Source organism: Actinacidiphila sp. bgisy160, assembly GCF_965342435.1.
Lineage (GTDB): Bacteria > Actinomycetota > Actinomycetes > Streptomycetales > Streptomycetaceae > Actinacidiphila.
The window spans coordinates 1-56,727 of the sequence record NZ_CBDRCM010000049.1; the positions used below are offsets into that span (position 1 = coordinate 1).

Annotated in this window: 51 protein-coding genes and 1 pseudogene (1 of these 52 only partly in view); 27 read left to right on the forward strand and 25 right to left on the reverse strand. The window is 73.5% G+C overall.

The features are described from left to right. Window positions 1–108: 108 nt before the first annotated feature. The 3 genes from galK to galT form a co-directional block, all read right to left on the reverse strand. Entirely contained in the window at window positions 109–1,254 is a 1,146-nt protein-coding gene (gene galK / locus ACRWNP_RS28965; protein ID WP_431966473.1) for a galactokinase, read from the reverse strand. Continuing rightward, window positions 1,251–2,240 carry a UDP-glucose 4-epimerase GalE gene (gene galE, locus ACRWNP_RS28970; RefSeq protein ID WP_431966475.1) on the reverse strand — a complete coding sequence of 330 codons (990 nt, stop codon included), beginning with the start codon at window positions 2,238–2,240 and terminating at the stop codon, window positions 1,251–1,253. Before galE ends, galK begins: the two co-directional genes overlap by 4 nt. A gap of 100 nt (window positions 2,241–2,340) precedes the next feature. Continuing rightward, window positions 2,341–3,432, reverse strand: a complete 1,092-nt coding sequence (gene galT, locus ACRWNP_RS28975; protein ID WP_431966477.1) for a galactose-1-phosphate uridylyltransferase — start codon at window positions 3,430–3,432, stop codon at window positions 2,341–2,343. A gap of 112 nt (window positions 3,433–3,544) precedes the next feature. Between galT and ACRWNP_RS28980 the strand changes: the two are divergent. After that, window positions 3,545–3,814, forward strand: a pseudogene (locus ACRWNP_RS28980) (Na+/galactose cotransporter); the annotation flags it as partial. A 153-nt stretch (window positions 3,815–3,967) separates the two neighbouring features. Here ACRWNP_RS28980 and ACRWNP_RS28985 read toward each other — a convergent pair. The 3 genes from ACRWNP_RS28985 to ACRWNP_RS28995 form a co-directional block, all read right to left on the reverse strand. Continuing rightward, the gene (locus ACRWNP_RS28985) at window positions 3,968–4,699 is read right to left on the reverse strand and encodes a helix-turn-helix transcriptional regulator (RefSeq protein WP_431966572.1); all 732 of its coding nucleotides are present in this window, start codon (window positions 4,697–4,699) and stop codon (window positions 3,968–3,970) included. 245 nt (window positions 4,700–4,944) lie between these two features. Continuing rightward, window positions 4,945–6,501 (reverse strand): PQQ-binding-like beta-propeller repeat protein, encoded by a 1,557-nt coding sequence (locus ACRWNP_RS28990; protein ID WP_431966479.1) that lies wholly within the window; start codon window positions 6,499–6,501, stop codon window positions 4,945–4,947. 405 nt (window positions 6,502–6,906) lie between these two features. Continuing rightward, complete coding sequence (locus ACRWNP_RS28995; protein ID WP_431966481.1) at window positions 6,907–8,697, reverse strand: ABC-F family ATP-binding cassette domain-containing protein; 1,791 nt, start codon at window positions 8,695–8,697, stop codon at window positions 6,907–6,909. A 199-nt stretch (window positions 8,698–8,896) separates the two neighbouring features. Here ACRWNP_RS28995 and ACRWNP_RS29000 point away from each other — a divergent pair, with 199 nt between their 5' ends. Beyond that, window positions 8,897–9,472 carry a Uma2 family endonuclease gene (locus ACRWNP_RS29000; protein WP_431966483.1) on the forward strand — a complete coding sequence of 192 codons (576 nt, stop codon included), beginning with the start codon at window positions 8,897–8,899 and terminating at the stop codon, window positions 9,470–9,472. 28 nt (window positions 9,473–9,500) lie between these two features. On the opposite strand, the gene ACRWNP_RS29005 is transcribed toward ACRWNP_RS29000, so the two are convergent. After that, a complete protein-coding gene (locus ACRWNP_RS29005) occupies window positions 9,501–9,857 on the reverse strand; it encodes a hypothetical protein (protein ID WP_431966485.1) in 357 nt (118 codons plus the stop codon). A gap of 267 nt (window positions 9,858–10,124) precedes the next feature. Here ACRWNP_RS29005 and ACRWNP_RS29010 point away from each other — a divergent pair, with 267 nt between their 5' ends. Next, on the forward strand, window positions 10,125–10,400 hold the full coding sequence (locus ACRWNP_RS29010; RefSeq protein WP_431966487.1) for a type II toxin-antitoxin system Phd/YefM family antitoxin: 276 nt from the start codon (window positions 10,125–10,127) through the stop codon (window positions 10,398–10,400). Next, window positions 10,397–10,648 (forward strand): type II toxin-antitoxin system RelE family toxin, encoded by a 252-nt coding sequence (locus ACRWNP_RS29015; RefSeq protein ID WP_431966574.1) that lies wholly within the window; start codon window positions 10,397–10,399, stop codon window positions 10,646–10,648. The genes ACRWNP_RS29010 and ACRWNP_RS29015 overlap by 4 nt, the downstream gene beginning before the upstream one ends. Before the next feature lie 47 nt (window positions 10,649–10,695). On the opposite strand, the gene ACRWNP_RS29020 is transcribed toward ACRWNP_RS29015, so the two are convergent. The 6 genes from ACRWNP_RS29020 to rsmI form a co-directional block, all read right to left on the reverse strand. Next, window positions 10,696–11,604, reverse strand: a complete 909-nt coding sequence (locus ACRWNP_RS29020; protein WP_431966489.1) for a 4-(cytidine 5'-diphospho)-2-C-methyl-D-erythritol kinase — start codon at window positions 11,602–11,604, stop codon at window positions 10,696–10,698. 102 nt (window positions 11,605–11,706) lie between these two features. Then, a complete protein-coding gene (gene rsmA, locus ACRWNP_RS29025; RefSeq protein WP_431966491.1) occupies window positions 11,707–12,600 on the reverse strand; it encodes a 16S rRNA (adenine(1518)-N(6)/adenine(1519)-N(6))-dimethyltransferase RsmA in 894 nt (297 codons plus the stop codon). 39 nt (window positions 12,601–12,639) lie between these two features. Further along, complete coding sequence (locus tag ACRWNP_RS29030) at window positions 12,640–13,887, reverse strand: ubiquitin-like domain-containing protein (protein ID WP_431966493.1); 1,248 nt, start codon at window positions 13,885–13,887, stop codon at window positions 12,640–12,642. 243 nt (window positions 13,888–14,130) lie between these two features. Then, the gene (locus tag ACRWNP_RS29035) at window positions 14,131–15,042 is read right to left on the reverse strand and encodes a TatD family hydrolase (RefSeq protein ID WP_431966495.1); all 912 of its coding nucleotides are present in this window, start codon (window positions 15,040–15,042) and stop codon (window positions 14,131–14,133) included. A gap of 28 nt (window positions 15,043–15,070) precedes the next feature. Further along, window positions 15,071–15,469 (reverse strand): hypothetical protein, encoded by a 399-nt coding sequence (locus tag ACRWNP_RS29040; RefSeq protein ID WP_431966497.1) that lies wholly within the window; start codon window positions 15,467–15,469, stop codon window positions 15,071–15,073. Window positions 15,470–15,660: 191 nt separating this feature from the next. After that, on the reverse strand, window positions 15,661–16,545 hold the full coding sequence (rsmI, locus tag ACRWNP_RS29045) for a 16S rRNA (cytidine(1402)-2'-O)-methyltransferase (protein ID WP_431966499.1): 885 nt from the start codon (window positions 16,543–16,545) through the stop codon (window positions 15,661–15,663). A gap of 60 nt (window positions 16,546–16,605) precedes the next feature. Between rsmI and ACRWNP_RS29050 the strand changes: the two genes are divergently transcribed. From ACRWNP_RS29050 to ACRWNP_RS29070, 5 genes are all read left to right on the forward strand, one after another. Beyond that, complete coding sequence (locus ACRWNP_RS29050; RefSeq protein WP_431966501.1) at window positions 16,606–18,336, forward strand: dolichyl-phosphate-mannose--protein mannosyltransferase; 1,731 nt, start codon at window positions 16,606–16,608, stop codon at window positions 18,334–18,336. Between the two features lie 426 nt (window positions 18,337–18,762). Then, entirely contained in the window at window positions 18,763–21,183 is a 2,421-nt protein-coding gene (locus ACRWNP_RS29055) for a SpoIIE family protein phosphatase (protein WP_431966503.1), read from the forward strand. A 165-nt stretch (window positions 21,184–21,348) separates the two neighbouring features. Further along, window positions 21,349–22,968: a penicillin-binding transpeptidase domain-containing protein gene (locus tag ACRWNP_RS29060; protein WP_431966505.1), complete on the forward strand. Its 1,620-nt coding sequence runs from the start codon at window positions 21,349–21,351 to the stop codon at window positions 22,966–22,968. A gap of 54 nt (window positions 22,969–23,022) precedes the next feature. Then, complete coding sequence (locus ACRWNP_RS29065; protein ID WP_431966507.1) at window positions 23,023–23,508, forward strand: YbaK/EbsC family protein; 486 nt, start codon at window positions 23,023–23,025, stop codon at window positions 23,506–23,508. Further along, window positions 23,505–24,347, forward strand: coding sequence for an EamA family transporter (locus tag ACRWNP_RS29070; protein ID WP_431966509.1), 843 nt, complete (start codon window positions 23,505–23,507; stop codon window positions 24,345–24,347). The genes ACRWNP_RS29065 and ACRWNP_RS29070 overlap by 4 nt, the downstream gene beginning before the upstream one ends. Window positions 24,348–24,456: 109 nt before the next feature. Here ACRWNP_RS29070 and ACRWNP_RS29075 read toward each other — a convergent pair whose 3' ends face one another. After that, entirely contained in the window at window positions 24,457–25,236 is a 780-nt protein-coding gene (locus ACRWNP_RS29075) for an SDR family NAD(P)-dependent oxidoreductase (RefSeq protein WP_431966511.1), read from the reverse strand. A gap of 108 nt (window positions 25,237–25,344) precedes the next feature. On the opposite strand from ACRWNP_RS29075, the gene ACRWNP_RS29080 reads away from it, so the two are divergent. The 3 genes from ACRWNP_RS29080 (at window position 25,345) to ACRWNP_RS29090 (ending at window position 31,736) form a co-directional block, all read left to right on the forward strand. Next, on the forward strand, window positions 25,345–27,000 hold the full coding sequence (locus ACRWNP_RS29080; RefSeq protein WP_431966513.1) for an FAD-binding dehydrogenase: 1,656 nt from the start codon (window positions 25,345–25,347) through the stop codon (window positions 26,998–27,000). A gap of 105 nt (window positions 27,001–27,105) precedes the next feature. Beyond that, window positions 27,106–28,305, forward strand: coding sequence for a serine hydrolase domain-containing protein (locus tag ACRWNP_RS29085; protein ID WP_431966515.1), 1,200 nt, complete (start codon window positions 27,106–27,108; stop codon window positions 28,303–28,305). Window positions 28,306–28,355: 50 nt separating this feature from the next. Further along, a complete protein-coding gene (locus ACRWNP_RS29090; RefSeq protein WP_431966517.1) occupies window positions 28,356–31,736 on the forward strand; it encodes a S41 family peptidase in 3,381 nt (1,126 codons plus the stop codon). Window positions 31,737–31,842: 106 nt separating this feature from the next. Here the strand turns inward: ACRWNP_RS29090 and ACRWNP_RS29095 are convergent, their stop codons facing one another. From ACRWNP_RS29095 to ACRWNP_RS29110, 4 genes are all read right to left on the reverse strand, one after another. Next, window positions 31,843–32,109 carry a hypothetical protein gene (locus ACRWNP_RS29095; RefSeq protein ID WP_431966519.1) on the reverse strand — a complete coding sequence of 89 codons (267 nt, stop codon included), beginning with the start codon at window positions 32,107–32,109 and terminating at the stop codon, window positions 31,843–31,845. Between the two features lie 98 nt (window positions 32,110–32,207). Beyond that, window positions 32,208–33,101 carry an SDR family oxidoreductase gene (locus ACRWNP_RS29100; RefSeq protein WP_431966521.1) on the reverse strand — a complete coding sequence of 298 codons (894 nt, stop codon included), beginning with the start codon at window positions 33,099–33,101 and terminating at the stop codon, window positions 32,208–32,210. Continuing rightward, on the reverse strand, window positions 33,098–34,030 hold the full coding sequence (locus ACRWNP_RS29105) for an alpha/beta fold hydrolase (protein ID WP_431966523.1): 933 nt from the start codon (window positions 34,028–34,030) through the stop codon (window positions 33,098–33,100). Before ACRWNP_RS29105 ends, ACRWNP_RS29100 begins: the two co-directional genes overlap by 4 nt. Then, window positions 34,027–35,538, reverse strand: coding sequence for a flavin-containing monooxygenase (locus ACRWNP_RS29110; protein WP_431966525.1), 1,512 nt, complete (start codon window positions 35,536–35,538; stop codon window positions 34,027–34,029). Before ACRWNP_RS29110 ends, ACRWNP_RS29105 begins: the two co-directional genes overlap by 4 nt. Before the next feature lie 140 nt (window positions 35,539–35,678). Between ACRWNP_RS29110 and ACRWNP_RS29115 the strand changes: the two genes are divergently transcribed. The 7 genes from ACRWNP_RS29115 (at window position 35,679) to ACRWNP_RS29145 (ending at window position 40,819) form a co-directional block, all read left to right on the forward strand. After that, window positions 35,679–36,395, forward strand: coding sequence for a MerR family transcriptional regulator (locus ACRWNP_RS29115; RefSeq protein WP_431966527.1), 717 nt, complete (start codon window positions 35,679–35,681; stop codon window positions 36,393–36,395). A gap of 100 nt (window positions 36,396–36,495) precedes the next feature. Further along, window positions 36,496–36,660, forward strand: a complete 165-nt coding sequence (locus ACRWNP_RS29120) for a hypothetical protein (RefSeq protein ID WP_431966529.1) — start codon at window positions 36,496–36,498, stop codon at window positions 36,658–36,660. Between the two features lie 160 nt (window positions 36,661–36,820). Further along, complete coding sequence (locus ACRWNP_RS29125; RefSeq protein ID WP_431966531.1) at window positions 36,821–37,765, forward strand: MIP/aquaporin family protein; 945 nt, start codon at window positions 36,821–36,823, stop codon at window positions 37,763–37,765. 123 nt (window positions 37,766–37,888) lie between these two features. Beyond that, the gene (locus ACRWNP_RS29130) at window positions 37,889–38,701 is read left to right on the forward strand and encodes a helix-turn-helix domain-containing protein (protein ID WP_431966533.1); all 813 of its coding nucleotides are present in this window, start codon (window positions 37,889–37,891) and stop codon (window positions 38,699–38,701) included. Then, a complete protein-coding gene (locus ACRWNP_RS29135) occupies window positions 38,698–38,892 on the forward strand; it encodes a DUF397 domain-containing protein (protein WP_431966535.1) in 195 nt (64 codons plus the stop codon). The genes ACRWNP_RS29130 and ACRWNP_RS29135 overlap by 4 nt, the downstream gene beginning before the upstream one ends. A 60-nt stretch (window positions 38,893–38,952) precedes the next feature. Continuing rightward, window positions 38,953–39,603 (forward strand): HAD family acid phosphatase, encoded by a 651-nt coding sequence (locus tag ACRWNP_RS29140; protein WP_431966537.1) that lies wholly within the window; start codon window positions 38,953–38,955, stop codon window positions 39,601–39,603. A 142-nt stretch (window positions 39,604–39,745) separates the two neighbouring features. After that, a complete protein-coding gene (locus tag ACRWNP_RS29145; RefSeq protein WP_431966539.1) occupies window positions 39,746–40,819 on the forward strand; it encodes a glycerophosphodiester phosphodiesterase family protein in 1,074 nt (357 codons plus the stop codon). Window positions 40,820–40,885: 66 nt separating this feature from the next. Here the strand turns inward: ACRWNP_RS29145 and ACRWNP_RS29150 are convergent, their stop codons facing one another. The 3 genes from ACRWNP_RS29150 to ACRWNP_RS29160 all read right to left on the reverse strand — a co-directional run bounded on the left by ACRWNP_RS29150 (window position 40,886) and on the right by ACRWNP_RS29160 (window position 43,610). Further along, on the reverse strand, window positions 40,886–41,791 hold the full coding sequence (locus ACRWNP_RS29150; RefSeq protein WP_431966541.1) for a DMT family transporter: 906 nt from the start codon (window positions 41,789–41,791) through the stop codon (window positions 40,886–40,888). A gap of 195 nt (window positions 41,792–41,986) precedes the next feature. After that, entirely contained in the window at window positions 41,987–43,183 is a 1,197-nt protein-coding gene (locus ACRWNP_RS29155) for a MarP family serine protease (protein WP_431966543.1), read from the reverse strand. Window positions 43,184–43,457: 274 nt separating this feature from the next. Further along, window positions 43,458–43,610 carry a hypothetical protein gene (locus tag ACRWNP_RS29160; protein WP_431966545.1) on the reverse strand — a complete coding sequence of 51 codons (153 nt, stop codon included), beginning with the start codon at window positions 43,608–43,610 and terminating at the stop codon, window positions 43,458–43,460. Window positions 43,611–43,796: 186 nt separating this feature from the next. On the opposite strand from ACRWNP_RS29160, the gene ACRWNP_RS29165 reads away from it, so the two are divergent. Further along, window positions 43,797–44,066 (forward strand): DUF2630 family protein, encoded by a 270-nt coding sequence (locus ACRWNP_RS29165; protein WP_431966547.1) that lies wholly within the window; start codon window positions 43,797–43,799, stop codon window positions 44,064–44,066. Continuing rightward, complete coding sequence (locus ACRWNP_RS29170) at window positions 44,063–44,371, forward strand: GNAT family N-acetyltransferase (protein ID WP_431966549.1); 309 nt, start codon at window positions 44,063–44,065, stop codon at window positions 44,369–44,371. The genes ACRWNP_RS29165 and ACRWNP_RS29170 overlap by 4 nt, the downstream gene beginning before the upstream one ends. On the opposite strand, the gene ACRWNP_RS29175 is transcribed toward ACRWNP_RS29170, so the two are convergent. Continuing rightward, the gene (locus ACRWNP_RS29175) at window positions 44,368–44,979 is read right to left on the reverse strand and encodes a TetR/AcrR family transcriptional regulator (RefSeq protein ID WP_431966551.1); all 612 of its coding nucleotides are present in this window, start codon (window positions 44,977–44,979) and stop codon (window positions 44,368–44,370) included. The two genes, ACRWNP_RS29170 and ACRWNP_RS29175, sit on opposite strands and share 4 nt — an antisense overlap. A gap of 142 nt (window positions 44,980–45,121) precedes the next feature. Further along, entirely contained in the window at window positions 45,122–45,562 is a 441-nt protein-coding gene (locus ACRWNP_RS29180; RefSeq protein WP_018559864.1) for an OsmC family protein, read from the reverse strand. Between the two features lie 237 nt (window positions 45,563–45,799). On the opposite strand from ACRWNP_RS29180, the gene ACRWNP_RS29185 reads away from it, so the two are divergent. The 4 genes from ACRWNP_RS29185 to ACRWNP_RS29200 all read left to right on the forward strand — a co-directional run bounded on the left by ACRWNP_RS29185 (window position 45,800) and on the right by ACRWNP_RS29200 (window position 52,287). Then, window positions 45,800–48,328 (forward strand): SpoIIE family protein phosphatase, encoded by a 2,529-nt coding sequence (locus tag ACRWNP_RS29185; protein ID WP_431966554.1) that lies wholly within the window; start codon window positions 45,800–45,802, stop codon window positions 48,326–48,328. Window positions 48,329–48,987: 659 nt separating this feature from the next. After that, window positions 48,988–50,466 (forward strand): dihydrolipoyl dehydrogenase family protein, encoded by a 1,479-nt coding sequence (locus ACRWNP_RS29190; RefSeq protein WP_431966556.1) that lies wholly within the window; start codon window positions 48,988–48,990, stop codon window positions 50,464–50,466. Between the two features lie 76 nt (window positions 50,467–50,542). After that, window positions 50,543–51,496 carry a hypothetical protein gene (locus tag ACRWNP_RS29195; protein ID WP_431966558.1) on the forward strand — a complete coding sequence of 318 codons (954 nt, stop codon included), beginning with the start codon at window positions 50,543–50,545 and terminating at the stop codon, window positions 51,494–51,496. After that, entirely contained in the window at window positions 51,493–52,287 is a 795-nt protein-coding gene (locus ACRWNP_RS29200) for a peptidoglycan-binding domain-containing protein (RefSeq protein WP_431966560.1), read from the forward strand. The genes ACRWNP_RS29195 and ACRWNP_RS29200 overlap by 4 nt, the downstream gene beginning before the upstream one ends. Here the strand turns inward: ACRWNP_RS29200 and ACRWNP_RS29205 are convergent. Continuing rightward, window positions 52,236–53,837 (reverse strand): IucA/IucC family protein, encoded by a 1,602-nt coding sequence (locus ACRWNP_RS29205; RefSeq protein ID WP_431966562.1) that lies wholly within the window; start codon window positions 53,835–53,837, stop codon window positions 52,236–52,238. The genes ACRWNP_RS29200 and ACRWNP_RS29205 overlap by 52 nt on opposite strands. A 75-nt stretch (window positions 53,838–53,912) precedes the next feature. Here ACRWNP_RS29205 and ACRWNP_RS29210 point away from each other — a divergent pair, with 75 nt between their 5' ends. Beyond that, window positions 53,913–55,571: an IucA/IucC family protein gene (locus tag ACRWNP_RS29210; protein WP_431966564.1), complete on the forward strand. Its 1,659-nt coding sequence runs from the start codon at window positions 53,913–53,915 to the stop codon at window positions 55,569–55,571. 193 nt (window positions 55,572–55,764) lie between these two features. Here the strand turns inward: ACRWNP_RS29210 and ACRWNP_RS29215 are convergent, their stop codons facing one another. Further along, window positions 55,765–56,508: an aminoglycoside 3'-phosphotransferase gene (locus tag ACRWNP_RS29215; protein WP_431966566.1), complete on the reverse strand. Its 744-nt coding sequence runs from the start codon at window positions 56,506–56,508 to the stop codon at window positions 55,765–55,767. 119 nt (window positions 56,509–56,627) lie between these two features. Between ACRWNP_RS29215 and ACRWNP_RS29220 the strand changes: the two genes are divergently transcribed. After that, on the forward strand, window positions 56,628–56,727 hold the start of the coding sequence (locus tag ACRWNP_RS29220; RefSeq protein WP_431966568.1) for a hypothetical protein. The gene runs 446 nt beyond the window's last position; the window shows 100 of its 546 coding nt (coding positions 1–100); its start codon is at window positions 56,628–56,630; its stop codon lies off the right edge, out of view.

Genomic DNA, 56,727 nt, shown 5'->3' on the forward strand with positions numbered 1-56,727 from the left:
GGTCCCGACAAAGCATGGTGGGTGGTTGCGGGCTCGTCTCGCGCCCTTCGGGCGCGAGACAGCCGGACACGGACACCCGGACCGCACCCTGACGACCCGGCCGAGCGGCTACACCATCCGGCGGGCCCCCGCGGACGGCACCGCCGTGAAGACCCGCGGCTCGCGGTGGCCGGCCGTGGCGAAGGCGGCGGCGATCGCCTCGGCGGTCTTCTTCGCGGCGGACTCCTCCACCAGCACGATCGCCGAACCGCCGAAGCCGCCCCCGGTCATGCGCGCGCCGAGGGCGCCCGCCTCCACACCGGCCGACACCACCAGGTCGAGTTCCGGGCAGGAGACCCTGAAGTCGTCGCGCAGCGAGGCGTGGCCCTCGGTCAGCACCGGCCCGATGGCGCGGGCGTCGCCGGTCTCCAGCAGTTCGACGACTCGCTGCACCCGGCGGTCCTCGGTCACCACGTGCCGTACCAGCGGCCGCAGTCCGGGTTCCTCGACGCGGGCGAGGGCCTCGTCGAGGCTCTCGTAGGGGATGTCCCGCAGCGCCTCGACGCCGAGCTGCGCCGCCGCCTCCTCGCAGCCCGCCCGCCGCTTGCCGTACTCGCCCTCGCTGTGGGCGTGGGTGACCCGGGTGTCGACGACGAGCAGCCGCAGGCCCTGGGAGGCCATGTCGAAGGGGATCTGGCGCTGCGACAGGTCGCGGGTGTCGAGCCACAGGGCGTGCCCCTCGGTGCAGCACGCCGAGGCGGTCTGGTCCATGATCCCGGTGGGCGCGCCCACGTAGACGTTCTCCGCGCGCTGGCAGAGCCGGGCGATCCGCCACCGCTCCAGGCCGAGGCCGTAGAGGTCGTTCAGGGCGACGGCGGTGACGACCTCCAGCGCGGCCGAGGAGGACAGCCCCGCCCCGGTGGGGACGGTGCTCTCGAAGTGGATGTCGGCGCCGGTGATCTCGTACCCGGCGTCGCGCAGCGCCCAGATGACGCCTGCGGGGTAGTCGGCCCAGCCGGCACCGCCGCCGGGTTCGAGTTCGTCGACGTGCAGTTCGACGACGCCGGCGGGGACGTCGGGCGAGCCGCTGTGCAGCCGCAGCCGGCCGTCGGCGCGGCGGGCGACCGCGGCGACCGTGGTGTGGGGCAGCGCGAAAGGCATCACGAAGCCGTCGTTGTAGTCGGTGTGCTCACCGATCAGGTTCACCCGGCCGGGGGCGGCCCAGACGCCCTCGGGGCCGGTGCCGTACGTGGCGCGGAAGCCGTCCTCGCTCACTTGCCGCCCTCCTGGTTCTGCAGGTCCTGCGCGAAGGTCCAGGCATCGCGGACGATCCCGTCGAGGTCGGTGCGCGAGGGACGCCAGCCGAGGCGCTCCTTGGCCCGCTCGGCGGAGGCGACCAGGACGGCCGGGTCGCCGCCGCGGCGCGGGGCGACGACCTCGGGGACGGGGTGACCGGTGACCCGGCGGACGGTCTCGATGACCTCGCGCACGGAGAAGCCGTTGCCGTTGCCGAGGTTGCAGATCAGGTGCTCGCCGGGAGCCGGCGCGTCGACGGCAAGCAGATGCGCCTCGGCCAGGTCGGCCACGTGGATGTAGTCGCGGACGCAGGTGCCGTCGGGGGTGGGGTAGTCGTCGCCGAAGACGGAGATCGCCTCCCGGCGGCCCTGGGCGACCTGCAGCACGAGCGGGATGAGGTGCGACTCGGGCGCATGACGCTCGCCGAACGCCCCGTAGGCGCCCGCGACGTTGAAGTAGCGCAGGGAGACCGCGGCCAGGCCGTGGGCGACCGCCTCGCTGGTGATCATGTGATCGACGGCGAGCTTGGAGGCGCCGTACGGGTTGGTCGGCAGCGTCGGGTCGTCCTCGGTGACCGGAACGGACTCCGGCTCGCCGTAGGTGGCGGCGGTGGAGGAGAAGACCAGGCGCCGCACCCCGGTGTCACGCATCGCCGTGAGCAGGTCCAGCGTGCCCGCCACGTTGTTGCGCCAGTACTTCTCGGGGTGGACGACGGACTCGCCGACCTGGGAGCTGGCGGCGAAGTGCAGCACCGCGTCGTAGGTGGCGTCGAGCACCTTCGCCGCGTCCTGGACCCGCCCCTCGACGAAGCCGGCGCCCTCGGGGACACCGTCCCGGAAGCCGGTGGACAGGTCGTCCAGGACGGTGACCCGGTGCCCCGCCTCCAGCAGATGGGCCGCCACGACGCTGCCGACGTAACCGGCGCCTCCGGTGACCAGAACCTTCTTCGTGCGAGGGTCGCTCACGGGGTCACAGCCTTTCTCGGGTTCGACTCGGGGCCACCGTAGCGGCGCCGGATGAACACGCGCCGGTGGTGGGGCATGGTGACGATCACAGGGGCGCCGCTCACGGGGAGGCGACCTCCCTCAGGCGGCTCGCGGCGGTCTCCGGCGGCACGTCGTTGATGAACACGCTCATGCCGGACTCGGAGCCCGCCAGGTACTTGAGCTTGCCCTTGGTGCGGCGGATCGTGAACAGCTCCAGGTGGAGCGCGAACTCCTCGCGCAGCGGGCTGGAGAGCGGCGCCTGGTGCCAGCCGGAGATGTACGGGGTCGGCGGCTCCGCTGCGGCGCCGGGCCGGTACGGGCCCTCGGGGCCGAAGAGCCGGTCGAAGCGGCGCAGCAGTTCCAGGTAGATCCCGGGGAACTCGGCGCGGGCCGCCTCGTCCAGGCCGGTCAGATCCGGCACCCTGTGCCGCGGGTAGAGGTGCACCTCGTACGGCCAGTGCGCGGAGTACGGCACGAACGCCGTCCAGTGCTCGCCCTCCAGGACGATCCGGCTGCCGTCCTCGCGCTCACGGGCCACGAGGTCGTCGAAGAGGTTGCGGCCGCCGGTGGCCTCGCGGTGCCGTTCCAGCGAACGCAGCATCAGCTCGGTGCGCGGTGTGGCGTGTGGGTAGCCGTAGATCTGGCCGTGCGGGTGGCCGAGGGTGACGCCGATCTCCTCGCCGCGGTTCTCGAAGCAGTAGACCTGCTCGACACCGGGCAGCCGGGAGAGTTCGGCCGTGCGGTCGGTCCAGGCGTCGAGCACCAGCCGTGCCTGCTCCGGGGTGAGGTCGGCGAACGACCCGTCGTGCCGGTCGGTGAAGCAGACGACCTCGCAACGGCCATGTTTTCCGGTGAGCGAGGGAAAGCGGTTCTCGAACACGGCCACGTCGTAGTGGTCGTCCGGGATCTCTCCCCCGAAGGGGGTGCCCCCAGAGCGCCCGTCCCTGGACGGGCAGAGCGGGCACTCGTCGGCGGGGGGGTGGTAGGTGCGGGTCTGACGGTGGGAGGCGATGGCGACGAAGTCACCGAGCAGCGGGTCCTGGCGGATCTCCGAGGCGCTGGTCACCGGGTCCAGCGGGCGGCGGTCGACGGCGTCGCGGGTCTCGTCGTCGCGCAGGTCGTAGTAGATCAGCTCGCGCCCGTCGGCGAGCCGGGTCGATGTCTTCTTCACCCTGCGGGCTCCTCACACCACGCCAGCAAACAGAATCAAACACAATGAATCACAAGGCAACAGCAACGTCAACGGAGGCCCCGTTGCGGGGAGTGATCAAACCACGCAAAACCTGACAGAAGGGCTACGGCAACCCAGCAGTGCGCTCGACTACTCGATCCTCGCGATCTGCTTCGTCGCCGTCCTCGGCATCGGATTCGCCGCCCGCCGCGCCGTCCGGACCGGCCTCGGCTTCTTCCTGTCCAGTCGGTCGCTGCCCGCCTGGGGCACCGGTCCGGCGTTCATCGCCGCCGACCCGTGTGCGACCGAGATCCTGGGGATGGCCGCCAACGGCGCGCGCTACGGGGCGTACACGGTGCACTGGTACTGGATCGGCGCCATTCTGGTGAATGCTGCGGAACCGACGCGCCGTCCCGCAGTCAGGGCGTGCGGGTCCCCGACGCGGACATCGCCAAGGCCCAGGGGATCAACATCGACCTCTGGACCGGGATCGGCATGCTGGTGCCGGGACTGCTCTTCCTCCTGTGGATGAAGCTCAGTCCCCCTCCTTCCCCGCACGATCCACGGGAGACGCCTGAGCCGGGATCGCACCGCCCGGGAGGTGGTGACCGACCCGGTCCAGCAGACCGGTGCGGGCGGCCAGCGCGGCGGCTTCCAGCCGGGAGCCCACCCCCAGCTTCATCAGCACCCGCTGCACGTGCGTACGGGCGGTGCTCGGCGCGATCCGCATGCCCGCCGCGATCAGCCGGGTGTCCTCGCCGTCCGCGACCCGCAACAGCACCTCGACCTCGCGCGGGGTGAGCATCTGCAGCAGCCTGGTGCCCTCGTCGTCCGGCTCGGCCACCGGATTGAGCAGCTCGGCGAACGCGCCCTGCAGCAGCCCGGGCGCCACGGCCACCTCGCCGGCGCGCGCCTTGGCCATCGCCCGCTCGACGCCCTCGATCCGCTCGTCGTGCCGTACGTAGCCGGACGCTCCGGCCGCGAACGCGGCGGCGATCCCCCGCGGGTTGGGCACCGGACCCAGGACCAGCACCGCGACCCCGGGCCGCTCCCGCTTGATGCGGACGACCGCGTCGAAGGCGCCCGGCTCGGCCGGCGCCGCCGTCCCGATCAGGCACACCTCGGGCGACCTGCTCAGCACGAGATCCGCCGCGCCCGAGGCGGGCGCGGCCGCCGCGAGCACCCGGTGCCCGCGCAGCTTCAGAGCCGAGGCGAGCGCCTCGGCCAGCAGACGATGATCGTCGACGACGACCAGCCGTACGCCCATGGGCGTCCCCCTCATCCCCCCATGGACTGGTGCGGGCCTGCCCACCGAGTCCAAGCCGGTCCCCCTCACATGCCGTGGCGAAGCCCGTCCGGCATACCGCCTGTGCCCCCGGCGGGCCCGGGCCATGCCCGGGAAGGTACACGCTTGTTCGACGCTTTGCGCCCCCTACTCGGCAGAAGCATCCCTAAATCCGCGTTATCTCCGAACATGGCCGACTTACGACCGGGTGTGCTTGTTCGAGGAGGTCAGCCGAAGGCGGCGATGGACCGGTCCGTCAGGTTGGCCGAGGCGGAGATGTGATCGGAGGTCAGGAAGAAGTGGTCCTTGTACAGCCACCGGCCCGAGTCGCTGTCGAGGAAGTCGTTCTCCAGGTCCTTGCCGCTCTCCGGCAGTTCCATGAACAGGGTGAAGCTGCGCGTCGCGGGATCGAGCCGCACCAGGCGGCCCGGCTTGGCGTAGGTGTTCTTCTGGTAGGCGACGACCTTGCCGCCGCTGACGCCCACGATCTTGAGCTCGCGCTCCTGGTCGGGCTTGGCGAGCCACTTCGGCTTGCCGGTGGTGAGGTCCAGCGCGGCGATCTCGTTCGTCTGGGAGTAGGAGGTGCCGCTGCCCGAGTGGGTCCTGGTGGGCAGGTAGATGGTCGTGCCGTCGACGGCGACGTTGGTGCACCGGTTGTCCTCGCAGTGGATGCGGTACGTGGCGTCCGCGCCGCCCGCGCCGAGCGAGATGCGGCTCTTCATCCTGCCGCCCTCCAGGTACACGATGTCGGTCATCGACGGGCTGCCCGCCGACAGCCCCACGACCACCGGGTCCGTGGAGATGACGCTGTACACCTCACTGCCGTTCGGCACCTGCCAGGACCACTTCTTGGCGCCGCCCTCGCCCAGGCCCTGGACGTACTCGTCACCGCCGAAGCCGCCGCACTCGACGACCGCGACCAGCGCGGCGCCGCCGTGGTAGCCCTTGTCGGTGCACTCCGAACCGGCCTTGGGCGTCCACAGCACCGCCCCGGTGCTGATCCTGTACGCGACCGAGCCGCCGATCCAGGAGACGGCCGCCGTGTCTCCCGTGAGCGCGATCTGCGGGTAGCTGTGCGAGGTCCGGCCGTTCGGGCTGGGCAGCTTCTTCGCCCACAGCTTCCTGCCCTGGGCGATGTCGACGGCGATCACGCTGTCGCAGTCCGTGCCGTACTGCAGCACCAGGCGGTCGCCGGCCGCCGACTCCGGTCCCGGGCAGGAATCCCCGTCCAGCGGGATCGACCAGTTCTCCTTGCCGCTGTCGATGTCGAAGGAACGCAGCGCGTCCGGCATCGTCTTCACGACGGCGTTGCCGGTGAACCAGGCCTCCGCCACCGGGGCGGTGATCTCGGCCTTGGGCGGCCGCACCGCCTTCTTGTCCCACAACGCGCGGGCCTTGAGCGGGCCGTCGCCGGCGGGCCGGCTGCTACCGCCCTTCGCCGGGGTGTCCGAGGGGTCGCCGTCGCCCGTGGTGGCCAGGAAGACGCCCGCGCCGACGACCAGGACCGCCGCGATCGCCGCCGCCGCGATCCCGGCCGCCTTGCCGCCGCCGCGCTTCGGCGGCTGCGGGTACGGCTGGTGGCCGTACCCGGGGAGCGGCTGGGTCGGTGCCTGGGCGTACGGGTTGGGGCCGTACGGGCCCGGCGGCGGGGGTGGCGGCTGCCGGCCCTGCGGCTGCACCGGCGGCTGGGCGTAGGGGTTGGGCTGCTGCGGCGGGTAACCGTACCGAGGCGGCTGCGGCCCGAATCCGGGCTGGTTGCCGGGAGGAGGCGGCGGCTGCGACATCAGCGGGCACCTTTCGGGGCACAGGTGTGCGGGGGCGGTCGGTGACCCTCTTTGTACCACCGGTCACGCACGGTTCCGCCCCCGCGCCCGAGGACCGTTACGGCACTGCTACCCGGCGACCTTCGGCGAGAGGTTCACCAGCAGGTGGACGTGGTTGGCCTCGCCGTTGAACTCGGACCAGTGACGACGCCCCGCGGGCGCGGGAGACCGCCCGTGGTGAGGGGCTGCCGTTCCCGACGACCGGCGATCCGCCGAAGCGGCTTCGCAGGCGGTGTCAGCCCGTGGAGCGCAGGTGGGACCGGGACTCGTCCCGGCACCGCGCGACGAAGCGGGAACCCACCCGAAGGGACCCACACAGCCCGTGTGGGTGCAGGCGAATGCCCGGCCTCCAGGCCGGGGAGAATGTCAGACCTCGTCGGCCAGCTCCAGCCAGCGCATCTCCAGTTCCTCGCGCTCGCCCGCCAGCGACCGCAGCTCCATGTCGAGTTCGGCCACCTTCTCGAAGTCGGTGGCGTTCTCGGCGATGGCGGCGTGCAGCTTGGACTCCTTCTCGCCGATCTTGTCCAACTGCCGCTCGATGCGCTGCAGTTCCTTCTTGGCCGTCCGGCTGTCGCCGCCGCCCTTGGGCTTGGCCGGGGCGGGCGCGGGGGCGGCGGCCTCGACGGCCGCCCGGCGCCGCTCCAGGTACTCGTCGATACCGCGCGGCAGCATGCGCAGGGTGGCGTCGCCGAGCAGGGCGAAGGTGCGGTCGGTGGTCCGCTCCAGGAAGTAGCGGTCGTGGGAGATGACCACCATCGAGCCCGGCCAGCCGTCGAGCAGGTCCTCCAGCTGGGTCAGGGTCTCGATGTCGAGGTCGTTGGTGGGCTCGTCGAGGAAGAGTACGTTGGGCTCGTCCATCAGCAGCCGCAGCAGCTGCAGCCGTCGCCGCTCACCACCGGACAGGTCGCCGACCGGGGTCCACTGCTTCTCCTTGGTGAACCCGAACTTCTCGCAGAGCTGACCCGCCGTCATCTCCCGGCCCTTGCCCAGGTCGACCCGTCCGCGCACCGACTCCACCGCCTGCAGCACCCGCAGCGCCGGGTCGAGCTCGGCGACCTCCTGCGACAGGTAGGCCAGCCGCACGGTCTTGCCGACCACCACCCTGCCGGCCACGGGCTGCTTCTCGCCCTCGCTGGCGGCGGCGTCCGCGAGCGCCCGCAGCAGGGACGTCTTGCCGGCGCCGTTGACGCCGACCAGGCCGATCCGGTCGCCGGGGCCCAGCTGCCAGGTCAGGTGCTTCAGCAGCACCTTCGGCCCGGCCTGCACGGTCACGTTCTCCAGGTCGAAGACGGTCTTGCCGAGCCGGGTCGTCGCGAACTTCATCAGCTCGGCGTCGTCGCGCGGCGGCGGCACGTCGGCGATCAGCTCGTTGGCCGCCTCGATGCGGAACCGCGGCTTGCTGGTGCGGGCGGGGGCGCCGCGACGCAGCCAGGCCAGCTCCTTGCGCATCAGGTTCTGCCGCTTGACCTCCTCGGTAGCGGCGATCCGCTCGCGCTCGGCGCGGGCGAAGACGTAGTCGCTGTAACCACCCTCGTAATCGTGGACGTCACCGCGCTGCACGTCCCACATGCGGGTGCAGACCTGGTCCAGGAACCATCGGTCGTGGGTCACGCACACCAGGGCCGAGCGGCGCGCCCGCAGATGGCCCGCGAGCCAGGAGATGCCCTCGACGTCGAGGTGGTTGGTGGGCTCGTCGAGCACGATCAGGTCCTGCTCGGCGATCAGCAGCTTCGCCAGCGCGATCCTGCGGCGCTCGCCTCCGGACAGCGGCCCGATCACCGTGTCCAGCCCCTGCGGGAAGCCGGGCAGGTCCAGCCCGCCGAAGAGCCCGGTGAGCACGTCCCGGATCTTCGCGTCGCCGGCCCACTCGTGGTCCGCGCGGTCGCCGACCACCTCGTGCCGGACGGTCGCCCGCGGGTCGAGGCTGTCGTGCTGCGTCAGTACGCCCAGCCGCAGGTCCGAGGTGTGCGTCACCCGCCCGGTGTCCGGCCCTTCCAGCTTCGCCAGCATCCGGATCAGGGTCGTCTTCCCGTCGCCGTTGCGGCCGACCACACCGATGCGGTCGCCCTCCGATACGCCGAGCGAGATCCCGTCCAGCAGGGTGCGCGTTCCGTACACCTTGCTGACGGACTCGACGTTGACCAAGTTAAGTGCCACAGGTGCTGTGCTCCCAAGGGCTACGGACGACCGACTCCCTCAGCCTAGTCGCCGCCGGCCGGATGCCGGCCGGCCGAGACCTCACATCGAACACCTGTACCACTCGGCGGAGCCCACTGACCGGACAGTGAGACGCCACGTTCGCGTGGCATTCTTGATTCCAGCCGAAGCTATGGCAGTCGAAAAGGGGAGCGTCGCTGTGAGTATCGCGCTGCCGCCATGGATGTACCCGCCCCGGGACAGCGGCTGGGAGGCCGACGACCTGGACCTGCTCCCAGCCGACGCCCCGCGTCACATCGAGCTGCTGGACGGAGCGCTGATCTTCAACATGGCCCCCCAGCGCAGCTGGCACGACCGGGTGATCCGCCGACTCACCGCCGCGCTGGAAAGCGTCGCCCCCGTGGACTGGACCGTCGAAGCGCAGATGACCGTGAAGCTCAATCGACGCAGCCGTCCGGAGCCCGACATCATCGTCGCCTCGGTGCCCTACGCGCCGGAGCGCACCCGATTCCTCCCGGAAGAGGTCGAGTTGGTGGTCGAGGTGGTGTCCGCCGAGTCCGAGGACCGGGACCGACGCTACAAGCCGGGCCTCTACGCTGACGCAGGCATCCGCCATCTCTGGCGCGTCGAGGACGAGAACGGCCTCCCCGCGGTTCACACCTACGAGCTGGACGACACCACCCGGGCCTATGTGGCCACCGGTGTGCATCGCGACCGGCTGGACACCCCCGTCCCGTTCCCTGTCTCCATCGATGTCAAGGATCTGGTGCGCTAGTTGTTCTGCGCCAGTTCTGTCCGGCCGGTCATACGACCGGCTCGCCCGTTTCCAGGGCGTCGGCCTTTCTCGTCAGGTCTGCTGCGACATCATCCCAATCCGGGCCGTGCATCCAGAGGCTCTCGGCAGCCTCTCGCATGAGCGTCGGCTCGTCCGGCCGCTGCAACAGCACCAGCCGATAGGCCAGATTCCGGACCCAGACCGGCAGACGCCCGTCGACAATGTGCGGACAGAGCTCACGCAGCATGGCGAGGATCGAATCCGCGTCAGCGAAGGTCAGCTCTTCGACGAAGTTGCGCTCTCGGTGTTCGAGACCGCACTCCGGCGTGGGTCGGTACTCGTCTCCGTAGAGGCACCGCGCGTGCTCCGTCAGGGTGCTGTGCATGGCCCACCCGGCACGGAGCATCTTTCTTTCGTCCGCGCCTCGACGTTGACCAGGTTGACGGCCATGGGACTCCTGTCACTACGAAAGAACGACCTCCCAGAGTAGTGCGGCCGCGTCACCCGCTGGGCCTGACCGCCCCTCGGGCACCCCTGCGGGTGGGGGCATCCCCGGGCCGCGCGGGAGCGGCAGCGGCAGCGGGTGCTGCGATCAGCGTGGCGTCGCGGTGATCGCCCACCGTACACAGCCGCAGCTATGTACAGTCTTCACATGGATACGTATCCGCTCGTGGAAGCCCGCAACCAGCTCGGACAGCTCGTCGGCCGCGTCCGGCACGGGCACGAACACATCCTGATCAGCGAGTACGGCAAACCCGCCGCCGCTCTCATCCCGATAAGCGAACTCGAGGAACTCCAGCGTCTGCGCGAGGCGGCGGACGCGGCCGAGGCGGCGGGACGCGAATCCGCTCCCACAGGCCCGGCGATGACGCATGACGAGTTCATTGCCCTGTTGGAGAACGAGGATCGTCAGGCCGAGGCCTCCTGACCCACACCGTCGTCTGGCAGCACCGGGCCATGGACGAATTCCGGCGCCTGCGTTCCGTTGATCCGGTGGGCGCCAAGGCAGGCGCCGCTGCCGTCAGGGACCTGGCCCGTGAACCGCGTCCCCGAGCGGCACGCGCCCTGGGGGACTCCGGGTACTGGTGGTTGTCCGTGGGCGACTGGCGGGTTCTGTACCGGCCGGAGGCCGAGGCCGTCACCGTCCTCATCGTCAAGATCGGCCGTGTGGGCTGACGTCCGGCTCGCAAACCGACGCATACCCGCCCCGTGGACGCGGGCGCTCAGACCACGGTCGCGCCCCGCGCGGGGCCGGTGGTGACCCGGACCGCGCGGCAGGTTCCGGAGGCGGCGAGGGCGCCGGCGACGGCGTGCGCGGACTCGGCGTCCTTGGCGAGGAAGGCGGTGGTGGGCCCGGAGCCCGAGACCAGGGCGGCCAGGGCGCCGGCCTCGGTGCCCGCGGCCAGGGTCGCGGCCAGCGAGGGCCGCAGGGACAGCGCGGCGGGCTGCAGGTCGTTCGCCAGGGCGCCGGCGAGGGCGACGGCATCACCAGCGCGCAGCGCCTCGACCAGGGCCGCGGACGCCTCCGGCTCCGGCACCGCCGCGTCGCCGCGCAGCCGGTCGCACTCGCGGTAGACCTCGGGGGTGGACAGGCCGCCGTCGGCGACTGCGAAGACCCAGTGGAAGGCGCCGCCGGTCTCCAGCGGCTCCAGCAGTTCGCCGCGGCCCCGGCCGAGGGCGGCCCCGCCGACCAGGCTGAAGGGGACGTCGCTGCCGAGCTCGGCGCAGATCGCGAGCAGCTCCTCGCGGCTCGCGCCGGTGCCCCACAGCGCGTCGCAGGCGACGAGGGCGCCCGCCGCGTCGGCGCTGCCGCCGGCCATGCCGCCCGCGACGGGGATGTCCTTGGCGATGTGGATGTGGACGCGCGGCTCCAGGCCGTGCCGCGCGGCGAGCGCGATCGCGGCGCGGGCGGCGAGATTGCTCGCGTCCGCCGGGACCTGGCCGGCGTCCGGTCCGGCGACCGTGATCAGCAGCTCGTCGGCGGGAGTGACGGTGACCTCGTCGTACAGGCCGACGGCGAGGAAGACGTTCGCCAGGTCGTGGAAACCGTCGGGGCGCGGCCCGCCCACCGCGAGCTGGACGTTGACCTTGGCGGGCACGCGGACGGTAACGGGCGCGGGGCTGCGGGTCACGGCGCGGTTCTCCTCGGTGCGTGGGTCGTGCGGTGTGCGGCGCGCGGGTCGTACGGGGACGGTAACGCGCCGGGCGCGGCGGCGCCCCCATTGTGCCCCCTGCTAGCGCCGGGGGACGCCGGCCCCGCCGTGCTCGGCGATCGCCGCGAACTCCTCCACGGTCAGCGCCTCACCGCGCGCCTGCGGCGAGACCCCCGCGGCCACCAGCGCCTCCTCGGCGGCGGCGGCCGAGCCCGCCCAGCCGGCCAGCGCCGCCCGCAGCGTCTTGCGGCGCTGCGCGAAGGCGGCGTCCACGACCGCGAAGACCTGCTCGCGGGTGGCGGTGGTGCGGAGCGGTTCCTTGCGGCGGACCAGCGAGACCAGCCCGGAGTCCACGTTCGGGGCGGGCCAGAAGACGTTGCGGCCGATCGCCCCGGCCCGCTTCACCTCCGCGTACCAGGCGGCCTTCACCGAGGGCACCCCGTACACCTTGGAACCGGGACCGGCGGCCAGCCGGTCGGCGACCTCGGACTGCACCATGACCAGCGTGCGCTCGATGCTCGGGAAGGTCGCGAGCATGTGCAGCAGCACCGGGACGGCCACGTTGTACGGCAGGTTGGCCACCAGCGCCGTGGGCGGCGGACCGGGCAGTTCCTCGACGCGCAGCGCGTCACGGTGCACGAGCGCGAAGCGGCCCGCGCGGTCCGGCAGGCGGGCTGCGACGGTCGAGGGGAGGGCCGCGGCCAGCACGTCGTCGATCTCCACCGCGGTGACGCGCTCGGCCACCTCCAGCAGCGCCAGCGTGAGCGAGCCCAGCCCCGGACCGACCTCGACGACCACGTCGTCGGGCCGGACGTCCGCGGTGCGTACGATCCGGCGCACCGTGTTCGCGTCGATGACGAAGTTCTGGCCGCGTTGCTTGGTGGGGCGCACGCCCAGCGCGGCGGCCAGCTCACGGATGTCGGCGGGGCCGAGCAGGGCGTCGTCGGCGGGACCGGAGTGGTCGGTGGTGCTCACCGCTCAAGGGTATCCGGGGCCGGCCGCGCCTTTGCCGGGCTACGAGTAGAGCTTGCGGCCGCACACCGGCCAGGGGCTGGCGCCGCGCTGGATGTACAGGCGCTTGGCGCGGTACGTCTGCTCCTTGGCCGAGGCGTCCTGGGGGCGGCCGCGGCCGCCCAGGTTGCGCCAGGTGCGCCGGTCGAACTGGTAGAGACCGCCGTAGGTGCCGGAGGCGTCCACCGCGTTCGGCCGCCCGCCCGCCTCGCACTGGCCGAGCGCCTTCCAGTTGAGGTGGTCGGCTCCCTCGACACTGTCCGGGAGCGGCTTGGTGCCGACGCGCACGACTTGCCGCACGGGCTCGCGCAGCACCTCCTCGGAGATGCGCCGAGGCTTCTGCCGGACCCCGTCGACCGTCCGGTACGCGTACATGACGCGGCGCAGCCCGTTCCTGCCCCGGGTGTCGACGGCGGTGGTGCCCTCGAACAGCGAGGGGTCCTTCCTCCGCTCGACGGGGAAGGGCACCGGCTCCTCGTGGACCTCGTCGTGGCCGCGGATGCGCATGACGGAGATCGTCTGGCCCTCGCGCGGAAAGCTGTCGGGGTCGACGGAGGTGGCGTCCAGGCCGTGCAGCGCGATGCCGGCGTCGCGCAGCGCCTCGCCGACGGTGGCGGCGTTGGTGCGGACGGGCCGTTCGTGGCCGTCGGCCAGGAAGGTCACCTGGCGTTCGGTGCGGACGTCCAGCTCCAGCCCGTGCCGCCCGATGGCCTCGCCGCGGGAGGCGGACAGGTAGGCGCCGTCCGCGCGCACGCCGAGCTGGCGCAGGGCGCCGTCGACGGTGCCGGCCGTGGTCCAGATCCGCCGGGGCCTGCCGTCGAGGGTGAGCGCGACCGGGCGGCCGAAGCGGACGGCCACGGTGTCGCCGTCCTGCAGCGCCGCGTCGGGGCCGGGGGCGACGATGTCGTGGTCGCCGACCTCGATGCCCTGGCGCTGCAGCAGTTCCTCGACGCTCCCGGCGAAGGTGTGCAGGGTGCGCGGCTGACCGTCCACGCTGAGCTGCACCGCCTTGCCCCCGGCCAAGTAGACGGTGCTGCCGCCCGCCAGGCACGCGACGACCAGGGCCCGGGGCAGCAGCATGCTCAGCGCGTCGGGGCGACGCGTGGCGCGCCTGCGCCGCGCCGCCGCGCGCCCCGGACGCGGCTCGACGTCCCCGGCGGCGGGGGCCGTGCCCGGTGTCCCGCGGTTGGGGCCGTTCGCGGAGGACCGAGTCCCGGCCCGCGTCGTGCCCGCCTTGCTCCTGTTGCTCACGGCGTACCTCCGGCCCGGTCCGATTCGGACCGAACCGGGACCATAGCGGAGAATTCATCACTCTCCCAAGCCGCTTGGTCACGACGTGTCGCCGAACGGGTGGCCCGCGACGGCGCTCGCGGCCGTGGTCAGCGCGGCCCTGCCCCGCCCACGGCGATGACCGTTCCACCGGCCGGGCGTCCGGAATCGGACACCCGGCGTTACGCCGACCGCGCGACGCGGGTGGGGGCAGGCGACGCCGCGTCAGTAGCCGAAGGCGCGGGCCGTGTTGGCCCCGATGGCGGCCGCCAGCTCGTCCTCGGCGGCGCCCCGGGCGGCGGCCATGGCCCGCACGGTGACCGGTATCAGGTACGGGGCGTTGGGGCGGCCGCGGTGCGGTACGGGGGTGAGGAAGGGCGCGTCGGTCTCGACCAGCAGGAGCTCGGCCGGGGCGACGGCGACCGCGTCGCGCAGGTCCTGGGCGGACTTGTACGTGACGTTGCCGGCGAAGGACATGTAGTAGCCCTTGTCGGCGCAGACCTTGGCCATCTCCGCGTCACCGGAGTAGCAGTGGAAGACGACGGTGCCGGGCGCGCCCTCCTCGTCGAGGATGCGCAGCACGTCGGCGTGGGCCTCGCGGTCGTGGATGACCAGGGCCTTGCCGTGCCGTTTGGCGATGTCGATGTGGCGGCGGAAGGAGTACTGCTGGGCCTCGACTCCCTCGGGCCCGGTGCGGAAGTAGTCCAGCCCGGTCTCGCCGACGCCGCGCACCTGGGGCAGCGCGGCGAGGGCGTCGATCTCCGCGAGCGCGGCGTCCAGCGCGGGCAGGCCGCCCGCCTCGCGGGACCCCTGTCGCGACCAGTTGTCCGGATCCCCGTGGACGATCCTGGGGGCCTCGTTGGGATGGAGGGCGACGGCCGCCCAGACGGCCTCGTACGCCCCGGCGGTGCGCGCCGCCCAGTGGGAGCCGTCGACGTCGCAGCCCACCTGGACCACGGTCGTCACACCGACGGACGCCGCCTTCGCCAGCGCCTCCTCGACACTGCCCTCCTGCATGTCGAGGTGGGTGTGCGAGTCCGCCACCGGGACCGCGAGCGGTTCGGGGAGGGGAGGGGCGGCGGACGCGTCCTTGTTCCGGCGCCGGCTCTGGCTCTGGCTCTGGTTGTGCTCGGGCATGCCCCGATCCTAGGCGGGGGCGCGGCGGCTACCGGGCGTCCCTCCTGCGGTGCAGCAGGTTGCGGGGCGACCAGTGCCGCGCCCGGCGCTCGGCCTCCTCCACGGCCGGCGCGGCCGGCACCCGGCGCATGTCCGACGCCGCGGGCAGGGGGCCGGCGGTCGCGGTGGCCGACCAGGACCCGGCGACATCGGAGACCTGTCCTGCCCGCATGATGCGGACCTTGTGGCTCTCGCACTCCACGCACGTCGGCCGGGTCAGCGGGGACGGCACGCGCTTGCCGTCCGCCATGTACCAGACGACCTCGCGACCCTGTGCGTCGACGTGGTGCTCGATCTCGTACGCCTGCTCCCATCCGCGCCCGCAGCTGGTGCAGACGAAGGCGTACGCCTCACGAACCGTGCCATCGGTTCCGATGGTCTCGCTCATGGCAGCTCCTGATGCCCTCCGGACGAGGCGTCCGGAGCGGGACTTCCCTCTATCAGCGAACGCCCGGGAAGGCGCCGGCGACAGCGGCGGTGCCCTTTCTTGAGCCAGTTTTGGGGAGTGTGTGACGTGGGGCCGAGCAGGCGGCCCAGGTTTTTCCCTCTCCCACGATAGGACTTTGCACCGTGCCGTGTTTAGCCGGTCGCGGGCTGCTTCGCGGCGTGCTTCGCGGACACCACCGCGTCGAAGACCTCCCGCTTGGGCAGCCCCGCCTCCGTCGCCACGGCCGCGATCGCCTCCTTGCGGCGCTCCCCCGCCTCCTCGCGGACCCGGACCCGGCGCACCAGCTCGGCGGCGTCCAGTTCCTCCGGCCCGGTCTCCGGGGCGCCCTCGACGACGATCGTGATCTCCCCGCGCACCCCTTCGGCGGCCCAGGCCGCCAGCTCCTCCAGGGGACCGCGCCTGACCTCCTCGTAGGTCTTGGTCAGCTCGCGGCAGACGGCGGCCCGGCGCCCGGCGCCGAAGGCCTCGGCCATCGCCGCGAGGGTCTCGGCGAGGCGGTGCGGGGCCTCGAAGTACACCAGGGTGCGCCGCTCCCCGGCGGCCTCGCCCAGCCGGGCGCGCCGCTCGCCCGCCTTGCGGGGCGGGAAGCCCTCGAAGCAGAAGCGGTCCACGGGCAGGCCGCTGAGGGCGAGCGCGGTCAGCACGGCGGACGGGCCCGGGACGGCCGTCACCCGGATGTCGCGCTCCACGGCCGCGGCGACCAGCCGGTAGCCGGGGTCGGAGACCGAGGGCATGCCGGCGTCGGTGACGAGCAGCACCCGGGCGCCCTCCTCCAGGGCCGTGACCAGCTCCGGGGTGCGGGCCGACTCGTTGCCCTCGAAGTACGACACGACCCGGGCGGTGGTGGTCACCCCCAGGGACTGGGTGAGCCGGCGCAGCCGCCGGGTGTCCTCGGCGGCGATCACATCGGCCCCGGCCAGCTCCGCGGAGAGCCGGGGCGGGGCGTCGGCGACGTCGCCGATGGGGGTCCCTGCGAGTACGAGTACGCCTGCGGCCGGTCCTGCGGAGCTAGTCACCGCCCCAGTCTCCCACCCGCGGCGTATACCCCCGGTTGGCCCGGTCCTCAGCGCATACACATGCGGCTTCCCTACGATGGCCCGGTGACGAGTGACACCGCGACGCATGCGCACCGGGTCGAGGACGCACCGAAGGCCGCGGAGGAGCAGAGCCCCTGGCAGCGGCAGCTTCGCCGCTACGGCTACGCGGACCGCCCCCGCTCCGACCTGCGCGAGCGCCTGGTACCGCCGTTCCCCGAGCCGGGGACGCGGGCGTGGGCGGCGCTCGGCGTGGGGAAGGCGACGGCGTACCGGCTCGCCCGCTGGACGGGCTGGGGCGGCCCGCTGCTCGTGGCGCTCTTCGCGGGCCTGCTGCGGTTCTGGAACCTGGGCAGCCCGCACGCGGTGATATTCGACGAGACGTACTACGCGAAGGACGCCTGGTCGCTCCTGCAGTACGGCTACGAGGGCAGCTGGCCGGACAAGGCCAACGACCTGATCCTCGCGAACCCACCCTCCGTCCCGCTCTCCGACGCCCCCTCGTACGTGGTGCACCCGCCGGTCGGCAAGTGGGTGATCGCCTCCGGTGAGTGGATCTTCGGGCTGAACCCCTTCGGCTGGCGCTTCGCCATGGCGGTGCTCGGCACGCTGTCGGTGCTGATGCTCTGCCGGATCGGCCGCCGGCTCTTCCGCTCCACGGCGCTGGGCTGCCTGGCGGGCGGCCTGATGGCGGTGGACGGCCTGCACTTCGTGATGAGCCGCGTCGCCCTGCTCGACCTCGTCGTCATGTTCTTCGTGCTGGCCGCCTTCGGCTGCCTGCTGATCGACCGCGACCGCGCGCGGGCGCGGCTCGCCGCCGCCCTGCCCGGGGGCCGCCCGGACGACCACGTCGCCTCCTTCACCTGGCTGGGCGTGCGCCCGTGGCGGATCGCGGCCGGGATCTGCCTGGGCCTGGCCGCGGGCACCAAGTGGAACGGCCTGTACGTGCTGGCGTTCTTCGGCGTCCTCACCGTGCTGTGGGACGTCGGCGCCCGCCGGGTGGCGGGGGCCCGCTACCCCCGGCTCACCGCGTTCTGGCTGGACGGGCTGTGGGCGGCGTTCAGCATGGTCGGGGTCGCCGTCGTCACGTACCTGCTGTCCTGGCTCGGCTGGTTCACCACCGGCAAGGGCTACGACCGCGACTGGGCCAAGGGCGACGGCGGCTTCCTGTCGGACTCCTGGGCGGCGCTGCGCAGCCTGTGGCACTACGAGTCACAGGTCTACGACTTCCACGTCAACCTGCACTCCCCGCACACCTACCAGTCCAACCCCTGGAGCTGGCTGGTCCTGGGCCGGCCGGTGTCGTACTTCTACGAGTCCCCCAGGCTCGGCGAGGACGGCTGCACCGCGGCCGGCGGCTGCGCCCGCGAGGTGCTCGCCATCGGCACCCCGCTGCTGTGGTGGGCCGGGTGCTTCGCCCTGCTGTACGTCCTGTACCGCTGGATCTTCCGCCGCGACTGGCGCGCCGGCGCGATCGCCTGCGGCATCGCGGCCGGTTACCTGCCGTGGTTCCGCTACCAGGAGCGGACGATCTTCCTCTTCTACGCGGTCGTCTTCGTGCCGTTCCTCTGCCTCGCGGTCACGATGATGCTCGGCGCGATCCTCGGTCCCCCCGGCTCCAGCGAACGCCGCCGCATGTGGGGCGCGGTCGGCGCGGGGATCCTGGTCCTGCTGATCGTCTGGAACTTCATCTACTTCTTCCCGCTCTACACCGGGCAGACCATCCCCATGGACGCCTGGCGCGACCGCATGTGGCTCGACACCTGGATCTGACCGGCCCCCCCCGCGCGCCGGGGCCGCACCACGGGCGGCCCCGGCAGCGCACCGCGGGAGGCCCTCACCACGCTCCCTGCCGTGCCGGAGCGGCCGGTTCCGCCGGAAGGCCAGGGCCGGGCGACCGGTGGGCGTTCCGATGGCGTCGATGGTCGCGTGGTGGTGAGGCACTTCCTGGTGACGGCCGGTGATCCGGCGCGGCGGACCGACGCAGCCGAGCTGACCCCCCGGACGCGCCGGCGGGCGGCGTCCGGTCCCCACGTTCGACCGCATTCGCGCCGCCCTGCGGACCTGGGAGCCGGACGCCTGCGTCCCGGCGCCGGCCGAGGGGAAGCGCCGGTGGTGGCGGGGCCGCTGACCTGGCCGGCGACGGTTTGCAGGGGGACGAGCACGGACCTAGCGTGAACCCCGAGGGAAATATCACCTATGTCCGCCCCCGATCGCAGCGTGCCCGGTCAGGCGTCGGCGCTCCACAGCGTCGGCGCGGCTTTGGCGGTGGTCGACGCGGACGGCGTGCTCGTCCGCTGGACCGAGGTCGCGCAGCGGCTGCTGGGGTACCCGGCGGCGGACGTCCTCGGCAGACCGGCCTCGGTGCTGCTGGTCGCCCCGGGGGACGGGCCGGCGGGGTTCACCGACGAGTGGAGCGGACCGGCCGCGCTGCGGCACCGCAGCGGCGGGCGGCTGGACGTGGACCTGCGGGTGACCGGGCTGTCCGGCGCGTCCGGCGCGATGGACTGGCTGGTCGCGACGGCCGGGGTGCCCGCGTCCGTACTGGAGTCGGCCGCGGAGCTGTGCCCCTTCCCGATGGCGATCTGGGACAGCGACCTGCGCACCGCCTGGCTGAACGACGCCCTGGCCGAGCACTTCGGCCTCTCCCGCGAGGAGCGTCTGGGCCGGCACCTGGACGAGTCACCGCTCTACGCGAACACCGAACAGGTCGAGGGACTGCTGCGCGAGGTCCTGGAGAGCGGCGAACCGGTGATCGACCGGGAGCTGAGCCAGCTGGACCGGATGCGGCACCGGGCGTACGCGCTCTCCGCCTTCCGCATCGAGGACGTGCGAGGCGGCTTGCCGGGCGTCTGCTCGGTCAACGTGGACGTCACCGAGAGCCGGCGGGCCAGGGACCGCATGACCGTGCTCGGTCGCGCGGCGACCAGCATCGGGACCAACCTGGACGTCCTGCAGACCGCGCAGGACCTCGCCGATCTGCTGGTGCCGCTGCTCGCCGACTACGCGACGATCGACCTCGCGGAGTCGGTGCGCCTCGGCGACGCCCCGCTCACCCGGCTCGGCCCGCTGGAGGGCGGCAACGTCCCCGTCTTCCACCGGGCGGGGATCGCCTCCGTCCACGACGACTTCCGCGAGTCGCTCTACGCGCGCGGCAGCCCCGTATTCGTCCCCCCGCACTCGCCGTTCGTCAAGGTGCTGTGCTCCGGCCGGACGTACATGGAGGCGGAGCTGGACACCGAGCCCGGCACGTGGCTGGAGGAGGACCCGCAGCGGCTGCAGCAGGTCCTCGGGCTCGGGATGCACAGCCTGCTGATCCTGCCCGTCCACGCGCGGGACGAGATCCTCGGTGTCGCCGTGCTCGTCCGCAGCCAGAACCCCACGCCGTTCGACGAGAACGACCGGACGCTCGCGGAGGAACTGGTCAGCCGGGCCGCGCTCAGCCTGGACAACGCCCGCCGCTACACGCGCGAGCACACCATGGCCCTGACGCTGCAGCGCAGCCTCCTCCCGCGCAACCCGAGCGCCGGGTTCTCCCTGGAGACGATCTGGCGCTACCTCCCGGCGGACACGCAGGACGGGGTGGGCGGCGACTGGTTCGACGTGATCCGGCTGTCCGGCGCCCGGGTGGCCCTGGTCGTCGGGGACGTCGTGGGGCACGGCCTCAACGCCGCCGCGGCCATGGGGCGGATCCGCACGGCGGTGAGCACCCTCGCCGGTCTGGAGCTGCCGCCCGACCGGCTGCTGTCCGCGCTGGACGACCTCGTCGTCCGGCTGGGCATCGAGGACTTCGACGAGGAGTCGCCCGCCGCCGGCATCCTCGGTGCCACCTGCCTGTACTCGGTCTACGATCCCATCGACGAGCGGCTGACCATCGCCCGGGCCGGGCATCCGCCGCCGGTGATCATCACCCCCGACGGCACGGCGGCCTTCCCGGAGATCCCCTCCGGGGCGCCCCTCGGCGTGGGGCTGCGGTCCTTCCCCTCGGTCGACCTGGAGCTGCCCGCGGGGAGCGTGATCGCCCTGTACACCGACGGGCTCGTCGAGACCCGGGACGGTGACATCGACGACGGGCTGGAGCGCCTGCGGACCGCGCTCAGCCGGCCGCCGGGCGCCTCGCTGAAGGACCTGTGCGCCGCGGTGGTCGACCTGCTGCCCGAGCGCGGGCAGGACGACGACGTCGCACTGCTGCTCGCCAGGACCTGCCGGCTGAGCGCCGACCGGGTGTTCATCGTCGAGGTCCCCGCCGAGCCGGCCGCGGTCGGGCGTGTACGGGCCGAGGCGGTCCGGCAGTTGTCCGCCTGGGGGCTGGACCGGGTGCGGGCGACCGCCGAGCAGATCGTCGGGGAGCTGCTGGCCAACGCCGTCCGGCACGGGACGGGACCCGTGCGGCTGCGGCTGGTCCGGCACATGACGCTGGCCTGCGAGGTGTTCGACGCCAGTCCGGGCCCCCCGCTGCCGCGCCACCCCGGCGCCACCGACGAGGGCGGCCGGGGCCTGGTGATCGTCGCGGAGCTGAGCACGCGGTGGGGTTTCCGCAGGACCCGGGAGGGCAAGATCGTCTGGGCGGAGCTGACCCTCACGGACGAGGAGCGGCTCCCGCCCGGGCCGGGGCGGTGACCCGCCGCGAGGCGGTCCCGGCCGGCGACTTTCCCGGGCGATGGCGAGCATGTGCCGAAGCTGTGACCGGGTGGACCGCCCCCGGCCCCCTCCGTCCCGTAGAGTGCGCTTGCGTCGCCTGTTTTTTGAACACGTTCAGGGGGATCACGGGGAGGGTTCGGTGCCATGCGCCGAGGAGTGAAGCTGGGGATCGCCGCCACGCTGACCGCGGGACTCGTGGGGACCGCGGGGTACGGGGCGTACAACATCTACAACGGACTGAGCGGGGGCGGCGGTTTCTCCGCGAAGGCCACCCCGGTCGAGACCGGTCCGCCGACCGCGGCGGAGGTGAAGGAGACCGCCGCGGACTTCCTGGCCGCGTGGGCCAAGGGGGACACCACCGCGGCCGGGGCGCTCACCAACGACGCGGCGACGGCCTCCGAGGACCTGGCCGCCTACCGGCGGCAGGCGCGTGTCACCCGTGTGCGGCTGACGCCCGGCCCGGCCCAGGGAACCGTGGTGCCGTTCAAGGTCGTGGCCTCGCTCTCCTACAAAGGCAAATCCTCCACCTGGACGTACTCCTCGGCCCTCACGGTCTTCCGCGGCGAGACCACCCACCGCCCCCTGGTCGACTGGGAACCGTCGGTGCTGCACCCGAAACTGACGGAGGGTCAGTCCCTGGAGACCGGTGAGGCCGCCTCGCCGCCGGTGGTCGTCGTCGACCGCAACGGCAAGGAGCTCGACGCCGACGCCTACCCGTCCCTGGCCTCCGTCCTGCCCCAACTGCGCGAGCGCTACGGCGCGAAGCTCTCCGGCGGCAAACCGGGCATCGAGACCTGGGTGAACGGCGCCGACGGCGCGGGACAGACGCTGCACGTGATCACGAAGGGCACGGCCGCCAAGCTCCCCACCACCTTGGACGCGCGCCTCCAGAAGGCCGCGGAGCAGGGGGTCAAGGGCACAGGCCAGTCGTCGGTCGCGGCGGTCAAGGCGAGCACGGGCGAGATACTCGCCTTCGCCAACAACCCGGCGAGCGACAACAACAACGCCTTCAACGCGCAGGTCGCCCCCGGCTCCACCTTCAAGGTCGTCACCGCCACCGCCCTGCTGGAGAAGGGCGTGTCGCCGGGGACCCCGGCGCCGTGCCCGGCGACCGCGAACCACGACAACGGCAAGATGTTCCACAACGTGGAGAGCTCCTCCGACCCGTCGGCCACCTTCCAGCGGGACTTCGCCATCTCCTGCAACACCGGCTTCATCAAGCTCGCCGGCCGGCTCGACGAGTCCTCGGTCCCCTCGGTCGCCCAGCGCTACTACGGCTTCGGCCAGACCTGGAACGTCGGCGTCCCGGCCTGGGACGGCCGGGTCCCCGGCGGCCCGGGCGACGAGATGACGGAGGAGATGATCGGCCAGGGCCAGATACAGATGAGCCCGCTCAACATGGCCTCCGTCGCCGCGACCGTGCAGAACGGCGCGTTCCGCCAGCCGCGGCTGGTGGCCGCGGACCTGATCGAGGGGTCCCTGGCCAAGGCGGGCAGCGGCCTCCCGTCCGGCGTGCGGACCGACCTCAAGTCGATGATGCGGTTGACCGCGTCGAGCGGTACCGCCGCCGGGGCGATGCGCGGGGTCTACGGGGACGTCGGCGCCAAGACCGGCTCCGCGGAGGTCGGCGGCCAGGACCAGCCCAACGGGTGGTTCGTCGCCTACCGGGGTGACGTCGCGGCCGCCGGGATGGTCCTGGAGGGCGGGCACGGCGGCGACTCCGCCGGGCCGATCGTGGCCTCGGTGCTCAAGGCCTCCTCGTGACCCGCCGGCAAATGGCTTGGCACCCCGGCCCCGCCGGGGGCTAGCGTGCTGCTCATGTCGACTTCAGCCGCAGCTCATCCCCGGTTCGCCGAGGCGCTCACCGCGCTGGGACTCCAGGTGCCGGTCCGCGCCTTCCCGGACGCGGCCCGCACCGCGGCGCAGGCCGCCGCGGCGATCGGCTGCGAACTCCGACAGATCGTCAAGTCCCTGATCTTCGCGGCTGACGGGGTCCCGGTGCTGGTGCTGATGGACGGCGCGTCCCGGGTCGACGTGGAGCGGGTCCGCGCGGAACTCGGCGCGGCGGAGGTACGGCGGGCCGACGCGGACCTGGTGCGCGCGGTCACGGGGTACGCCATCGGCGGCGTACCCCCCTTCGGGCACCGCACGCGGACCACCGTCCTCGCCGACCGGGGGCTGCTGGCGCACGGAACCGTGTGGGCGGCCGCCGGCACCCCGCACACGGTCTTCCCCATGGCGCCCGCCGAACTGGTCGGGCACGCCGGGGCGACCCTCGCCGACGTCCGCGAACGCACCGCGTGACGCCGCTGATAGCGGCGGGCGTCCTGCTCGCGGCGGTCACCCACGCGGCCTGGAACGCCATCGCCCACGGCATCCGCGACCAGCTCGTCGCGTTCACCCTGGTCGGAGGCGGCGGAGCGATCTGCGGCGCGGCGATCGCCGGGTTCGCGCCGCTCCCCGCGGCGGACGCCTGGCCCTACCTGGCCGCGTCGGTGGGGATCCACATGGCGTACATGTACCTGCTGATGAAGTCCTTCACGCTGGGCGACTTCGGGCAGGTCTACCCCATCGCGCGCGGTGTCGCCCCGATGGTGGTGACGCTGCTGGCGGCGGTGTTCGTGGGCGAGGTGCCGGACGCCCTGCAGACCGCGGGCGTCGTGGTCGCTTCCGCCGGGCTCGGCGGGGCCGCCCTGTGGGGCATGCGCGGCCGCCGCAAGGACTGGCCGGCGGTCGGCGCGGCCGTCGGCACCGGCCTGACCATCGCGGTGTACACCGTGGTCGACGGCGTCGGGGTCCGCGCCTCCGGCACCGCCCTGGGGTACGTCGCCTGGCTCCTGCTCATCCAGGGCGTCCTGCTCGTGTGCTGCGCCCTCGCGGTGCGCCGCGCCGCGCTCCTGGCGCAACTGCGCCCGGTCGCCGCCCGCGGGCTCCTCGGCGGGGCGCTGTCCGTGTCCGCGTACGGCCTCGTCCTGTGGGCCCAGACGCGGGGCGACCTCGCCCCGATCGCGGCCCTGCGGGAGACCTCCATCATCGCGGGGGCGGTCATCGGGGCGGTCTTCTTCAAGGAGCGGCTGGGGCGCCCGCGGGTGGTCGCGGCGCTTGTGGTGGTGGCGGGCATCGGGCTGATGCTCCACGCGTGACGGGGACTTTCGTCCCCGGCGCCGTCGTGGTCGCGGTCGCGGTTCCTCCCCCGCCGCGGGCGCAACGACCCGCACACGACAACGGCGCCGCACAGACAGACCCCGGGCGTCAGTCCAGCGCCGCGCGGAACGCGGATCCGTCGACGAGGATGCCCCCGTCGACGGGGAGGGTGAGGCCCGTGATCCAGGAGGCGTCCCGGCCGGCGAGGAACGCGACGGCCGCCGCGATGTCGTCGGGCTCGCCGACCCGCCCGAGGGGATACACCCCGGCGAGGCGGTCGAGCGCGTCGTCGCGCCCCGCCCACGCGGGCGTGCGCACCGTGCCGGGGGCGACGAGGTTGACCCGGACGCCGCGCGGGGCGGCGTGCACGGCGAGCGTGCGGGTCAGCGAGGCGAGGCCCGCCTTGGCGGCGCTGTAGGCGTGGTTGCCGAAGTTCATGTGCCCGTTGACGGAACCGATGCTGACGATCGCCCCGCGCCCGCCCGCCCGCGCCAGCAACGGCAGCGCCGCGCGGGCGCACCGCATGGCACCGGTGAGGGTGACCTCGAGGTCCTCGTACCACTCCGCGTCGGGGACGTCCTCGAACCGCGGCGGGTCCACGTGGCAGGCGTAGGCGTTGTTGACGAGGACGTCGAGCCGCCCGAAGCGCTCGGCGGCGTACGCGATCGCGGCGTCCACCGCGGCCTGGTCGACGACGTCGCACCGCACCGCCGCGGCCCGGCCGCCGGTCTCCTCGCCGAGGGCCCGCGCCGTCGCGGCGGCGCGTTCCGCGTCCAGGTCCGCGAGGACGACGTCCGCGCCCTCGGACATCAGGCGCCGGGCGGTCGCCGCGCCGATCCCCTGGGCACCTCCGGTGACGAGGGCGACGTGCCCCTCGAACCTGCGCATGGCGTCATCCCCCGCCTGCGAGCGATCTACGAGGCGCTGCCCTCTCGCCTCCCTACTCGCGCGTAGCGTAACGTGCCTGCACACCCAAGGGGAGCGGAAAGGCACACCATGGCGCTGGACGCGGACGTCATCGTCGTCGGAGCGGGGCTGGCCGGTCTGGTCGCGACGGCCGAACTGGCCGACGCGGGCCGCAAGGTCCTCCTGCTCGACCAGGAGCCGGAGAGCAACCTGGGCGGCCAGGCGTTCTGGTCCTTCGGCGGGCTGTTCCTCGTCGACTCCCCCGAGCAGCGCCGGATGCGGATCAAGGACAGCCGCGAACTCGCGTTGCAGGACTGGATGGGCACCGCGGGCTTCGACCGCGCCGAGGACCACTGGCCGCGCAAGTGGGCCGAGGCGTACGTGGACTTCGCCGCCGGCGAGAAGCGGTCCTGGCTGCACGGGCAGGGGATACGGTTCTTCCCGGTGGTCGGCTGGGCGGAGCGCGGGGGCTACCTCGCCACCGGGCACGGCAACTCGGTGCCCCGTTTCCACATCACATGGGGCACGGGCCCGGGCGTGGTGGCGCCGTTCGAGCGCCGGGTGCGCGAGGCGGTCGCCGGGGGCCTGGTGGAGCTGCGATTCCGGCACCGCGTGACGGCGCTGACGACGACGGGCGACGCCGTGGACGGCGTCGCGGGCGAGGTCCTGGTGGACAGCGACGCCGAACGCGGCCGGGCGAGTTCACGGGAGATCCGCGCGGAGTTCCAGCTCAGGGCGCAGGCGGTGATCGTCACCTCGGGCGGCATCGGCGGCAACCACGACCTGGTGCGCGAGGCCTGGCCGGAGCGGCTGGGCACGCCGCCGCGCAAGCTGCTGTCGGGCGTTCCGGCGCACGTGGACGGGCTGATGCTGGGGATCGCCGAGGCGGCCGGGGCGCGCCTGATCAACGGCGACCGGATGTGGCACTACACCGAGGGCATCGAGAACTGGGACCCGATCTGGGCCCGGCACGGCATCCGCATCCTGCCGGGCCCGTCCTCCCTGTGGCTGGACGCGACCGGCAAGCGCCTGCCGGTGCCGCTCTTCCCGGGCTTCGACACGCTGGGGACGCTGGAGCACATCATGCGCTCCGGGTACGAGTACACGTGGTTCGTCCTCACCCAGAAGATCATCGAGAAGGAGTTCGCCCTGTCGGGCTCCGAGCAGAACCCGGATCTGACCGGCAAGAGCGTGCGCGACGTGCTCAAGCGCGCACTGCCGGGGGCGCCCGGCCCGGTCGAGGCGTTCAAGCGGCACGGCGTCGACTTCGTCGTGGAGGACGATGTGGCGGCGCTGGTGCGCGGCATGAACGCGCTCACCAAGGACGGCCTGATCGACGAGTCCGCGCTGCGCCGCGAGATCGAGGCCCGCGACCGCGAGATCACCAACACCTTCACCAAGGACCTGCAGGTCACCGCGATCCGCGGGGCCCGCAACTACATCGGCGACAAGCTGATCCGCACCGCCGCCCCGCACCGGCTGCTGGACCCCAAGGCGGGCCCGCTGATCGCCGTGCGGCTGAACATCCTGACCCGCAAGTCGCTCGGCGGGCTGGAGACCGACCTGGACGCGCGGGTGCTGCGCGCCGACGGCGAGCCGCTGCCCGGGCTGTACTCGGCGGGTGAGGCGGCCGGGTTCGGTGGCGGCGGGGTGCACGGCTACCGCTCGCTGGAGGGGACATTCCTCGGCGGCTGCGTCTTCTCCGGCCGTACCGCGGGCCGCGCGGCGGCGAAGGCGACCGCCTGACCGCTTCCCGCGGCGCCCGCCCTCTCCCGCCGCCGTCCCGTGCCGACCCCGGTCCTGACCTGTGGCGGGCGCGAGGCACCATGGGGGGAGCAACAACGGCGGCGCATGGTGGGAGCACGGGCTGTGGTGGACGTCCACGGGGCGGTGGCGGAAGGCTTCGAGCCGGTCCGAGAGGCATTCGTCCGGAACTTCGAGGAGCGGGGCGAGCGCGGCGCGGCCGTGGCCCTGTACCGCGACGGCCGCAAGGTCGTGGACCTGTGGGCGGGCTCCGCCGACGGGGACGGGGACGGCGGGGCGCCCTGGGCACAGGACACCGCGCAGGTGGTGCGCTCGGCGACCAAGGGCGTGGCCGCGGCGTGCCTGCTCCTGCTGCACCAGCGGGGTCAGCTGGACCTGGACGCGCCCGTCGGCACGTACTGGCCCGAGTTCAAGGCCGCGGGCAAGGAGCGCGTCACGGTCCGCGACGCGCTGGCGCACCGGGCCGGTGTGCCGGCGCTGGACGCCCCGCTGCACCCGGCGCAGGCACAGGACGGCAACAGCGGGCCGCGGGCGCTCGCGGCGCAGGCCCCGTTCTGGGCGCCGGGAAGCGACCACGGCTACCACGCGCAGACGTACAGCTGGCTGATCGGCGAGCTGGTGCGGCGCGCGAGCGGCGGCCGCTCCATAGGCCGCTACGTGGCGGAGGAGATCGCCCGCCCGCTCGGCCTCGACCTGTGGATCGGGCTGCCGGCCGCCGAGGAGCGCCGCGTCGGGCGGATCGCCGCCGTCGAGACACCGCCGTCGCCGGCCGCGGCCGGGCTGCGGACGCGGCCCAAGCGGAACGTGACCGAGGCGTACGAGGACCCGGCGTCGCTGACCCGGCGGGCGTTCGGCGCGATCGACCCGCCGCCGGAAGAGAACGACCCCGGGTACCACGCGGCGCAGCTGCCGGCCTCCGGCGGCATCGCCACGGCCCGCTCGCTGGCCCGCTTCTACGCCGCGCTGATCGGGGAGGTCGAGGGGCCCGGCGCCCGGCTCTTCGCCCCGGCGACGCTCACCTCGGCGCGCACCCCGGAGTCCGAGGGCCCGGACCGCGTGCTGGTGGTGAACACCCGCTTCGGCCTGGGCTTCATGCTGCACGGCCCGGCCGCCCCGCTGCTGTCCCCCGGCTCCTTCGGCCACCCGGGCCGCGGCGGGTCGCTGGGCTTCGCGGACCCCGGCGAGGGCGTCGCCTTCGGCTACGTCACCAACGGCATGCAGCAGAACGTCACCGCCGATCCCCGCGCCCAGGCGCTGGTCCGTGCGCTACGGGAGTGCCTGCGCTGACGCGCGCCGGAAAAGTTGCCCGGGCTCCGGGACCCGCGAACGATGGATGAGTGAGCGACGCCGCATACCTCCGGTTTCCGCATGTTCACGGCGAGCGGCTCTGTTTCGTCGCCGAGGACGACATCTGGGTCGCGCCCCTGGGCGAGGGGCGCGCGTGGCGGGTGACGGCCGACCGGACCCGGGTCGGGCATCCGCGCTTCTCCCCCGACGGCTCGGTGATCGCCTTCAACAGCTGGCGCTCCCTCGACCCCGAGGTGTATCTCGCGCCGGTCGAGGGCGGCCCGGCCCGGCGGCTGACCTACTGGGGCAGCACGGACACGCGCGTGCGTTCCTGGACGCCGGACGGCCGGATCCTGGCGGTCTCGTCGCACGGCGAACCGTTCTCGCACTACACCTGGGCCTACGCCGTCCCCGCCGAGGGCGGCCCGGGCAGCCGGCTGCCCTGGGGCCCGGTGTCGGACATCTCCGTGGACGACAGTGCGCAGGGCGAGCACCGGACGCTGCTGCTGACGGCGACCGCGCCGCACGAACCGGCCTCGTGGAAGCGGTACCGGGGCGGGGCGACCGGGCGGCTGTGGCTGCAGTGCCGACGGCTGGTGCCGGAGGTCGACGGCCATCTGGAGTCGCCGATGTTCGTCGCGGGGCGCATCGCCTTCCTCTCCGACCACGAGGGCATCGGCAACCTGTACTCCTGCCTGCCGGACGGCACGGACCTGCGACGGCACACCGACCACGCCGACTTCTACGCCCGCAGCGCCGCGACCGACGGCACGCGCGTGGTCTACCAGTGCGCGGGCGAGGTGTGGCTGGTCGACGACCTCGGCCCGGGGTCGGTGCCGCGCCGCGTCGCGGTCGACCTCGGCGGCCCGCGGGCCGGCCGACGGCCCTACCAGGTCCCGGCCTCGGCGTACCTGGACGGGCTGGCCGTGGACCGTACCGGGCGCGCCAGCGCGGTGTGCGTGCGCGGCAGCCTGTACTGGCTCACCCACCGCGACGGGCCCGCGCGCACCATCGCCGACGAGCCCGGGGCGCGGGTCCGGCTGCCGGTCATGCTGGGCGACACCGGGCGGATCGCGTTCGTCACCGACGCCGAGGGCGAGGACGCCATCGAGATCGCCGTGCTGCCGGGCCGCCCCGCGGCACTGGCCGCCGCCGACATCGCCGACGCCGACGACGCCGTCGCCCAGGCGCTGCGGGCCACGGAGGCGGCCGAGGAGGCCGGGGAAGAGGATGTGGCGCAGGACACGGCGGCCGCCGAGGGGCAGACCGTGCCACGTCCCCCGTGCCGCAGCGGCGGCACACGGCTGGCGTGCGGGCTGCTCGGCCGCGTCCACGAACTGGTGCCCTCCCCCGACGGCCAGATCCTGGCGGTCGCCTCCCACGACGGGCGGCTGCTCATGGTCGACGCGGAGTCGGGCGTGGTGGCCGAGCTCGTCCGCTCCTCCAACGGCCCCGTCCGCGACCTGTCCTTCTCCCCCGACTCCGACTGGATCGCCTGGTCCCACCCGGTGATCGGCCGTTCGCTGCGCAAGATCCGGATCGCCCGGCTCAGCCCGGACCCGGAGACCGGCAAACACACCCTGCTCGACGTCACCAACGGCCGGTTCGAGGACGAGCAGCCGGTCTTCACCCGCGACGGCCGCTACCTGGCCTTCCTGTCCTGGCGCGGCTTCGACCCGGTGTACGACGTGCACACCGGCGACCTGTCCTTCCCGCTGGGCTGCCGCCCGCATCTCGTACCGCTGCACTCGGCGACGCCCTCGCCCTTCGCGCTGCCCGTGGAGGGCCGGCCGCCGGGGGGCGGGCTGGACCCGACCGGTTTCGCCGAGGGGCCACTGGCGGTGGAGGCCGCCGGGCTGCCGATGCGGGTGACGCCCTTCCCCGTGCCCGCGTCCAAGTACAGCTCGCTGGAGGCGGTGAGGGGCGGACTGACCTGGCTGCGCTGGCCGATCTCCGGCGCGCTCGGCGAGACCTTCGTCAACCCGACCGACCCCTCCGCCCGCCCCACGCTGGAGTACTTCGGGCTGGCCAAGTCCAAGCGCGTCGAGCTGGTGCGGCACATGGACTGGTACCGGGTCAGCGGCGACGGCACGCAGCTGGTGGTCTTCGACGAGGGCGACCTGACGGTGGTCCCGGCGTACGAGCCGGGCGACCTGGACTCCACCGTCTACATCGACATGCGGCGGGTCCTGCACGAGGCGAACCCGCCCACCGAGTGGCGGCAGGCGTTCGACGAGGCCGGGCGGATCATCCGCGACTACTTCTGGGCGCCGGACATGTGCGGCATCGACTGGCAGGCGATCCTCGACCAGTACCGCCCGCTGGTCGAACGGGTCGCCACTCCGGACGAGTTCGCCGACCTGGAGCGCGAGGTCCTCGGCGAACTGGGCACCTCGCACGCGTACGTCGCGTCCGCCCGCCGCAGCGAGGGGCCGCCGCACTACCAGCGGCCGATCGGGCTGCTCGGCGCCAACTTCGTCCACACCAAGGACGGCCGCTGGGCGGTCGCGCGCATCCTGCCCGGCGAGTCCTCGGACTCCAAGGCCCGTTCGCCGCTGGCCGGCACCGGCATCCTGGAGGGTGCCGTACTCACCCACGTCGACGGCCGCGCCGTCGACCCGGACGCCGGGCCCGGCCCGTTGCTGTCGGCCGCGGGCGGCACCACGGTGGAGCTGACCTTCACCCCGCCCGACGGCGGGCATGCGCGCCGGGTCGCGGTGGTGCCGCTGGTGGACGAGCGACCGCTGCGCTATCAGGACTGGGTGGCCAAACGCCGCGCGGTGGTGCGGGCGTTGAGCGAGGGGAAGTGCGGTTATCTGCACATCCCCGACCTGGGGGGCTCGGGCTGGGCGCAGTTCAACCGCGACCTGCGCATCGAGATCGTCCACCCGGCCCTCATCGTCGACGTGCGCGGCAACGCGGGCGGCAACATCAGCGACCTGGTGGTGGAGAGCCTGACCCGCAAGATCCTCGGCTGGGACCACACCCGCCACGCGCAGCCGGTGAGTTACGCCGGCAACGCCCCGCGCGGCCCGATCGTGGCGCTGGCGGACGAGGCGACGGCCTCCGACGGGGACATGATCACCGCCACGTTCCGGCTGCTGGGCATCGGCCCGGTGGTGGGCCACCGCACCTGGGGCGGCGTGGTCGGCATGACCGGCCGGCACCGCCTGGGCGACGGCACGGTGATCACGGTGCCGATGAACGCCGCCTGGTTCGAGGCCTACGGCTGGTCGGTGGAGAACTACGGCGTGGAACCGGACATCCCGGTCATCCGTACCCCGCTGGACTGGGCGGAGGGCCGTCGCACCGACCTGGAGATCGCCGTGCAGACGGCGCTGGACCTGCTGGAGAAGCACCCGGCCTCCACACCGCCCGATCTGTCCGACCGCCCGGACCGGCGCCGGCCCCCGCTTCCTCCGCGTTCCTGAGCCTCCCCTCCCCGCCCGGGGACGGCGGAAGGCCTCACCGAGGAGGACGGAAGGGGCACGCCCAGTACGGGCGCACCCCTCCACGTTCACGTTTGGACCACGCGGGTCAGGTCCGCTCGTGCCGCTCGTACCGCTCGTCCATCTCCTCCGGCGAGCGCTGGCGGTCGCCCTTGGGCGTCGACTGCGGGGACTGCTTGGACGGCTGACCCTGGCCGGGCTCGCGGTGCTGCTGCTTGCCCTGCTGACGCATCGGCTCGCCGGCCATGCCCTGGGCGCGCTCGCGGGTCTGGCCGATGCGCTCCTGGGTCTGGGGCTGAGCCTGCGGGCGGTGCTGCTGCCCGGCCTTGTTTCGCGTGGGGTCGTTCTTGCCCATGATCACTCCTTCGTGATGTGTGGAATGGGCCTCGACCAGGCTGACACGGCCGGACACAGTACGCATTTCGGACGAACGCGGTCCGTGAACGGCGCTGGTCAGATGGGCCTTTCCGAGCGGGCGCGCTCGTCGGCGGCACCGCCGCGGCCGACGAGTCCGCGCCGGATGCCCCCCGCGGCGGCGATCCTCGGCTCCAGGCGGCGCATTTCTCGCTGCCCCAGGGCGCCCCCGATCAGTCCGGGCAAGTACCCGCGCACGGACTGCATTCCACGCAGCCACCACTGGGCGTAGACGTGCGGCGAGCGGCGGGCGATCCCGTCGGCGATGCGCTCCACGGCCGGCGCCGGCGGGTAGGTGCGACTGGCCGGCCAGGGCAGCCGGGAACGGGCCTCGCGCATCACGTCGTCCTCGTCGGCGCCGCGCACCATGTCGGTGTCGGTCCAGCTCAGGTACCCCACGCCGACCTTGACGCCCTTGAAGCCGACTTCGGCGCGCAGGCAGTGCGCGAAGGCCTCCACCCCCGCCTTGCTCGCGCAGTACGCGGTCATCAGCGGCGCCGGGGCGATCGCGGCGAGGGAGGCGATCTGCAGCAGGTAGCCGCGTGAGGCGACGAGCGCCGGGAGGAACGCGCGGGCGGTGACCACGCTGCCCAGCAGGTTGACCTGGATGACCCGTTCGAAGTCGGCGGGGTCCACGTCCAGGAACGGACCGCCGGTCGCCACACCGGCGTTCGCGACCACGACGTCGACACGGCCGTAGCGCTCCACGACCTCCTCGGCCACGCGGGTCATCGCCTCCCGGTCGGTGACATCAGCCGTCCAGCACTCGGTCTCGGGGCCGATCTCCCCGGCGACGCCCTTGAGTTCCTCCGGCTCCAGCCCCACCAGCGCCAGCCGGGCGCCACGGGCGGCGAGTTCGCGGGCCAGCAGCGCCCCCACCCCGCGGGCGGCGCCGGTCACCACCGCGACCTGCCCGTTCAGCGACCTGCTCATGCCGTCTCCTCCTTGACCTGGGCCTGGGGCCGCAGATGGTCCTCGACGAGGGTGCGTACGACGCCCGCCACCGCGGCCGGCGCCTCCAGCGGCGTCATGTGGCCGAGGCCCGGCAGTTCGGTGAGCCCGGCGAACCGGGAGAGCCGGGCGGCCATGCCGTGGGCGTGCACCGGCGGGGTGAGCTTGTCGGCGCTGCCCACCAGCACGGCGGTGGGCACACGCAGTGCGGACACGCCCGCGTCCAGGTCGAGCCCGGCCAGCACCCGGCCCCACGCGGCGCGTTGCCGGCGCCCACAGGCGTGCACGATGCGGGCGGTGGCGGCCACCAGCTCCTTGCTGGACGCCGCGCCCAGGATCCCGTACTTGAGCGCGGCCCGGGTCAGCGCGGACTGCGGGCCGAGCGGCGCCGAACTGACCAGCAGGAAGCGGTGGAAGGCGTCGCGCACCCGCTTGCTGCGCACCCGCGGCGGCAGCACCGCCGCCTCGGCGAGCAGCCGTCCGCTGCCGGTGCTGGCCAGCAGCACCGCGGCCGTACGGGACTGCACGGCGACGCGGTCGCCGGCCGCCATCGCGGTCATCCCGCCCATGGAGTGGCCGACCAGCACCACCTTCTCGTCGCCCTGGACGGCGGCCTCCAGGACCGCGGAGAGGTCGTCGGCGAGTGCGCCGGTGCCGTAGCCGCCGCGGCGCGGGGTGCCGCTGCCGCCGTGGCCGCGCTGGTCGTAGGCCACGACCCGGTACTCCCCGGCGAGTTCGTGGATGAGCGGGGCCCAGAAGAGGGTGCTGCAGGTCCAGCCGTGGATCAGCACCACGGTGGGCGCCGTGCCGGCCTCGGGGCCGTACTCCTCCACGTGGATCGAGGTGCCGTCCGCGGAGCGCACGGTGTGCGTGCGCCGGGCGGCCGGGAGGTCGAAGACGGACGCGGTCACGAGGCCACCTCCACGCGCTCCGGGCGCTCCTCGGGGGCGCCGGCGGGCACGATCTCGTACTCCCGGAGTTCCATCCGGCGGGTGGCGCGCCGGAACTCCGCGGTGGTCCCGGGCCAGACGGTGGTGTTGCGGCCCTGGTCGTCCAGGTACCAGCTGACGCAGCCCCCGGTGTTCCACACCGTGCGCGTCATCCGGCGCTGCACTTCCTCGTTCCAGGACCGCACGGCCTCCGGGCGGGCGTCGAGGGCGGCGGCCCCGGTGGTGTCCAGGGCGCGCAGGTACGCGGCGAGGTAGTTCAGCGAGGACTCGATCATCAGGATCATCGAGCTGTTCCCGAGGCCGGTGTTGGGCCCGATGACGAACAGCAGGTTGGGGAAGCCGTCGACCGCGCAGCCGCGCAGCGCGGCCATGCCGCCCTTCCAGTGCTCGGCCAGCGAGTGTCCGTCGGCGCCGAACACCCGCTCCCCGATGGGCATGTCGGTGACGTGGAAGCCGGTGCCGAAGACGATGGCGTCGACCTCGCGCTCGGTGCCGTCGGCCATGACGAGGGTCGAGCCGCGCACCTGCTTCAGCGCGGAGGCGACGACCTCGGTGTTGGGCCGCGTGAGCGCCGGATAGTAGTCGTTGGACAGCAGGATGCGCTTGCAGCCGATCCGGTAGTCGGGGGTCAGCCTGGCGCGCAGCGCCGGGTCCTTGACGGACTTGCGCATGTGCGAGGCGGCGATGGCCTGCACGCCGCGCAACATCCCCGGGCGCTTGGTGAACGCGCCGACCTGGAACTCGCGGATCAGCCAGAGCAGCCCGCGCCGCGCCTTGGCGGTGGCCGGCACCTTGCCGTGCAGCCACTGCTCGGCCCGGCTGATCCCGCGGTCCATGCGCGGCATCACCCACGGGGGCGTCCTCTGCACCACGGTCAGGCGCCCGGCCTCGGGCTGGATCGCGGGCACGATCTGGATCGCGGACGCCCCGGTGCCGATCACGGCGACCCGCTTGCCCTTGAGGTCGAAGTCGTGGTCCCACCGCGAGGAGTGGAAGACCCGTCCCGGGAAGGCGTCCAGGCCCGGGACGTCCGGCAGCTTGGGGTCGGACAGCGGCCCGGTGGCCGATACCACGACGTCGGCGGTGAGTGCACCGCGCGAGGTGGCGATGCGCCAGTGCCGGGCGGCGGCGTCCCAGCGGGCCTCGGTCACCTCGGTGTCGAGACGCAGGTGCGGGCGGAGGCCGAAGGTGTCCGCGACGCTTTCCAGATAGGCCCTGATGTGCGGCTGGCCGGAGAAGGTGCGCGGCCACTGCGGGTTGGGCGCGAAGGAGAACGAGTACAGGTGCGAGGGCACGTCGCAGGCGCACCCCGGGTAACTGTTGTCCCGCCACGTCCCGCCGACGGAGTCCCGGCGCTCCAGGACGACGAAGTCGGTGATCCCCTCCCGTCGCAGCCGCACGGCGGCGCCGAGTCCCCCGAACCCCGATCCGATCACCGCAACCCGCACGTGTTCGCTGTGTCCGGCCATACCGCCGCCTCTCGGTGCCGCCCCTTTGAAGAATTGCGCCAGTGTTCACTGGCACGGTTTGGAGCGTAGACCAGAAGGCGTTACCAGCGGTAGAGGGCGGGCGGCACGATGTGACGCGGGCACCGCATAGGCTGATCGGCGTGGCAACGCACGAGCGCGAGTACCGGATGGACGAGCTGGCGGAAGCGGCCGGTGTCCCGGTTCGTACCGTCCGCTTCTACCGGGAGCGCAAGCTGCTCCCCGCGCCACGCCGCGAGGGCCGGATCGCCTGGTACAACGACCACCACCTCGCGCGGCTGCGGACCATCACCGCGCTGCTGGAGCGGGGGCACACCCTCGGCGGCATCGCCGAGCTGATGGACGCCTGGGAGAGCGGCCGCCGTGACGTCGGCGGACTCCTCGGCCTGGACCCGGGGCTGCCCACCCGCTGGTCGGAGGAGGAACCGCTGCGGCTCACCCCCGAGGGCCTCGCCGACCACTACGGCGACCAGGCCACCGCCGAGAACCTGGCCACCGCCCTGGACATCGGCTACATCGCCGTCGACGGCGACGACGTCGTCCACGTCAGCCGGCGGCTGCTGGAGGCCTCGGCCGCGCTGGTCCGGGAGGGCATCCCGCTCGCCGAGGTGCTCGCCGCGGGACGCGACATGCGGGGCCGCATGGACCTGCTCGCCGAGCTCTTCGTCGAGCTGGCCCGCACCTACGTCCTGCCGGACGCCGAGGCCGACCTGCAGTCCGGCGACACCACCCGGCTGACCGAGGCGATCGCCCGGCTGCGCCCCCTGGTGCAGGCCGTCGTCGAGGCGGAACTCGCCCTGGCGATCGACCGCAGGCTGCGCGAGGAACTCAAGCGGTAACGGGCGCCCGCGCACAGCCCGTACGGGTGCGTGGCCGGGCGACGGCCGGCTCGGCCGCGAACTCCTGGAGGAGAGCGCGGCCGGCCGCCGTCCCGCACCCGTGCGGCAGCCGCCCGACGCCGGAGCGGGGGGCCGCCGCCTGACGCGGACGGAGGCCGACGGCACCCACCAGGAGAGGGAGCTGGCGGACGCGGACGAGGTGCTGCGGGTCCTGGCGGACGACTTCGGCGTACGGCTCCCGGAGGGGACGCGACTGCCGGGGTGACTCGCCGGGCCTCCACGTCTTCTGCCATGCCCGGTGGACCGCGTGGGCGCCGCGAACCCATCGCGAGCACACGCTGTGACCTGCGTCATGCCGTGTGGTTGCGGAGGCCCATGAGCCGGGTTATCACGGAAGGAGGAGGAAACCTAAGGGGGCCACCACCATGGCCACGGAAATTTCCCCGGTCATCAAGGGTTCTCGGCTCAAGAGCCGCGGCGGACTGTGGGGGGAATGCCTCGCCGAGTTCCTGGGGACGTTCGTCCTGATCGCTTTCGGCTGCGGTGTCGTCGCGATGGCCGTCGCCGCGTTGCCCGGTTCGGGCCGCACCGAGGGGCCCACCACCATCTTCACCGGGGTCGGCGACTGGCTCCTGATCGCCTGGGGCTGGGCCTTCGCCGTCGCCTTCGGCATCTACGTGGCCGGCGGGGTCAGCGGCGCGCACATCAACCCCGCCGTGACGCTCGCCTTCGCCGTGCGCCGCAAGTTCGCCTGGGCCAAGGTGCTGCCCTACTGGGCGGCGCAACTGGCGGGGGCGTTCACCGGCGCCGCGCTGGTCTACCTCGTCTACCACGACGCCATCAACACCTACGACGCCGCGCTGAAGGGGCCCAAGGTCAACGGGCACTCCGTGGGCACCTTCTCGATCTTCGCCACCTTCCCCGCGGCGTACTTCCACGGCAGTGTCTGGGGTCCGCTCATCGACCAGATCGTCGGGACGGCGTTCCTCGGCATGTTCGTCGTCGCCGTCATCGACCTGCGCAACACCGCGGTCAAGGCCAACCTCGGCCCGCTGGTCATCGGCTTCGCCGTCGCCGCCATCGGGATGTCCTACGGCGCCAACGCCGGCTACGCGATCAACCCGGCGCGCGACCTCGGCCCGCGCCTGTTCACCTGGGCCGCCGGGTGGGGTGAGCTGGCGATACCCGGCTCCTCGCCGGGCGGCTACAGCGGCTACTTCTGGATACCGATCGTGGGACCACTCGTCGGGGGCGTGATCGGGGTGCTGGTCTACGACCTGTTCATCGGCGACGTGCTCCACATCCGCGCGCAGGAGGGGGCGATGGCGGAGGTCGGACGGGACCGGCCCGCGAACCCGGACGACGACTAGCGGGGGCCGCCGGCCGGTCCCCGGGTCGGGTGAATTCCGCCGGTTCCCGGCGTGCCGCCGGTCGCCGCGGGCCTAGCGTGGCGCTCCGGGACGACGCCAGGGGAGCCGGACGGGGGTGGCCGCGTGACGGTCGAGGACAAGCGCTCGGTGAGCATGAGGATCTTCGGGGACCTGCTCAAGGCGCTGCGCGAGGGCCGGGGGCTCACCCTGGACGCGGTGGCGGCGCACACGGGTTACTCGAAGTCGCAGACCGTCAAGATCGAGTGCGGGGAACGCATCGCGAGCAAGGCGTTCATCGAGCGGGCCGAGCAACTGCTCGGCTCCCCCGGCGTGCTGACGGCCGTCGCACCGCATCTGTCCCGGGAGAAGCTGCCCGTGGGGTACGGGGAGTACGCGGACGAGGAAGCGCGGGCGCTGAGCCTGGGCGCGTACGACTCCCACGTCATCAAGGGACTGCTGCAGACCGAGGCCTACATGCGCGCGGTCTTCGCGGCCCGCTGTCCGGCGCTGGAGGAGGACGAGACCGAGCGCTGGACCGAGGACCGGCTGGCCCGCCAGGCGCTGTTCACCCGCAGGCCCGTGTGCATGCTCTCCTTCGTCCTGGAGGAGTGGGTCCTGCGCCGTCCGACGGGTGGACCGGCCGTGATGAGGGAGCAGCTGCAGCACCTCGTCGAGGTGGGCCGGCGGCGCAACGTCCAGATCCAGGTGATGCCGGCGCGCTACGGGACCCACGCCGGCCTCGACGGTCCGTTCACCCTGCTGGAGAACCCCGAACGCCAGTTGCTCGCCTACGCCGAGGGCCAGGTCGGGGGGCTGCTCACCGATGACCGGAAAAGGGTCAGTCTGCTCCACCAGCGCTATGGCATGATCCGGGCGCAGGCCCTCACACCCGAGGACTCCGCGAAGTTGATCGAGCAGATTGCGGGTGAACTGTGAGCGCTCTCGTGTGGTTCAAGTCCAGTCACAGCGGCAGCGACGGTGGTGATTGCGTCGAGGTGGCGATCGGCCCGGCCTCCGTCCACGTACGGGACTCCAAGGACAGCTCCGGCCCCGTTCTGGCCTTCGAGCCGGACGCGTGGACCGCGTTCGTGGCCTTCGCCGGCCAATTGTCCGACCCCCAGCGATAGTTACCAACCAGTAATACGAACGTCGGTTTCCCCTCACCCGCACCGGCGAACGTACGGTGCATGACAACCCCCACAACCTCCACCTGGAGGCGCGGCATCGTCGCGGCGGCGATCATCGCCGCCGGGGTCTCCGGCCTCGCGCTCCCCGCCGACGCACACGCCGCCGAGCGCACCGGCACCACGGTGGCGGCGGCCACGGCGGCCTCCGCCACCGCCGCCCCGGTCGACCACGAGACCTGGCTGCGGGACGTGCGCCTCGTGATCGACCAGGCGCACACCTACGTCGAGGACCGCACGTCCGCCGCACTTCCCGGCGAGAAACCGGCGATCGTCCTGGACATCGACAACACCTCCCTGGAGACGTACTTCGACTGGTGGTTCCCGCCGGCCGTGGCACCGACGCGTGACCTCGCCCGGTACGCGGACTCCCGTGGCGTGGACGTCTTCTTCGTCACCGCGCGGCCGGACTTCATCCACGCGGCCACGTACTACAACCTCGACCGCGAGGGCTACCCGGTCGCCGGGCTCTACGGCCGTTCGATCCCGGACCTCTTCGACGAGGTCAGCGCGTACAAGACGGCGCAGCGCGCCGCCATCGAGAAGCGCGGCTACACGATCATCGCGAACATCGGCAACAACACCACCGACCTGGTGGGCGGCCACGCCGAGCGCACCTTCAAGCTCCCGGACTACGACGGCCTGCTCGACTGACACCGCCGTCCGCGACCGGGCGACGCCTGGGGAACGATCGTTCTCCGGGCGTTCACCATGCCCTCATGCGCGGGCTTCATACCGGCTCGACCTGCGGCTTAGCGTCACGAGGTCCCGTTCGCCCGATGTAGACGAGGTGTAAATGTCCCTCCGGCACGCAATCGCAGCCCTGGCCGTCGTGCCCGCGCTCGTGGTTCCCACCGCCGCCCAGGCGGCCACCGCCCACCACGACCACGGCCCCTCCCCCCGGGCCGCCTTCGACCTGCAGGCCCACCGCGGTGGCATCGGCATGACCACCGAGGAGTCCCTGGAGGGCTTCGGCAAGGCCCTGCGCCTCGGGGTGAGCACCCTGGAGCTGGACACCCACGTCACCAAGGACCAGAAGGTCGTCGTCAACCACGACCGCCAGATCAGCGCCCAGAAGTGCAAGGACACCGGTCCTGTGACGCCGGGCGACCCGATGTACCCGTACGTCGGCAAGTACATCAAGGACCTGACGCTGGCCCAGATCAAGACGATGGACTGCGGCTACCAGCAGCTGCCCGGCTTCCCCGAGCAGGAGCAGATCAAGGGCCACCGCATGGTGGAGCTCAAGGACGTCCTGGGCCTGGTCAAGAGCTACAAGGCCAAGAAGGTCAAGCTCAACATCGAGACCAAGGTGGAGGCCGGCGCCCCCGAGCAGACCGCGCCGCGCGAGCTGTTCGTGCGCCGTGTCTTCGAGGAGATCCACCGCTCCGGCATCGAGAAGCAGGTCACCATCCAGTCCTTCGACTGGGGCGCCCTGAAGGAGATGCACGAGCTCGCGCCGAAGTACCCGCTGGTGGCGCTCACCAACTACGACTTCCTCCAGGTCGGCAAGCCCGGCGCCTCCCCGTGGCTCGGCGGCATCGACGCCGACGACTACGACGGCGACTTCGTCAGGGCCGCCGCCGCCGTCCCCGGCGTCACGGCGCTCTCCCCGGTCTACGGCATGCCGCAGAACGGCACCATCGCGGACCCGGACTTCAGGTTCTACGTCACGCCCAAGATGGTGGACGACGCCCACGCGCGCGGCCTGAAGGTCATCCCGTGGACCTGCGACGACAACCCGACCATCGAGGCACTGATGGACATGGGCATCGACGGGATCATCACCGACTACCCCAACCACGTCCGGCAGATCATGGCCGACCGCGGTATGCGCCTGCCCAAGGCATACCCCGCCCCGCGCCACTGACGACCGGCGCCCCGCATCCGCGGACGCTCCCGGCACCGGACGGTTCCGGGGGCGTCCGCGTACGGTTCAGGTGGTCGAGGCGGCGGGCTCCTCGGCCCGGCCGGCCAGGTGCTCCTCGGGGTGGACGCACTTGTAGAGGCACTGGGTGCGGGACATCGCGAAGACCCCGTAGCTGAGCACCGCGAACCCGGTCAGCGCGGGCAGCAGCCAGAATCCGGTGCGCGGCTGCTCGCCGTAGAGCGCGACCCCGAGGCAGAAGCCGACGACGGCGTCGCCGAGCGTCAGGGCGGGCTGGGAGGCGATCAGCGGTCCCCCCTGCATCGCGGTCCCGAGCAGGAACAACGAGAACCCGCCGGCCGCGGCGAACGCGTAGGTCTGCCAGGACAGCAGCCAGGCCGCGACCCCCTGGTGCTCCAGGATGTCCATGGACGACTTGATCAGCGCGGCCGTGAGGGCGTTGCCGACCGCCGCCGCCGCGCCGAGGCAGGCGGCGCGCGTCAGGCCGCTGGGCCGCCGCAGCCCGGCGATCACCAGCACCGCGCCGAGGCCGCCGACGATCAGCAGCGTCGGCACCCACCAGATGCCCGGTACCTGCTCCCGCCCCCCGCTGGGCGCCATCGAGAAGAGGAACAGCGCCAGGCCCCCGGCGATGCACGCCACGCAGGCCCACGCCGTGCGGGACAGCTCGACGTGGAAGACCATGCCGCCGATCACCAGGGCCAGCGGGAGTTCCAGAATGAACACCGGCTGGACCGCGGCGAGCGAACCGGTGCCCAGCGCGAGCGCCTGGAAGATCGCGGCGAAGATCACGCCGAGGATGCCGGCGAGCCAGACCGGAGTGCGCAGCAGGTCCTTCATCAGACCCAGGCGCAGGGACTTCGAGGCGGGGACGGTGAGCACCGCGCGTCGCTGAAGGACCGTCCCGAGGGCGTTGCTGCAGGCCGCGAAGACGGCGAAGAGGATGGAGATCATGACGACGGCACCACTCCCGCGTGCTCGGCCGCGGTCGTCCTCGTCCGGCTCGCCGCCGGACGACGCTTGACTGTCTTGCTTGATTCGTCCGGTTTTCTGCGTGAAGGGAAAGTCTAACGTCGAACGTATGCGGAGGCCCGCCGCGCTCCGGTGATCACGGGTGCGCCACGGGCGCCCCGCTGACGGGTGTGGCACTCACAGTGCGGCGCGGTCGCCGGTGTCCACCGGCTGCGTGGCGCGCGCCCCACGCAGCGCGTCGGAGCGCACCTCGTCGGCGGTCAGCACGTAACCCGTCGTGGAGTCGGTGGTGGAGCGGGCGAAGACCACCCCGTAGACGCGTCCGGAGGTATCCAGCAGCGGTCCGCCGGAGTTGCCGGGGCGCACCACGGACCGGACCTGGTAGATGTCGCGGGTGACCGTGCCGTCGCCGTAGATGTCCTGGCCGGTGGCGCGGATGCGCCCGGCCACGGTCGCGGCGCGCAGGTCGAGTCCGCCGTCCTGCGGGTACCCCGCCACGACCGCGCCGTCACCGCGCACGGCCTCGTCGGTGAAGCTCAGCGCGGGCGCGTTCAGCCCCGGGACGTCCAGGACGGCGATGTCCTTGCCGGGGTCGAAGAGCACGACGGTGGCCCGGTAGGCCCGTCCGACGCCGCCGAGCTGCACCGCGGGCTGGTCCACCCCGGCCACCACGTGGGCGTTGGTCATGACGTGCTCGTCGGCGTATACGAAGCCGGTGCCCTCCTGGCCCTGGCGCCGGCCGTCGACGAAGGCGACGCCCTCGATCTTGACGGTGCTGCGCGCCGCGGCGGCGGCCGCGGCCGCGGTGACGTTGTCCCCGGAGGGTGCGGGCACCCCGTTGACGGGCTCGGACTCGAACGGGTTGAACACCTGCGGGAACCCGGCCTCGGCCAGCGCGCTGGTCGCCCGGCTGAACCAGGCCGGCGCCTGCCGGGGCATGGTGTCCTGGACGGCGCCGAGCACCTCCGACCCGCGGATCGACTGCGCCAGCACGCTGGAGGAGGAGGTCACCAGCACGCTCGCGGCCACCCAGGAGACCAGCAGCACGGCCACGGCGTTCGCCGCCGCGCCGCCCACCCCGTCGAGCCAGCGCAGCGGGCCCCAGTCCAGTCCGGTCCGGACCTTCCAGGCGACCCCGGAGGCGAGGGCGTGCCCGCCGGCCGCGGGAACCAGCACGGTGAGCAGCGCCACCAGCGTCGCCCGCGGCGTGCCCGGCTCGACGTACTGCAGCACGTACGGCAGCAGCCACACGCCGACCACCGCACCGCCGAGGAAACCCGCGAGCGAGATGCAGCCCGCGACCAGTCCGCGCCGGAAACCGGCGACGGCGTTGGCGACGGTCAGCACCAGCAGCAGGAGGTCGAGCAGGTTCAACCGAGGGGCCTTTCGACGAAACCCTATGGACCAGTGAAAACGCACATTAACTGACCATAGGTTCCCTTTTATGGCGCAGCGCACGCAGATTCCGTCACATCCATCCCGGACTCCCCGGCTCGCCGCCGTATCGCATGGGAAAGGCCCGGCACGGCCTCCGTGTGCAACCACGGACGCCGGCACCGGGCCCTCCGTCGCACCGCACCCCGTCCCCACGGGTCGGCGCGTGCGGGACCTTCCCACCGCTCAGGGGTGGCCCCGCAGCTCACTCCCCCTACATGTCGACGACCGGAGCGGCGTCAGCATTCCCGTCCCGAGCAGGAATTCCGCGCCGGTACATCAGGAGGCCGATCACCAGGCCGGCGGCGAAGAAGGCCGCGGCCCACCAGGAGGCCGTCGCGCCTCCCTCCGCGGTGCTCTGGGACATGCGGGACGCGCTCCGGTCGGTCGCGGGAAGGGCGGGGAGGGACGGGGCGCCGGGGAGCCCGGCTCGATACGAGACCGTTTCGTACATACGGAGACTAGAAGCCGACTTATCGAAACGCAAATGTTTCGATCGCATGGGCGCAACCGGCTGCCTAGAGTGGTTGCCGACGACACAGGAGGTGCGGCCGTGGCCGAGCAGCACGCGGAAGATCGCCGCGAGAAGGCGATACTGGAACGGATCAGCGCGATGGTCTCCGACGAGAGGACCCTGCGCGAGCTCCTGAGCGAGGGGCGGGTGGACAGCGACACCGAGCGGGCGCGGCTCGACGCGCTGGAGCGCGAACTCGACCAGTGCTGGGACCTGCTCCGCCAGCGCCGCGCCAAGGCCGAGGCGGGCGGGGACCCGGGCGAGGCGAAGGTGCGCTCCTCGCGGACCGTGGAGGGTTACCAGTCGTGAAGAGCGACACGAAGGTGACGGACGCATCCGGCGCGCGCCGCTACGAGGCGCACGTCGAGGGCAGGCTGGCGGGCTTCGCCACGTACATCCGCACCCCTGAGATGGTCGCCTTCCTGCACACCGAGGTGGACCCGGAGTTCGAGGGCCGGGGCGTGGGCTCCGCGCTCGCCCGCCACGCGCTGGACGAGGCGCGGGAGCGCGGCCAGAGCGTGCTGGCGGCCTGCCCGTTCATCGCGGGCTGGATCGCGCACCACCCCGAGTACGAGGACCTGGAGTACCGGCCGCGCAGCACGGTCAGCGACTAGCGCCGGCCACCCGGCCCGATGCCGAGCGCGGGCAGCACCACCGCGTCGATGTAGCGGTGCATGAAGGCGGCGTCGACCTCCACGTCCTCCAGCAGGCGGCGGGTTATCACGGCGCCGAGCATCATGTGCGGCATGAACTCGGCCGCGGGGACGGCGGCGTCGATCTCGCCGCGGTCGGCGGCCCACCCCAGCAGTAGCCGCACCCCGGTGAGCTCGGGCTCGATCAGGTGCTGGCGCATCGCCTCGGCGAGGTCGGGGTTGGTGGCGGAGGCGTGGGCCAGGCCCCGGATGAGCGCGGTGTCCACGTCCGAGCCGTCGCCAATGCGGTCGGCCAGCTCGTGCAGGTCGCCGGGGAGCGTACCGGTGTCGACGTTCTCCACGTGCACCGGCTTGATGCACTTGAGCGCGGTCACCACCAGCTCCGGCTTGCTCTTCCACTGCCGGTAGAGGGTGGCCTTGCTGGACCGGGTACGGGTGGCGACCGCGTCCATCGTCAGCGCGTCGTACCCGACCTCGCGCAGCAGCTCGATCACCGCGCCGTACAGTTCCTGCTCCCGCTCGGGGGTCAGCCGGGTGCGGCGCGCCGGTGCGCTCGCGTCGGTCGTCATGTTCCGTGCTCCGTCTCCCGTCCCCCGCGAAACGGTTTCGTATCCCAACGACAATATGGCACCGCCCACCGAAACCGAAACGTTTCGATGGGCGGTTGCACGCGGTACGGGGCCGGGCCGGCTCCGGGCGGGCCGTGCGGCGTCAGGCCAGCGAGGCCGTGAGCGTGATCTCCGTGCCGGCCAGCGCCTTGCTCACCGGGCAGTTCGCTTTGGCGTCCTCGGCCGCCTTGACGAACTCCGCCTCGTCCATCCCGGGCACCTCGCCCTCGACGGTCAGGTGGATGCCGGTGATGCCGGTACCCGGCTTGAAGGTGACGTCGGCCTGGGTGCGCAGCCGGGTCGGCGGGGTGCCCGCCTTGCCCAGGCCGGCCGACAGGGCCATGGAGAAGCAGCTGGAGTGGGCGGCGGCGATGAGCTCCTCGGGGCTGGTCTTCCCGCCCGGCTCCTGCGAGCGGGCGACCCAGGTCACTGGGTACTCCCCGATGCCGGAGGAGTCGAGGGTCACGACCCCGCTGCCCTCCGTCAGACTGCCGTCCCAGACGGTGTGCGCGACCCGCGTGGTGGAGTGCGGCGTGGTGGACATGGTGGATCCTCCCAAGTACGGCGTACGGCTGCGGCGGGTCCAAGTCTTCACCACCGGGCGCCGCTTCGCGAGGCGATCTCCTGCTCGGTGATGGTCGTGTTGCCGTGTTGCCGCCCGTCAAACAAGCCGTCACCCACAAGAGTGGCTGTACGCAGGGATTTCACCGACCCGCCCCCCGCCGCCGCGCCGCCGTCCTACGTTCGGGACCTGGGACGCGGACGTCAAGGAGTGAGCCTGGTGGTCGAATCCGTACGGGTACCGATCCTCGCTTCGTGGGAGCGCTGTCAGACCGCCGGTCTCGACCCCGAGCGGTTCGAGGTCCCGTACACCGACGACGTCGACCCCGCCGGGGCACTGGTCCGGGCCGCGCGTCCGGTCCTCGACCGGCTCGCCGCCACGCTCTCCGGCACCCGCACCGCCGTCCTGCTCACCGACGACCGGGGGCTGGTGATCGACCGCAGGGCCGCCGAACCCCCGCTGCTGCCCGCCCTGGACCGGGTCCGGCTCGCACCGGGTTTCAGCTACCACGAACTGGACGCCGGGACCAACGGCATCGGCACCGCCCTGGCCGCCCGGCAGCCCGTCCGCGTCTCCGGCGAGGAGCACTTCTCCGCCGCCCTGCGCGGCTTCACCTGCTTCGGCGTGCCTGTCCGCCACCCCGCCAGCGGCCGGGTCGAGGGCGTGCTCGACCTCACCAGCCTGTACGGCGAGGCGCACCCCCTCATGGCCGAACTCGCCCGCGGCTGCGCCCTCGCCATCGAGCAGCGACTCCTCGAGGAGTGCGCCGAACGCGAACGCGCCCTGCTGCAGCGCTACCTGACCACCGAGCACCGCGGCGTCGCGGCGGGCTCCCTGCGGCTGGACGGCGCGGGACGCGTCCAGAGCGTCGGCCCCCCGGCCGGGCTCACCGACGGGGACGAGTCGGCGCTCACGGAGACCGCGGCCGGGCTGATCGCCGCCGGACGGCAGGAAGCGCTCGAACTCCCCCTCTCCCACGGCCGGACGGCCCACCTGCTGTGCCGGCCCCTGGCGGGCGGCGCCGTCGTGGAGGTCAGCGTGCCCGAGGACGCCGGTTCCCGCGGCGCCCCCGGTGGGGCCGCGCGCCGACCGCTGCTGGTCGGCGAGCCCGGGGTCGGCCGCCTGGCCGTCGCCGCGCGCCGCCGCCTGGAGCTGCTCAGCGACGCCGCCCTGCGGATCGGCACCACCCTCGACGTCGTGCGCACCGCCCGCGAGATCGTCGAGGCCGCCGTGCCCCGCTTCGCCGACCACGCGACCGTCGACCTGTACTGCCCCGTCCTGCACGGCACGGCCCCCGGGGGCCCCGGAGCGGAGCTGTGCCGGGTGGCGGCGAGCGGCGCCGCCCCCAGCGGCGCGTGCGGCCCGTACGCCAGGGGGGAACCGATTCCCCTCCACCCGGACAGCCCCCAGGCCAGAGCCCTGTGCGGCAGCACCGCGGTCCGCGACACCTCCCCCGGCCCCGACGGCGAGCCGCGTGCCGTCATCGCCGTCCCCCTGCGCGCCCGGGACACCCTGCTGGGCGTCGCCACCTTCCAACGCGCCGCACGAAGCGAGCCGTTCGCCGACGACGACCTCACCCTCGCCCGCGACCTCGCCGCCCGAGCCGCGGTCTGCATCGACAACGCGCGGCTCTTCACCCGCGAGCACCACCTCGCCCTCGAACTCCAGCGCAGCCTGCTGCCGCACGGCGTGCCGGAGCAGCACGCCGTGGACGTCGCCCACCGCTACCTCCCCGCGGCGCGCGGCCGGGTCGGCGGCGACTGGTTCGACGTCATCCCGCTCTCCGGGGCGCGCGTGGCGCTGGTCGTCGGCGACGTCGTCGGGCACGGGATCCACGCCGCCGCCGCCATGGGCCGGCTGCGTACCGCCGTGCACAACTTCTCCACCCTCGACCTGCCCCCCGACGAGCTGCTGGGCCGGCTGGACGACCTCGTCGTCCGCCTCGACGACGAGAGCGGCACCGGTCCCGGCCTCGCGGGCGCGACCTGCCTCTACGCGGTCTACGACCCGGTCGCCCGGCGCTGCCAGCTGGCCCGGGCCGGCCATCCGCCGCCCGCGCTGCTCGCCCCGGACGGCCGGGTACGCTTCCCCGACCTGCCCGCCGGACCACCCCTGGGCCTGGGCGGAGTCCCCTTCGAGGCCGCCGACTTCGCGGTCCCCGAGGGCAGCGGCCTCGTCCTCTACACCGACGGCCTCATCGAGGGCCGCCACCTCGACCCGGACACCGGGATGCGCCGGCTCGGCCGCGCCCTGGCCGTCGTCCCGCAGGGCTGCCCGCCGGAGGAGGTCTGCGCCGCGCTCGAGGACTCGCTGCGCCCCGCGCCCTCGGCCGACGACGTCGTCCTGCTGGTCGCCCGCACGCGGTCCCTGGACGAGCGTCAGGTCGCCTGCTGGGACGTGCCCGACGACCCGGCTGCCGTCTCCGCGCTCCGCTCCGCGATCACCCGGCGGCTGCGGGCCTGGGGCCTGGACGAACTCTCCTTCACCACCGAGCTGATCGCCAGCGAGCTGATCACCAACGCCATCCGCCACGGCGCCGGCCCCGTACAGGCCAGGCTGCTGCGCGACCGGGCCCTGGTCTTCGAGGTCGCGGACGCCAGCGGCACCTCCCCGCGCCTGCGCCGCGCCGCCACCACCGACGAGGGCGGCCGCGGGATCTTCCTCGTCGCCCAGCTCTGCCGCCGCTGGGGCACCCGCTACACCGAACGGGGCAAGGTCATCTGGACGGAGCAGCAACTGCCCGCCTGAGGCGCGCACATCAGCGGAACAACATGCACCGCGAGCCGCGCCCCGGACCCGGAGCGCCCCGCGCGAAGACGACCGGCGACATCGCCGCCGGGCTGCGCGTGGTCGCCCGCGACCGGTGGCTGCGGGCGCTGACGCTGTTCGGCGCCGCGTCCGACCTCGCCCTGATGGCCTACCAGTCGATCCAGGTTCCGTTGCTGGTGCGTCACGTCGGGACCGGCACCGCCCGCGCCACGCTCCTGTTCGAGGTCGGGCCGGCCTTGCCCGCCCTGCTCATCCCGCTCACCACGCGCGCAGCCGGGGTGCTCCGGTACGCGGCCGGAGGCTTCTGCGTCTCCGCGGGCGTGGTCGCGGGCAACGTCCTCAAGGCGGGCTTCCAGCAACGCCGCCCTGAACTACGGCACGCTGCCCGTCGGCACGCTCGGCTCCGTGCTCGGGCTGCGGGCAGCGGGCAGCGCTGTGGATCACCAGCGTGCCGCTCGCCGGGCTGGTGCTGCCGCTGTCCCCGCTCCGCACCGCCCGGGACCTGCCGACGGACCCGCTCCCCACCGGCGACGCCGTCCCCGCCAGAGCCGGCGCGGCCGGATGAGCCCGCACGGGTGGAGCGGTGGGACACGGGGGTTCCGGCTGTGCGCGGACGCGGTGTTGCCTACGGTTGAACCATGACCACGGCTGCAGACAGCGGTACGAACGCGAGCACGGACACCTACGACGTCATCGTCATCGGCGCGGGCCCCACCGGGGAGAACGTCGCCGACCGGACCAGGCAGGCCGGACTGACCACGGTGGTGGTCGAGGCGGAGCTGGTCGGCGGTGAGTGCTCGTACTGGGCGTGTATCCCCAGCAAGGCGCTGCTGCGCCCGCAGGCGGCCCTGGAGGCCGCGCGGGCGGTCGCGGGGTCACGGGAGGCGGCCGGCGGGCGGCTCGACGCCGCCGCGGTGCTGGCCCGGCGCGACTGGTGGACCGGCAACTGGAAGGACGACGGGGCGGTGACCTGGCTGGACTCGGCCGGCATCGACCTCGTCCGGGGACGCGGCCGGCTCGACGGCCCGCGCCGGGTCGTCGTCGAGACCCCGGAGGGCGGCGAGCGTGTCCTGGTCGCCCGGCACGCCGTGGCGGTCTGCACCGGCACCCGCGCGCAACTGCCCGACCTCCCCGGCATCGCCGACGACCATGTGTGGACCAGCCGCGACGCCACCAGCTCCCCCGAGGTGCCGGGGCGGCTCGTGGTGGTCGGCGGAGGTGTCGTCTGCGTCGAGATGGCGACCGCCTGGCGCTCGCTCGGCTCCGAGGTGACCGTGCTGGTCCGCGGCTCCGGGCTGCTGCCGCGCTGGGAGCCGTTCGTGGGCGAGCTCCTCGCGGACGGGATGCGCGCCGCCGGGACGGACATCCGCACCGGCGTGTCGGTCAGGGAGCTGCGGCGCGCGTCGGAGTCCGGGCCGATCACCCTGCTGCTCTCCGACGGTTCGGAACTCGTCACCGACGAGGTCCTGTTCGCCACCGGACGCGTCCCGCACACCGACGACCTGGGCCTGGAGACGATCGGCCTGACCCCCGGCTCGTGGCTGGACGTCGACGACACCTGCCTGGTCAAGGGCGTCGAGGGCGGCTGGCTGTACTGCGCGGGCGACACCAACCACCGCGCCCTCCTCACCCACCAGGGCAAGTACCAGGGCCGTATCGCCGGGGCCGCCATCGCCGCCCGCGCCAAGGGGGAGCCCCTGGACACCGCCCCCTGGGGCCGGCACGCGGCCACCGCCGACAACGTCGCCGTCCCCCAGGTCGTGTTCACCGAGCCCGAGGCCGCCGCCGTCGGCATCACCGCCGAGCAGGCCCGGCGGGAGGGCCGCCGCGTCAAGGTCGTCGACTACGAGATCGGCAACGTCTCCGGCGCCGGCCTGTACGCCGACGACTACAAGGGCAAGGCCCGCGCCGTGGTCGACCTGGACCGGGGTCACCTCGTCGGCGTCACCTTCGTCGGCCCGTCGGTCGGCGAAATGCTGCACTCCGCCACCATCGCCGTCGCCGGTGAGGTGCCGCTGGAGCGGCTGTGGCACGCCGTACCGGCCTTCCCCACGATGAGCGAGGTGTGGCTGCGGCTGCTGGAGACCTACCGGGACGCGCCGGACGACGAAGGGTGACGGAGACGGCGGCCCCGGGCGCCTGCCGATAGGATCGCGCACTGCTCGTCGAGTCCAGGTCGAGGGGACAGCTGAGGTGGGGATTTTCCGGCGCGGGCCGAAGCGTGACCAGCGGGACGCACCCCGCGATCCCGAGTACGCCTTCTTCTCGGTGGACGAGGGCGCGCGCTTCCGCGCGATCGTGCGCGAGTCGTTCGCCGAACTCGGGCTGGAGGTCACGGTCTTCGCCGACATGGTGACCGACGACTCCGGTCGGCGCTTCGGGCTCGGCAACCTCGCCGCGCTCTGCCACAACGACCGCCGCGGCCCCCGCGTGTGGCCGCAGGTGGCGCGCGAGCACGTCGGCGCGGTGCTGCGCACCCTCGACGGGCCCTCCCCGCTGGAGACCCTGCCCACCGAGGAGATCCGCGAACGGCTCTACCCGCGCCTGGTGCCGCCCGACGCGATCGACCCGGAGACCTTCCGCTACGCCCGGATCGCCGCGCCCGGGCTGCTGGAGGTACTCGCCCTGGACCTCCCCGAGAGCGTGATGACGCTCGCCGACCACGCCCTGGTGCCGCTCGGCGACGCCCGCGAGCTGCGCGGCCGCGCCCTGCTCAACCTGCGCGATCTGCCGGTGGAACGCCATGAGGTGGTCCGGCACGCCGACGTGCGCTTCGACGTCCTCGTCGGGGACTCCTTCTTCACCGCCGCCCGGGTGCTGGTCCTGGACGAGCTGGTGGAACGGGTCACCGGGCAGCCGCTGACCGCCGACGGGGCGCTGGTCGCCATGCCGTTCCGGCACCAGCTGGCCTTCCACGCCATCCGTGACAGCGGCGTCATCCCGGCGCTCAACGGCATGGCGGGTTTCGCGGCGGCGGGCCACGAGGACGCGGTGGGCCCCATCAGCCCGTACGTCTACTGGTGGCGGGACGGCGTGCTGACCCAGCTCAGCCGGAAGGACGGCGACGGGCTGCTGATCACCGTCGGCGAGGAGTTCCAGGACGTCCTCGAACGCCTCGTGCCCGACCAGGCGGGCGAGGAGAGATGAGCGGGGACGAACCGGGCGGGACGACCGTCAGACCGCTGATAGGCGTGGACTCCGAGGGACCCGCGCCCGGCTACGCCGAACTGTTCCCCGAGGACCCGCCCGGCACGGGCGACAGCCCGTGCGACAGGCCAGGCGACAGGCCAGGCGACAGGCAGGCGCAGGACCCACCGCAGGAGCCGCACCCGGCACATGGTCCGCGCCGGGCGCGCCGGGCGGCGGCCCGCTCCCGGCGGCGCCCGCGCACCGTCCTCGCGGTCGCCGCGGCGGTGGCCGTCGTCGGCGTACTGGCCCTGCTCGGGCACCTGGTCACCGGTCCGGGCGAGGCCGACCGCGCGCTGCCCGATCCGAGCGCCTCGCCGCCACGGCTCGCGCTGCCCAGCCTGCTCGACTCCGACGGCACGGTGAAGCCCTCGCCCGGCGCCGGGGCCCCGTCGGCACGGACGAGCGGCGACTCCTCCCCGTCCGCCTCCGGTTCCGCGTCCGGCGCGGGGGCACGGGCCTCCGCCACGGGCGCCGCGACCGCCGGCGCGCCGAGCGGGACCGCGGGCACCGCGCCGGCCGGTTCCGGCGCGGTCCTCAAGCCCGGATCGCGCGGCCCCGAGGTCGTGGCGCTGCAGCAACGGCTCGCCCAGGCCGGGGTCTACGACGGCCCCGCCGACGGCAAGTACGACGGCAGCGTCAAGGACGCCGTCCAGCGCTACCAGCAGAGCCACGGCGTCACGGGGGACACCGCCGGGTTCTACGGCCCCGCCACGCGCCGTTCGCTGGAGTCGGTCACCACGGCGCCCTGAGGCCGCAGCGGGTTCACCAGCGGCAGGTAGCGGGCGGCGGCGCCGTCCGCGCCGGTCCAGCGCAGCAGCAGATTGGTCTTCGCGGGGATGTGCCCCGCGGCGAGCAGTTCCCGCAGCGGCGCCGGGTCCCCGTTCCCCGCCGCCCACTCCGCGAGAAACGCCCGGGCTCGCTCCCACAGCACCGGGGTGAGCGCCGGACGGCGTTCGGCGACCGCGCCCGCGATCTCCAGCAGGTTGTTGGTGACGAGGCAGTAGACCAGGCGTTCCCAGCCGTGTGCGGCGTCCACACCGGGCCCTGGGGCGTCCGGCCGTCCATGGCGGCGGAGCAGCTCCCGGTGCCGCTCCTCGACCAGCTTGACGCCCTCGTGGTCGCGGAAGAGGGCCTGGCCCGGCAGCCCGTCGGCGTCCACGGCGACGAGCACGTTCTGCAGGTGGCACTCCAGCACCACCCCGTGGCGCAGGTACGCGTGCAGCACCGGCGGCACGACCTGCCGCAGGTATGCCTCCCACCAGTCCAGGGCACCCTCCGCGGTCAGGCCCGGCGCGGCGAGCGGGCTGCCCTCGTACCCCTCGGCGACGGCCGCCGCGAGCAGCGGGGTCAGCCCGGGGCGCAGGTGGGCGCCGAAGCCGTCGCGGACGAGCACGGCCAGTGCCTCGTAGGCGTCCCGGCCGCCCAGGCCGGCGGTGCGGTAGCCGCGGTCGGACAGGACGTCCGCCTCCGGGACGGCGCGCAGCACCTCGTCGACCGGGCCGAGCCAGCGCAGGTCGTGCCGCCACAGCCGGCGGATGTCGTTGGTGATCCGCACGTCGAGGCTGAACTTCAGGAAGAGGTCGGCCTCCGGCAGGTACACCGTCCGCAGCGACGCCGTCGGCACGGCCGGTACGGCGGTGTGCCCCAGGCGCAGCAGGCGCCCGTCGTGGAGCGCGGGGAGGTCGCCCAGCAGGGCCAGTTGCCAGGGGTGCGCGGGCAGGACCCGGTAGCCCTCGGGAACGTCCGGGTACAGCCGGTCGAGCACCGAGGTGTCGCCCTCGCCTTCCAGCAGGTCCGCGCGGACCGCGAGCAGGGTGAGCGGGAAGCTCGTGTGCGCCTCCGGCGCGTAGGGCAGCAGGCTCTCCGGCGGGCCCCCGCCGCGGGTCTTGGGCGCGGGGTGGTGGCGGTGGCCGGCCACCAGGGCCTGCTCGGAGCGCAGATACGGATCGGCGGGCGGCGGCGCGTGCTCGCGGGCCTCCAGCAGGGCGGCGAGCACATCGCGGCTGTCGCGGATCTCGGCGGGCAGCTCGGTGCCCGCGGCACCGGTGCGGGCGGTGAGTTCCGCCGCGGTGACGTCGACCAGCGCCTCCAGCGGCAGCGGCCGCCAGCCCTCCCCGGTGCGCAGCTCGGGCGCGGCGGGATGGCGGCCGGCCCGCACCCGCAGCAGCCGGCCGGTCGCGGGCAGCCGGTGGACGGGACGGCCCGCGTCCTCGCCCGCGTCCTCGGCGACCTCGCGCAGCAGGCAGTTCAGCAGGGCCGTCACGGAGAGCGCCTCGGCGCGGTCCCAGGCGTCACCCACGACGGCTCGTTCCCGCTGGTCGATGCGCTGGTCGATGCACGATCTGCCACCTTCTGCGTAGGGTAGGGACCCATCATGTACCCGCACTCGGCGGCTGCGACGCGGCGCCCCCTGGAGACGGCGTTCGCCACCGAGCTGGCGACGCTCCGTCCTGATCTGCGCGACGCGTACACCGCCGCGCTCCCCGGTGCCCGCGCCGCCGTCCTCGGCCGCCTGTGGCGCGCCCTGCTCCTGGAACCCCTGCCGGGCATCGCCTCCCGCGGCCCGGACCGGGTGCTCTTCCGCGACGGCCGGGTGCTCACCGGGCCGCGGCGGCTGCCGCACGACCTGGGGTCACCGAAGGACGACTCCGTCCTGTTGCTGGACGGCCGGCCCCACGACCACCCGGCCGCCCTGATGGAGGCCCTCGGGATGCCCGGGTCCGGCCTGCTGCGCGACGAGCTCGACCACAGCGTCGCCTCGTTGGCCCTGTCCCGGGCGGATGCCGCGGGCACGGAGGGCCACGGCGCGGGGCCGCCGACGCTCGCCTCCTTCGAGCAGGGCGTCGTCGACGGCCATCCCTACCACCCGTGCTGCCGCAGCCGTCCGGGTTTCTCCGTGGCCGAGCAACTGGCCTACGGGCCCGAGCACCGGCCGGTCGTCGCCCTCGACCTCGTTTCCGTCCCGGCCGCCGGCTCCCTGGTCGTGGGCGCCTGGCCGGACCGGTTCCGCGACGGCGACCGGCTGCTGCTGCCCGTCCACCCCTGGCAGACCCGGCACATCCTGCCCGCGCTGGGGCTGCGCCCGTACGCCGAGGCGGCCCTCCCCGCCCGGCCGCTGATGTCGGTGCGCACCCTCGCCCCGCTCGACGGCGGCCCGCATCTGAAGACGGCGCTGAGCATGCGGATGACTTCGGCCGTCCGAGACATCTCGGCCCGCTCGGTGACCGGCAGCGCCGCGCTGTCCGCGCTGCTGGACGAGCTGACCCGGCGCCTCGGCGGCGGCACGCTGCGCGTCACCCGCAACCTCGCGGCGGCCGCCGCCGTCGTCGGCGGTGAGGCCAGCCCGGACCTCGCGGCGCTGCTGCGGGAGTCCCCGTCCGGCTTCGCCGACCCGGCGGCCGGGGAGATCGTGCTGCCCGTCGCCTCCCTCACCGGGCGCCCCGCCGACGGCGGGCCGCCGTTGCTCCACTCGCTGCTCGCGGCCGCGGGACCGGGCGCTCCCCGGGACGGAGCCGCCTGGCTCGCCGCCTTCGCCCGGCTCGCGCTGCCGGCCATGCTGCGGCTGCTGTCCTGGGGCGTCGCCCTGGAGGCGCACGGGCAGAACCTCCTGGTCGTCCTCGACCGGCACGCCCGGCCCCTGCGGCTGGTCTGCCGCGACCTCGCCGACGTCCGGATCAGCCCGGCCCGCCTCGCCCGGTACGGCGTCGCGGTGCCCCCGCTCGGCCGCGGCCTCAGCGACGACCCGGCGGTCCTGCACGCCAAGCTCTACGGCTCCCTGGTCGCCACCACGTTCGGCGGCCTCGTCTCCGCCCTCGGCGAGGCCCACCGCCCCACCGAGGCCCGGCTGTGGGCCTCGGTGCGCACGGAGACCGCCCGCGCCTTCGACGCCCTCCCCGCCACGGCGGACACCCGCACCGACCGCGCCGCCCTGCTCTCCGCCCCCGAACTCCCCGTCAAGGCCCTCACCTTGATGCGCCTGGAGACCTCCGCGACCGGCGACCAGTGGACGGGCCTGCCCAACCCCCTGCGCTGACCCCAGGATCCCCCGACGACGGCGGCACACCGGCCCGGGCCGCGCGGCACCTCGGCACCCACCGGCGTCGGCGGCGGTGGTGGTAGTTGGTGCGGCCCATGTGGCCGCAGCTCTCATGGCCATCTCGCCCCGCCCCCCTCGCGCTCGTGCCACCGCCCCGATCGTGCCACCTCCGCCCCTCCTGGGTCAGCCGTCAGGTGACGCTCCACAGACGCCGGTAGAAGGCGGTCCGTTCCGGGTCGGGGGCGATGCCGTACGCGTCGAGGAGCGCGTCCTCCCAGCCGGAGCCGTAGTTCCACTCGGTGCTCCAGGTGGCGACGGCCAGATCGGCCCAGCGGTCGGCGACCCCGAGGGTGCCCATGTCGACGTGGCCCGACCAGGTGCCGTCCTCGGCCAGCAGCGTGTTGGGCGCGCAGGGGTCGCCGTGGCACACCACGAGCCGCTCGACGGGCGGCGCGGGCGGCAGATCCCCCGGCACGTCTCTGCCCGCCGCCCGTGCGCGTTCCAGGCGGGTGCCGACGGACCAGTCGTACGGACAGCCCTCCACGGGCAGCCGCTCGTGCAGCGCGCGCAGCCCGGCGCCCAGCGCACGCACGGCGGCGCCCGGATCCGCCGCCCAGCGCGGGCTGACGGCGCTCTCCCCGGGCAGCCCGCGCGTCACCAGCCAGGTCCCCTCAGCGTCCGTCCCGTGGTCCAGGACGGGCGGCACCGGTGTGAAGCGGCCCGCCCACCGCAGGCGCTCCGCCTCGGCCCCCAGGTCCAGCCCGGAGCCCGCCGGCGCCCACTTGGCGAACAGCCGGTCCTCCCCCGCGCCCAGCCGGAACGTCACTCCGCCCGCGTGGTTGCGCCAGACGGGCAGCGGCGTGCGCTCACCCGCCAGCGCCCCGATCCGCGCGGGCACCTCCACCTCGCCGTCGGGCGGCCCCGAAATCTCCACCGCCGCATGGTGCCCGCGAACCGGGGGGAAAGCCAGCCGATTCCCACGACCGGGCACCTCGCCCCCAAGGCCGGGAGATGGCACGCTGACGGCGGGCGGGCGTCTGGGGAGGGTCGGTCATGCGACGGACAGTGGTGGGCGCGCTGGGCACGCTGGTGGGGGTCGGGTTGTTGTGCGGTTGCACCCCGGCGGACCTGCCGCTCGTCGCGGTCTGGACGA

What these genes read in the sequence shown, in the direction of transcription:
- ACRWNP_RS28990 (WP_431966479.1), bottom strand. Translation starts at nt 6,501, where the DNA reads ATGTCGCAGCCGCCGCCTCCTCCCGGCAACCAGCCCGGATTCGGGCCG.
- ACRWNP_RS29110 (WP_431966525.1), bottom strand. Translation starts at nt 35,538, where the DNA reads ATGGCCGGACACAGCGAACACGTGCGGGTTGCGGTGATCGGATCGGGG.
- ACRWNP_RS29175 (WP_431966551.1), bottom strand. Translation starts at nt 44,979, where the DNA reads ATGACGACCGACGCGAGCGCACCGGCGCGCCGCACCCGGCTGACCCCC.
- ACRWNP_RS29095 (WP_431966519.1), bottom strand. Translation starts at nt 32,109, where the DNA reads ATGGGCAAGAACGACCCCACGCGAAACAAGGCCGGGCAGCAGCACCGC.
- ACRWNP_RS29085 (WP_431966515.1), top strand. Translation starts at nt 27,106, where the DNA reads ATGGTGGGAGCACGGGCTGTGGTGGACGTCCACGGGGCGGTGGCGGAA.
- ACRWNP_RS29035 (WP_431966495.1), bottom strand. Translation starts at nt 15,042, where the DNA reads ATGCCCGAGCACAACCAGAGCCAGAGCCAGAGCCGGCGCCGGAACAAG.
- ACRWNP_RS29065 (WP_431966507.1), top strand. Translation starts at nt 23,023, where the DNA reads ATGTCGACTTCAGCCGCAGCTCATCCCCGGTTCGCCGAGGCGCTCACC.
- ACRWNP_RS29050 (WP_431966501.1), top strand. Translation starts at nt 16,606, where the DNA reads ATGCGGCTTCCCTACGATGGCCCGGTGACGAGTGACACCGCGACGCAT.
- ACRWNP_RS29010 (WP_431966487.1), top strand. Translation starts at nt 10,125, where the DNA reads ATGGATACGTATCCGCTCGTGGAAGCCCGCAACCAGCTCGGACAGCTC.
- ACRWNP_RS29100 (WP_431966521.1), bottom strand. Translation starts at nt 33,101, where the DNA reads ATGAGCAGGTCGCTGAACGGGCAGGTCGCGGTGGTGACCGGCGCCGCC.
- ACRWNP_RS29140 (WP_431966537.1), top strand. Translation starts at nt 38,953, where the DNA reads ATGACAACCCCCACAACCTCCACCTGGAGGCGCGGCATCGTCGCGGCG.
- ACRWNP_RS29190 (WP_431966556.1), top strand. Translation starts at nt 48,988, where the DNA reads ATGACCACGGCTGCAGACAGCGGTACGAACGCGAGCACGGACACCTAC.
- ACRWNP_RS29145 (WP_431966539.1), top strand. Translation starts at nt 39,746, where the DNA reads ATGTCCCTCCGGCACGCAATCGCAGCCCTGGCCGTCGTGCCCGCGCTC.
- ACRWNP_RS29125 (WP_431966531.1), top strand. Translation starts at nt 36,821, where the DNA reads ATGGCCACGGAAATTTCCCCGGTCATCAAGGGTTCTCGGCTCAAGAGC.
- ACRWNP_RS29040 (WP_431966497.1), bottom strand. Translation starts at nt 15,469, where the DNA reads ATGAGCGAGACCATCGGAACCGATGGCACGGTTCGTGAGGCGTACGCC.
- ACRWNP_RS29200 (WP_431966560.1), top strand. Translation starts at nt 51,493, where the DNA reads ATGAGCGGGGACGAACCGGGCGGGACGACCGTCAGACCGCTGATAGGC.
- ACRWNP_RS29075 (WP_431966511.1), bottom strand. Translation starts at nt 25,236, where the DNA reads ATGCGCAGGTTCGAGGGGCACGTCGCCCTCGTCACCGGAGGTGCCCAG.
- ACRWNP_RS29150 (WP_431966541.1), bottom strand. Translation starts at nt 41,791, where the DNA reads ATGATCTCCATCCTCTTCGCCGTCTTCGCGGCCTGCAGCAACGCCCTC.
- ACRWNP_RS29055 (WP_431966503.1), top strand. Translation starts at nt 18,763, where the DNA reads ATGTCCGCCCCCGATCGCAGCGTGCCCGGTCAGGCGTCGGCGCTCCAC.
- ACRWNP_RS29005 (WP_431966485.1), bottom strand. Translation starts at nt 9,857, where the DNA reads ATGCACAGCACCCTGACGGAGCACGCGCGGTGCCTCTACGGAGACGAG.
- ACRWNP_RS28985 (WP_431966572.1), bottom strand. Translation starts at nt 4,699, where the DNA reads ATGGGCGTACGGCTGGTCGTCGTCGACGATCATCGTCTGCTGGCCGAG.
- ACRWNP_RS29060 (WP_431966505.1), top strand. Translation starts at nt 21,349, where the DNA reads ATGCGCCGAGGAGTGAAGCTGGGGATCGCCGCCACGCTGACCGCGGGA.
- ACRWNP_RS29210 (WP_431966564.1), top strand. Translation starts at nt 53,913, where the DNA reads ATGTACCCGCACTCGGCGGCTGCGACGCGGCGCCCCCTGGAGACGGCG.
- ACRWNP_RS29180 (WP_018559864.1), bottom strand. Translation starts at nt 45,562, where the DNA reads ATGTCCACCACGCCGCACTCCACCACGCGGGTCGCGCACACCGTCTGG.
- ACRWNP_RS29080 (WP_431966513.1), top strand. Translation starts at nt 25,345, where the DNA reads ATGGCGCTGGACGCGGACGTCATCGTCGTCGGAGCGGGGCTGGCCGGT.
- ACRWNP_RS29160 (WP_431966545.1), bottom strand. Translation starts at nt 43,610, where the DNA reads ATGTCCCAGAGCACCGCGGAGGGAGGCGCGACGGCCTCCTGGTGGGCC.